Origin of the sequence: Aeromonas veronii bv. veronii (assembly GCF_000820225.1) — a bacterium.
Classification (GTDB): domain Bacteria; phylum Pseudomonadota; class Gammaproteobacteria; order Enterobacterales; family Aeromonadaceae; genus Aeromonas; species Aeromonas veronii.
On record NZ_CDDK01000028.1, the window covers coordinates 54,869 to 112,185 of the forward strand.

General features: G+C 60.9%; 52 protein-coding genes and 1 tRNA gene (2 of these 53 running past the window's edge). 28 read left to right on the forward strand and 25 right to left on the reverse strand.

Annotated elements, in window-relative coordinates:
• On the reverse strand, window positions 1–1,488 hold the 5' portion of the coding sequence (locus tag BN1139_RS11760; RefSeq protein WP_005355449.1) for a methyl-accepting chemotaxis protein. Its footprint begins 366 nt before the window's first position; 1,488 of the gene's 1,854 nt are visible here — the first part of the coding sequence; its start codon is at window positions 1,486–1,488; the stop codon falls past the left edge of the window.
• Window positions 1,489–1,634: 146 nt separating this feature from the next.
• On the opposite strand from BN1139_RS11760, the gene rraA reads away from it, so the two are divergent.
• The gene (rraA, locus tag BN1139_RS11765) at window positions 1,635–2,120 is read left to right on the forward strand and encodes a ribonuclease E activity regulator RraA (RefSeq protein ID WP_005340678.1); all 486 of its coding nucleotides are present in this window, start codon (window positions 1,635–1,637) and stop codon (window positions 2,118–2,120) included.
• Between the two features lie 270 nt (window positions 2,121–2,390).
• Here the strand turns inward: rraA and BN1139_RS11770 are convergent, their stop codons facing one another.
• The 3 genes from BN1139_RS11770 to BN1139_RS11780 all read right to left on the reverse strand — a co-directional run bounded on the left by BN1139_RS11770 (window position 2,391) and on the right by BN1139_RS11780 (window position 4,950).
• Window positions 2,391–3,065: a 7-cyano-7-deazaguanine/7-aminomethyl-7-deazaguanine transporter gene (locus BN1139_RS11770; RefSeq protein ID WP_005340680.1), complete on the reverse strand. Its 675-nt coding sequence runs from the start codon at window positions 3,063–3,065 to the stop codon at window positions 2,391–2,393.
• A gap of 159 nt (window positions 3,066–3,224) precedes the next feature.
• Window positions 3,225–3,512, reverse strand: coding sequence for a DUF3630 family protein (locus tag BN1139_RS11775; RefSeq protein ID WP_005355452.1), 288 nt, complete (start codon window positions 3,510–3,512; stop codon window positions 3,225–3,227).
• 10 nt (window positions 3,513–3,522) lie between these two features.
• On the reverse strand, window positions 3,523–4,950 hold the full coding sequence (locus BN1139_RS11780; RefSeq protein WP_005355454.1) for a protein adenylyltransferase SelO: 1,428 nt from the start codon (window positions 4,948–4,950) through the stop codon (window positions 3,523–3,525).
• A 105-nt stretch (window positions 4,951–5,055) separates the two neighbouring features.
• On the opposite strand from BN1139_RS11780, the gene BN1139_RS11785 reads away from it, so the two are divergent.
• Complete coding sequence (locus BN1139_RS11785; protein ID WP_005340687.1) at window positions 5,056–5,358, forward strand: c-type cytochrome; 303 nt, start codon at window positions 5,056–5,058, stop codon at window positions 5,356–5,358.
• 67 nt (window positions 5,359–5,425) lie between these two features.
• Here BN1139_RS11785 and recQ read toward each other — a convergent pair whose 3' ends face one another.
• Window positions 5,426–7,261, reverse strand: a complete 1,836-nt coding sequence (recQ, locus tag BN1139_RS11790; RefSeq protein ID WP_005355462.1) for an ATP-dependent DNA helicase RecQ — start codon at window positions 7,259–7,261, stop codon at window positions 5,426–5,428.
• Between the two features lie 133 nt (window positions 7,262–7,394).
• Here recQ and BN1139_RS11795 point away from each other — a divergent pair, with 133 nt between their 5' ends.
• Window positions 7,395–7,859 (forward strand): thioesterase family protein, encoded by a 465-nt coding sequence (locus BN1139_RS11795; RefSeq protein WP_005355465.1) that lies wholly within the window; start codon window positions 7,395–7,397, stop codon window positions 7,857–7,859.
• A gap of 124 nt (window positions 7,860–7,983) precedes the next feature.
• On the forward strand, window positions 7,984–8,511 hold the full coding sequence (locus BN1139_RS11800; protein WP_005355467.1) for an AbiTii domain-containing protein: 528 nt from the start codon (window positions 7,984–7,986) through the stop codon (window positions 8,509–8,511).
• Window positions 8,512–8,770: 259 nt separating this feature from the next.
• Here BN1139_RS11800 and BN1139_RS11805 read toward each other — a convergent pair.
• The 9 genes from BN1139_RS11805 to BN1139_RS11845 form a co-directional block, all read right to left on the reverse strand.
• Window positions 8,771–8,847 (reverse strand) — tRNA-Pro (locus BN1139_RS11805).
• A gap of 155 nt (window positions 8,848–9,002) precedes the next feature.
• Window positions 9,003–9,707, reverse strand: coding sequence for an MOSC domain-containing protein (locus tag BN1139_RS11810; RefSeq protein WP_005355469.1), 705 nt, complete (start codon window positions 9,705–9,707; stop codon window positions 9,003–9,005).
• Window positions 9,708–9,752: 45 nt separating this feature from the next.
• Window positions 9,753–10,598: an ABC transporter permease subunit gene (locus BN1139_RS11815; RefSeq protein ID WP_005355472.1), complete on the reverse strand. Its 846-nt coding sequence runs from the start codon at window positions 10,596–10,598 to the stop codon at window positions 9,753–9,755.
• Entirely contained in the window at window positions 10,595–11,500 is a 906-nt protein-coding gene (locus BN1139_RS11820) for an ABC transporter permease subunit (RefSeq protein ID WP_005340703.1), read from the reverse strand. Before BN1139_RS11820 ends, BN1139_RS11815 begins: the two co-directional genes overlap by 4 nt.
• A complete protein-coding gene (gene potA / locus BN1139_RS11825; RefSeq protein ID WP_005340704.1) occupies window positions 11,497–12,651 on the reverse strand; it encodes a polyamine ABC transporter ATP-binding protein in 1,155 nt (384 codons plus the stop codon). Before potA ends, BN1139_RS11820 begins: the two co-directional genes overlap by 4 nt.
• Window positions 12,652–12,729: 78 nt before the next feature.
• On the reverse strand, window positions 12,730–13,815 hold the full coding sequence (locus tag BN1139_RS11830) for a polyamine ABC transporter substrate-binding protein (protein ID WP_005355476.1): 1,086 nt from the start codon (window positions 13,813–13,815) through the stop codon (window positions 12,730–12,732).
• A 119-nt stretch (window positions 13,816–13,934) separates the two neighbouring features.
• Window positions 13,935–15,032, reverse strand: coding sequence for an extracellular solute-binding protein (locus tag BN1139_RS11835; RefSeq protein ID WP_005340709.1), 1,098 nt, complete (start codon window positions 15,030–15,032; stop codon window positions 13,935–13,937).
• A gap of 53 nt (window positions 15,033–15,085) precedes the next feature.
• A complete protein-coding gene (locus tag BN1139_RS11840; protein ID WP_005355478.1) occupies window positions 15,086–16,447 on the reverse strand; it encodes an aspartate aminotransferase family protein in 1,362 nt (453 codons plus the stop codon).
• Between the two features lie 277 nt (window positions 16,448–16,724).
• A complete protein-coding gene (locus BN1139_RS11845) occupies window positions 16,725–18,056 on the reverse strand; it encodes a glutamine synthetase family protein (RefSeq protein ID WP_013723370.1) in 1,332 nt (443 codons plus the stop codon).
• Window positions 18,057–18,536: 480 nt separating this feature from the next.
• Here BN1139_RS11845 and BN1139_RS11850 point away from each other — a divergent pair, with 480 nt between their 5' ends.
• The 9 genes from BN1139_RS11850 (at window position 18,537) to malZ (ending at window position 26,815) form a co-directional block, all read left to right on the forward strand.
• A complete protein-coding gene (locus tag BN1139_RS11850; RefSeq protein WP_005356952.1) occupies window positions 18,537–18,923 on the forward strand; it encodes a TraR/DksA family transcriptional regulator in 387 nt (128 codons plus the stop codon).
• Between the two features lie 147 nt (window positions 18,924–19,070).
• Window positions 19,071–19,928, forward strand: coding sequence for a hypothetical protein (locus BN1139_RS11855; protein WP_005355481.1), 858 nt, complete (start codon window positions 19,071–19,073; stop codon window positions 19,926–19,928).
• A 62-nt stretch (window positions 19,929–19,990) separates the two neighbouring features.
• Window positions 19,991–20,437 (forward strand): Mpo1 family 2-hydroxy fatty acid dioxygenase, encoded by a 447-nt coding sequence (locus BN1139_RS11860; RefSeq protein WP_005355483.1) that lies wholly within the window; start codon window positions 19,991–19,993, stop codon window positions 20,435–20,437.
• Window positions 20,438–20,463: 26 nt separating this feature from the next.
• The gene (locus BN1139_RS11865; RefSeq protein WP_005355485.1) at window positions 20,464–20,958 is read left to right on the forward strand and encodes a CreA family protein; all 495 of its coding nucleotides are present in this window, start codon (window positions 20,464–20,466) and stop codon (window positions 20,956–20,958) included.
• A gap of 74 nt (window positions 20,959–21,032) precedes the next feature.
• Complete coding sequence (locus tag BN1139_RS11870; RefSeq protein WP_005340720.1) at window positions 21,033–22,022, forward strand: 2-hydroxyacid dehydrogenase; 990 nt, start codon at window positions 21,033–21,035, stop codon at window positions 22,020–22,022.
• A 92-nt stretch (window positions 22,023–22,114) separates the two neighbouring features.
• Complete coding sequence (gene yegD, locus BN1139_RS11875; protein ID WP_005355487.1) at window positions 22,115–23,476, forward strand: molecular chaperone; 1,362 nt, start codon at window positions 22,115–22,117, stop codon at window positions 23,474–23,476.
• A gap of 165 nt (window positions 23,477–23,641) precedes the next feature.
• Entirely contained in the window at window positions 23,642–24,061 is a 420-nt protein-coding gene (locus tag BN1139_RS11880; RefSeq protein ID WP_005355493.1) for an META domain-containing protein, read from the forward strand.
• A gap of 88 nt (window positions 24,062–24,149) precedes the next feature.
• Window positions 24,150–24,980, forward strand: a complete 831-nt coding sequence (locus tag BN1139_RS11885; RefSeq protein ID WP_005355498.1) for an HDOD domain-containing protein — start codon at window positions 24,150–24,152, stop codon at window positions 24,978–24,980.
• 5 nt (window positions 24,981–24,985) lie between these two features.
• A complete protein-coding gene (gene malZ, locus BN1139_RS11890; protein WP_005355500.1) occupies window positions 24,986–26,815 on the forward strand; it encodes a maltodextrin glucosidase in 1,830 nt (609 codons plus the stop codon).
• A 100-nt stretch (window positions 26,816–26,915) separates the two neighbouring features.
• Here the strand turns inward: malZ and BN1139_RS11895 are convergent, their stop codons facing one another.
• The gene (locus tag BN1139_RS11895) at window positions 26,916–27,449 is read right to left on the reverse strand and encodes an ATP--cob(I)alamin adenosyltransferase (protein ID WP_005355503.1); all 534 of its coding nucleotides are present in this window, start codon (window positions 27,447–27,449) and stop codon (window positions 26,916–26,918) included.
• Window positions 27,450–27,538: 89 nt separating this feature from the next.
• Window positions 27,539–28,681: a DUF5610 domain-containing protein gene (locus BN1139_RS11900; RefSeq protein WP_005355506.1), complete on the reverse strand. Its 1,143-nt coding sequence runs from the start codon at window positions 28,679–28,681 to the stop codon at window positions 27,539–27,541.
• 170 nt (window positions 28,682–28,851) lie between these two features.
• Between BN1139_RS11900 and trmA the strand changes: the two genes are divergently transcribed.
• Complete coding sequence (trmA, locus tag BN1139_RS11905; RefSeq protein WP_005355507.1) at window positions 28,852–29,985, forward strand: tRNA (uridine(54)-C5)-methyltransferase TrmA; 1,134 nt, start codon at window positions 28,852–28,854, stop codon at window positions 29,983–29,985.
• Between the two features lie 67 nt (window positions 29,986–30,052).
• Here the strand turns inward: trmA and BN1139_RS11910 are convergent, their stop codons facing one another.
• From BN1139_RS11910 to BN1139_RS11935, 6 genes are all read right to left on the reverse strand, one after another.
• A complete protein-coding gene (locus tag BN1139_RS11910) occupies window positions 30,053–31,786 on the reverse strand; it encodes a methyl-accepting chemotaxis protein (protein WP_005355508.1) in 1,734 nt (577 codons plus the stop codon).
• 51 nt (window positions 31,787–31,837) lie between these two features.
• Window positions 31,838–32,848, reverse strand: a complete 1,011-nt coding sequence (mglC, locus tag BN1139_RS11915) for a galactose/methyl galactoside ABC transporter permease MglC (protein WP_005342585.1) — start codon at window positions 32,846–32,848, stop codon at window positions 31,838–31,840.
• Window positions 32,849–32,864: 16 nt separating this feature from the next.
• Window positions 32,865–34,385, reverse strand: coding sequence for a galactose/methyl galactoside ABC transporter ATP-binding protein MglA (gene mglA, locus BN1139_RS11920; protein ID WP_041202838.1), 1,521 nt, complete (start codon window positions 34,383–34,385; stop codon window positions 32,865–32,867).
• Window positions 34,386–34,438: 53 nt separating this feature from the next.
• Window positions 34,439–35,425 (reverse strand): galactose/glucose ABC transporter substrate-binding protein MglB, encoded by a 987-nt coding sequence (gene mglB / locus BN1139_RS11925; RefSeq protein WP_005340747.1) that lies wholly within the window; start codon window positions 35,423–35,425, stop codon window positions 34,439–34,441.
• A 276-nt stretch (window positions 35,426–35,701) separates the two neighbouring features.
• Window positions 35,702–38,761 (reverse strand): beta-galactosidase, encoded by a 3,060-nt coding sequence (locus BN1139_RS11930; RefSeq protein WP_013723367.1) that lies wholly within the window; start codon window positions 38,759–38,761, stop codon window positions 35,702–35,704.
• Between the two features lie 189 nt (window positions 38,762–38,950).
• Window positions 38,951–39,958, reverse strand: coding sequence for a substrate-binding domain-containing protein (locus tag BN1139_RS11935; RefSeq protein WP_041915397.1), 1,008 nt, complete (start codon window positions 39,956–39,958; stop codon window positions 38,951–38,953).
• Between the two features lie 201 nt (window positions 39,959–40,159).
• On the opposite strand from BN1139_RS11935, the gene galE reads away from it, so the two are divergent.
• From galE to bacA, 5 genes are all read left to right on the forward strand, one after another.
• Window positions 40,160–41,173: a UDP-glucose 4-epimerase GalE gene (galE, locus tag BN1139_RS11940; protein ID WP_013723365.1), complete on the forward strand. Its 1,014-nt coding sequence runs from the start codon at window positions 40,160–40,162 to the stop codon at window positions 41,171–41,173.
• A 60-nt stretch (window positions 41,174–41,233) separates the two neighbouring features.
• Window positions 41,234–42,292, forward strand: coding sequence for a UDP-glucose--hexose-1-phosphate uridylyltransferase (locus BN1139_RS11945; protein ID WP_013723364.1), 1,059 nt, complete (start codon window positions 41,234–41,236; stop codon window positions 42,290–42,292).
• On the forward strand, window positions 42,289–43,437 hold the full coding sequence (gene galK, locus BN1139_RS11950; protein ID WP_013723363.1) for a galactokinase: 1,149 nt from the start codon (window positions 42,289–42,291) through the stop codon (window positions 43,435–43,437). Before BN1139_RS11945 ends, galK begins: the two co-directional genes overlap by 4 nt.
• Entirely contained in the window at window positions 43,434–44,423 is a 990-nt protein-coding gene (galM, locus tag BN1139_RS11955) for a galactose-1-epimerase (RefSeq protein ID WP_013723362.1), read from the forward strand. Before galK ends, galM begins: the two co-directional genes overlap by 4 nt.
• A gap of 115 nt (window positions 44,424–44,538) precedes the next feature.
• Window positions 44,539–45,354 (forward strand): undecaprenyl-diphosphate phosphatase, encoded by an 816-nt coding sequence (gene bacA, locus BN1139_RS11960; RefSeq protein WP_005355537.1) that lies wholly within the window; start codon window positions 44,539–44,541, stop codon window positions 45,352–45,354.
• A 66-nt stretch (window positions 45,355–45,420) separates the two neighbouring features.
• On the opposite strand, the gene BN1139_RS11965 is transcribed toward bacA, so the two are convergent.
• The 3 genes from BN1139_RS11965 to BN1139_RS11975 form a co-directional block, all read right to left on the reverse strand.
• Window positions 45,421–46,116, reverse strand: coding sequence for a ChrR family anti-sigma-E factor (locus tag BN1139_RS11965; protein ID WP_013723361.1), 696 nt, complete (start codon window positions 46,114–46,116; stop codon window positions 45,421–45,423).
• The gene (locus tag BN1139_RS11970; RefSeq protein ID WP_005355542.1) at window positions 46,109–46,678 is read right to left on the reverse strand and encodes a sigma-70 family RNA polymerase sigma factor; all 570 of its coding nucleotides are present in this window, start codon (window positions 46,676–46,678) and stop codon (window positions 46,109–46,111) included. Before BN1139_RS11970 ends, BN1139_RS11965 begins: the two co-directional genes overlap by 8 nt.
• A 140-nt stretch (window positions 46,679–46,818) precedes the next feature.
• Window positions 46,819–47,385, reverse strand: coding sequence for an LON peptidase substrate-binding domain-containing protein (locus tag BN1139_RS11975; protein WP_005355544.1), 567 nt, complete (start codon window positions 47,383–47,385; stop codon window positions 46,819–46,821).
• 310 nt (window positions 47,386–47,695) lie between these two features.
• Here BN1139_RS11975 and argS point away from each other — a divergent pair, with 310 nt between their 5' ends.
• The 9 genes from argS to BN1139_RS12020 all read left to right on the forward strand — a co-directional run.
• Window positions 47,696–49,441, forward strand: a complete 1,746-nt coding sequence (argS, locus tag BN1139_RS11980; RefSeq protein WP_005355547.1) for an arginine--tRNA ligase — start codon at window positions 47,696–47,698, stop codon at window positions 49,439–49,441.
• A gap of 3 nt (window positions 49,442–49,444) precedes the next feature.
• Window positions 49,445–50,290 carry an SPOR domain-containing protein gene (locus BN1139_RS11985; protein ID WP_005340771.1) on the forward strand — a complete coding sequence of 282 codons (846 nt, stop codon included), beginning with the start codon at window positions 49,445–49,447 and terminating at the stop codon, window positions 50,288–50,290.
• Window positions 50,291–50,477: 187 nt separating this feature from the next.
• Window positions 50,478–51,011, forward strand: a complete 534-nt coding sequence (gene hslV, locus BN1139_RS11990; RefSeq protein ID WP_005355550.1) for an ATP-dependent protease subunit HslV — start codon at window positions 50,478–50,480, stop codon at window positions 51,009–51,011.
• Window positions 51,012–51,090: 79 nt separating this feature from the next.
• Window positions 51,091–52,419, forward strand: coding sequence for an HslU--HslV peptidase ATPase subunit (hslU, locus tag BN1139_RS11995; protein WP_005340773.1), 1,329 nt, complete (start codon window positions 51,091–51,093; stop codon window positions 52,417–52,419).
• A gap of 206 nt (window positions 52,420–52,625) precedes the next feature.
• Window positions 52,626–53,267: a TetR/AcrR family transcriptional regulator gene (locus BN1139_RS12000; RefSeq protein WP_005355553.1), complete on the forward strand. Its 642-nt coding sequence runs from the start codon at window positions 52,626–52,628 to the stop codon at window positions 53,265–53,267.
• A complete protein-coding gene (gene hlyD, locus BN1139_RS12005; protein WP_005355555.1) occupies window positions 53,264–54,232 on the forward strand; it encodes a secretion protein HlyD in 969 nt (322 codons plus the stop codon). The genes BN1139_RS12000 and hlyD overlap by 4 nt, the downstream gene beginning before the upstream one ends.
• Window positions 54,229–55,983, forward strand: a complete 1,755-nt coding sequence (locus tag BN1139_RS12010) for an ATP-binding cassette domain-containing protein (RefSeq protein ID WP_005355562.1) — start codon at window positions 54,229–54,231, stop codon at window positions 55,981–55,983. Before hlyD ends, BN1139_RS12010 begins: the two co-directional genes overlap by 4 nt.
• Entirely contained in the window at window positions 55,980–57,089 is a 1,110-nt protein-coding gene (locus BN1139_RS12015) for an ABC transporter permease (RefSeq protein WP_013723360.1), read from the forward strand. The genes BN1139_RS12010 and BN1139_RS12015 overlap by 4 nt, the downstream gene beginning before the upstream one ends.
• Before the next feature lie 3 nt (window positions 57,090–57,092).
• Window positions 57,093–57,317: the 5' portion of an ABC transporter permease gene (locus tag BN1139_RS12020; protein WP_005355575.1), read on the forward strand. It continues 864 nt past the right edge of the window; the window shows 225 of its 1,089 coding nt (coding positions 1–225); it begins with the start codon at window positions 57,093–57,095; its stop codon lies beyond the right edge, outside the window.

Sequence of the window (57,317 nt, forward strand, 5' to 3'; positions counted from 1 at the left end):
GGTACGGATGGCCAGATTACGCACCTCATCGGCCACCACCGCAAAGCCGCGCCCCTGATCCCCTGCCCTGGCTGCTTCTATAGCCGCGTTGAGGGCCAGCAGGTTGGTCTGCTCGGCAATGCCACGGATCACGTCAAGCACGGAGCCGATGGTCTCGCTCTCTTTTTGCAGCTGGCTCACCTCGCGAGATGAGCTCTCCAGATTGCCCGCCAGCGAGCGGATCTGCTCGACAGTATTCTCGACCGCAGCCCGCCCCTCCATCGCCTTGTTGTTGGTCGCCTGCGCATTGTTGGCCGCCTGCTCGGTGTTGCGGGCGATCTCTTCGATGGTGGAGCCCATCTCGGTGGACGCGGTCGCCACCATGTCGGTCTCCTGTAGCTGGCGCGCCGCCCCTTCACTGGTGCGTTTGACGTTGGCCGAGAGGTGATCCGCCGCTTCGGTCAGGGTGTGCACGCTCTGCTTCACATCGCCAATCAGGTTGCGAAACCCGCCCAGCATCACGTCGAGATTGCCTGCCAGCTGGGCCATTTCATCGGCCCCGCGCAGCTCTATCTTCAGGCGCAGGTCATTATCCTGACGAATGCGGTTGACGGTATCATTCACCTGAGTAATGGGACGGTCGATGCTGCGCCCCAGCAGCACGCTCATGATGCCGATCAGCACCACAATCACCCCGCCACAGACCAGCATCAGGCTGTTGAGGCGAGCGCTCTGCCGCTCCAGCTCAGCGACAATGTGCTGATCGACGGCGGCAAACCCCTGTTCGGTCTGATGCACCAGATCCCGCATCTGGTTGCGCAGCCCCTCATCCTCTTTCAGCCCCAGTACCTGCATCCCCTGCACCAGCGCCACAAAGTCCTGCCGGTACTGCTTGCTGGCCTGCTCCAACTTGCCGCGATCCGCCTCCGGCAAAGTGGCAAGACTATCCTGAAAACTCTTGTGCAAGGTCTCAAAACGCTCCAGATACTGGATATCGGAGCGCAGCATGAAGTCTTTCTCCGCCCGCCTCAGCTGCAACATGGTGATGAGCAACCCCTGCTGATCCAGCTGCTTGAGCCCATTCTCCACCTCATGCACCGCCGCCCGCAGCTTGCCATAGAGCCCCTCCTCCGGCCCCAGACCAATCTTCTGCTGCTGGGCCACCAGATCGTTGAAGGCTTTGCCATAGCCGCTGATCTGCTGATCCAGTCTGGTCAGCTCCCCCTCGACGGCCGCCAGATTGTCATCGGTCACCAGCTCCCGGTTGTGCAGGTGAAAGTCAGACAGCCCCTGATTGAAGCGCTCGACGAAGGTCATATCCTTACGGATCAGAAAATCCTTCTCGGCCCGGCGCAGGTTGAGCATGGCGATCTCCAGCTGGTCGATATTGCGCTGGGCTTCGGTCAGGTGACGGTGCACCTGGCTGGAGTAGATAAACAGGCCGCTCAGTACCAGCATGGCAACGGCAACCAGCACGGTATTCAGGATCAACTTATGACGGATAAGCACGATAGACCTCTCGCAAACTGGCAGTGAACTGCATTGAGCTTATGCAGAAAAGCGGCGACAGGTGATCTGTGCAAGGAATATTCATTGAAATGCCACACCCACTCCTTATACTGGTTGCACCTGTTTCCAGCCGTGGATTTGACACTATGGAATACAATACTTCTGAACTGTGCGACATCTATCAGGACATGGTGGATGTGCTTGAACCCATGCTCTGCTCCTTCGGCGGCCGCGCCTCTTTCGGCGGCGTCATCACCACCGTCAAATGCTTCGAATCGAATGGCCTGATCCGTGAACTCGTCAAAGAGAACGGACTGGGACGCGTCTTGCTGATCGATGGCGGTGGCTCCATGCGCCGAGCTCTGATCGACAGCGACATCGCCACCACGGCGGCAGAGAACGATTGGGAAGGGATTGTCTGCTACGGCTGCGTCCGCGAAGTCGATATTCTGGAAGATCTGGACATCGGCATTCAGGCACTGGCAGCCATTCCGGTCGGTGCCGACAGCAAGGATGTAGGGGAGACCGATCTGCCGGTCAACTTCGGTGGCGTGACCTTCCTGCCTGACGACCATCTCTACGCCGATACCACAGGGGTGATCCTCTCCCCCGAGGCACTCGATATCGAGTAAGCCACAAACAGCGTGACGACGGGAGCCTTGGCTCCCGTTTTTTATGCCTGCAACTTGCTGAAAAATGACAAAAAAAGAGGGCCAGATAAACTGGCCCTTAACTGGAAGCAATGTGAGCAATGTCGTGCCTTCACAAGAAGTCCATCACGTTGGAACGAATGAAGTCTTTCCCGGAAAACAAGTTAACAATAATCATTCTCATTTAACTAGGCAAGCGCTATTTGCAGAAAGTGCAAAAAAATTGACCACCGCGAAGGGTGGTCAATCTCGTCAGGCTTGCCGGGTGGCCGTTTGCAGGCTGGATAATCCGGCCTCGCCCACCAGCTTGCGGCTGAGGTAGCGCAACAAGACACCGTAGAGTGGCACGAATAAACCAAGGCTTATCAGCAACTTGAATACGTAATCGACGGTTGCGATCTCGACCCAGTGCTCTGCCATGAAAGGATCTGTGGTGCGCCAGAAGGCCACACTGAAGAAAGCGATGGTATCGACCAGATTACCGAACAGGGTGGAGGCCGCTGGCGCAATCCACCACTGCTTGAGCAGACGCAGGCGGTTGAACACCACCACATCCATGAACTGCCCTACCAGATAGGCCATAAAGCTGGCCAGCGCGATACGCGCCACGAACAGATTGAATTCGGCCAGATGACCAACGCCCTGGAAGCTCCCTTCGAAGAAGAGCACGGAGAGCGCATAGGAGACTGCCAGCGCAGGCAGCATCACGGTCTGGATAATCTTGCGTGCCAGACCGGCACCGAAGATCCGCACCGTCAGGTCGGTCGCCAGGAAGATAAATGGGAAGCTGAACGCCCCCCAGGTGGTATGGAAGCCAAACACGGTGATCGGCAGCTGCACCAGATAGTTGCTGCTGGCAATGATCAGGATGTGGAACAACGACAGGCGAACGAGCGCCGTTTGGTACTGCGCAGGGGTCAGATTCATCTTGTGACCTTTTTGGTTAATGGGGTTAGGGAACCCATATCGCCACCATTGGCGATAATCGAGGGGCAAGATTATACGCCCCCAAACCGATAGTTCAATCTTTATGCGATTACGCTTGTCCAGGTTGGCCAGCGGCAGAGCAGGCCTTGTGGGCGATAGTCACGCCTTGTGCTGTCTGGCGAGCCAGAGCAGCGCCTCCCGATCCGCCGGGCGCACCGCCTCCAGCCAGCAGCCGCTGTAGTGTTCGTACTCCAGCCGAAACTGGCTCCCTTCAAACACCAGCAACCAGCTATGGCGGTCGGCCCCCGCATCCTGCTCGAGCGGCTGCAGCTCCCACTCTCGCAGCAAGGCCTGCGCCAACAGCGGGAACGTGTCCCAGTCGAGTGCCGGACAATCCAGCGTCACCACGCCAGCTTCGCTATCTACCTGTTTGATTTGCCAACTCATTCCCTGTCTCTCAGCTACTGCAGGAGAGCTCACCACCGCAATACCATGCCGGAGTCGGGGTGGCGAGATCCTCATATTCGGGTTGTTCATCATAGGGGCGCTGCAAGGCGGCGAACAGCCGCCCGAACGGCTGCATATCCCCTGCGTCGGCGGCCTCTATCACCTGCTGGGCCAGCGCATTACGCAGCACATACTTGGGATTGATGGCATCCATCTGCGCCTTGCGCACGACATCCTCGCTGCCTTCGCGCATTAGCCGCGCCCGATAGCGCTCCAGCCACGCCTGCCAACCCAGTGGTTCAGGCAACAGGACCAGCAGAGATGCAGGCCACGCCCCCTCTTGCGTCACCTCACCGAGACGGCGAAGGAACAGGTGGTAATCCACCTTGTGGGCCGCCAGCAACCGGAACAACTCACGGAACAACGCCGGGTCATCCTCCTCCCACACCGCCAGTCCGAGTTTGGCCCGCATCAGTTCGGAGTAGTGCAGCATCAGCTGCTGCTCGTACTGGGCCAACGCTGCAGCCAGCGCATCACCGTCTACATGGCCAGCCAGCGCCTGCGCCAGTTTTTGCAGATTCCAGTAACCGACCGCAGGCTGCTGATCCAGCGCGTAGCGGCCCGCCGGATCCGAGTGGTTGCAGACAAAGTCCGGCACGTAGGCATCGATAAAGCCGTAGGGGCCGTAATCCAGCGTCAGGCCGAGCAGCGACATGTTGTCGGTATTCATCACCCCGTGACAGAAGCCCGCCGCCTGCCATTTGGCAATCAACCGAGCGGTGCGGCGCACCACTTCGGCAAACAGTTCGGCGCCACTCTCCAGCTCGGGGAAGTGGTAGCGCAGCAGATAGTCGATGAGTGGCGGGATCTTCTCCCCCTGCCCGCTCCAGGCGAAATACTCGATATGGCCGAAGCGCAGATGGCTGGGGGTGGTGCGCAGCACGGTCGCCCCGGTCTCAACCCGCTCGCGATAAACGGGCTCCTGACTCCCCACCAATACCAGCGCCCGCGTGGTCGGGATGCCGAGGGCATGGAGCGCCTCGGAGGCGAGATATTCGCGAATGCTCGAGCGCAGCACGGCGCGGCCGTCACCAAAACGGGAGAACGGAGTTTTACCCGCCCCCTTCAGGTGGAGATCCCAGCGCTGGCCATCCGGCGCCAGCTGCTCACCCAGCAGCAGCGCGCGACCATCTCCAAGCCGGGGGCTATAACCCCCGAACTGATGGCCGGCATAGACCTGCGCTACCGGCTGCATACCGGGCAGCACCTTTCCCTCGCCACAACAGGCGATCCAGTCAGCCTCGCTGACGCCTCCCAGCCCCAACTCATCCAGCAAAGCCCGGTTGAGATGAAGCAACCGGGGCTGCTGCAACGGCTGGGGGGCCACGGGTTCACAGGCCCAGGGCAACTCGGTCGCAAAAGTGTTGATCAACTTCATGGTTGTGCCATTCGTCCCTGCGTATGCTCGTGTCACTCTTTATACTGCCGTCAGCCATGCTTGCGCTAACTGGCGACCATCATTTTTCAATTCAAGGAGAAGAAGATGCAAAAATGGGTATATGCCCTACCATTGCTGGCACTGGCGTGGGGTCATCAGGCCAAGGCTGCAGATATCGAGGCAGGCAAGGCCAAGGCGGCGGTCTGTGCCGCCTGTCACGGGGTGGAAGGCAAGGCGATGATCCCCAACTATCCCCATCTGGCGGGTCAGAATGCCGCCTATCTGGTGAAACAGTTGAAAGCTTTCAAGGATGGCACTCGCAAAGAGCCCTTGATGGACCCCTTCATGGCGCCGCTGACCGATGCGGATATCGACAATCTGGCGGCCTTCTACGCCAGCCTGAAATAACCTCGCGTCTGACCCCAGGTTCTTCCGAGCCGCGCTTACCGTGGTCGATTAGGCTGCCTAATCGACCCTAGCGACGGCAGTAGTCGATGATCAGATCCATAAAGGCTTCGCCAAAGCGCTCCAGCTTGCGGTGCCCGACACCGTTGATAGCCAGCATCTCGTCTTCGGTCATCGGCATCAGCTGAGCCATCTCCACCAGGGTCGCATCGTTGAACACCACGTAGGGCGGCACCTCTTCATCCTCGGCAATCTGCTTGCGCAGGCCGCGCAACTCCTTGAACAACCGCTTGTCATAGTTGGCATTGTCGAGCAGGCCGTTGCGCTTCTCCTTGCGGCTGGAGATGGGCTGCAGGCGGGGTACCGCCAGTTCCAGCTTCACATCGCCACGCAGTACCGGACGGGCCGCTTCGGTCAACTGCAGCACCAGATTGCGAGTGATGTTCTGGGTCAGCAGCCCCTTGTGGATCAGCTGGCGGATCACGCTCATCCAGTATTCGTGGCTCTGATCCTTGCCGATGCCGTAGGTCGACAGCTTGTCGTGGCCGTGATCCTTGATGCGCTGGTTCAGCGACCCGCGCAGCACTTCCACTACATAACCCACCCCGAAATTCTGCCCCACCCGCCAGACGCAGGAGAGCGCCTTCTGGGCATCTTCAGTGCCGTCATAGCTCTTGGGCGGATCGAGGCAGATATCGCAGTTGCCGCACGGCTTGTCGTTGTACTCGCCAAAGTAGTTGAGCAGCACCTGACGGCGGCAGGTCTGCGCCTCGGCGAAGGCGGCCATCACGTTGAGCTTGTACTGCTCAACCTGCAACTGCTGGGGATTCTCGATGTTGTCGAGCAGACGGCGCACCCGGCCGATATCGGCAGGATCGTAGAGCAGCAGCGCCTCGGCGGGGGTGCCATCGCGCCCAGCGCGGCCGGTCTCCTGATAGTAGGATTCGATGTTCTTCGGGATGTCGTAGTGCACCACGAAGCGCACATTGGGTTTGTCGATGCCCATACCGAACGCCACCGTCGCCACCACTATCTCGATGTCGTCCTTGAGGAAGGCATCCTGGGTCTGCTGGCGCTGCTCGAGCGGCAGCCCCGCATGATAGGGCGCGGCCTTGCAGCCGTGGCGGGATAGCCGCTCGGCCACCTCCTCCACCCGGTTGCGGCTGGAGCAGTAGACGATGCCGCAGTTGCCCTTCTGGCTCTGCACGTAGCGCAGCAGCTGCTCGGCCGCCTTGAACTTCTCCACCAGGCTGTAGCGGATATTGGGACGATCGAAGCTGGCGGTGTGAATAAAGGGATCGTTGAGTTCCAACCGGTGCAGCATGTCGCTGCGGGTCGCCTCGTCGGCGGTGGCGGTCAGCGCCACCACAGGCACCTGCGGGAACCACTGTTTGAGCCGCCCCAGCGCCGCATACTCAGGCCGGAAATCGTGGCCCCACTGGGAGACACAGTGCGCCTCGTCGATGGCGAACAGCCCGAGCGGCAGCTCGGCCAGCCGGTCCATAAACTCGTGCTGCAACAGTCGCTCGGGGGAGACATAGACCAGCTTGATCTCGCCGCGACGCATGGCGGCGAAGTTCTGAATCATCTCCTCCCGACTGAGGGCCGAGTTGATGTAGACCGCCGCTACGCCGTTGGCGCGCAGGCTGTCGACCTGATCCTTCATCAGCGAAATTAGGGGAGAGACCACCACACCGAGCCCGGGCCGCAGCAGTGCCGGGATCTGGTAGCAGAGCGACTTGCCGCCACCGGTGGGCTTGAGGACTAGCGCATCGCGCCCCGCGACGATCTGCTCGATGATCTCGAGCTGACCCGGCCGAAACTGCTGATAGCCGAAGACCGCCTGCAGCAGGGCAAGCGGACTCTCTGGCTGAGGATCTGGCAGGGTTTCGGCAATCGCGGTCATGGGCTCTCCTTTGGGGTCGCCATTCTAAAGCAGCCGCCGCCCACAATAAACCTGCCATTGCGACTGTTAAGGAACTGTTGCAGACTGGCTGGAGTTTTTACTCGGCTTTGATGACAAGGATTGGGATCAGAGAATGAAACAGATGCTCAAGAAGATGGCGCTCAGTGGCATTGCCAACCTGTTTGCCGAGAAGATGCCGTTCAACAAGCTGATCGGCATGCAGGTGACCCACTACGACTTCGACAAGGTGGAACTGCGCATCAAGATGGACGAGAAGCTAATCGGCAACCCCTTCCACAACATCCTGCACGGCGGTGTCACCGCCACGCTGCTGGATGTGGCGGGCGGCATGATCGTCGCCGCCTCCTGCATCGACGAGCTGGAGGAGTTCTCCCCCAGCTATCTCAAGGAGCGCTTCGCTCGCCTCGGCACCATAGATCTGCGGGTGGATTACCTGCGCCCGGGACGCGGCAACGAGTTTATCGCCACCGCCCACATAATCCGGGCTGGCAGCAAGGTGGCCGTCGCCCGGATGGAGCTGCACAACGAAGAGGGCACCCACATCGCCTTCGGCACTGGTACCTATCTGGTGGGTTGAACCAAGTTAGTGCATAAAAACCACGCGGCTAATCTACTTTTAATCATTAGATTCCTTACCCCCTCTGGCCGAACAAGGTCCATACTGATAGTCGGGATTGTGTGCAGAGGGAGGATTGCAGGCGATGAGTGCGAAGCTGGCCATCAAACCATCCAGAGCCTTGTTGACACAGCTCGAGTCCATGCTCGACGAGGTGCAGACACCCGAGTGTCGCCACTGGTTGGAACAGGAGCTTGAGGGGTATTCTCTCTCCTCACCCCTGCCTTGGTATCGCATCGTCCCCTGTCGGCAACGCGGTCACTTTCTGGACCTGAAGACGGGAAAATATTTGACCTGTCACATCAACAGTCAAACGCTAAGCCAACGCGATCTGGCCCAAATTCAGTTCATTTATGCCCGTGAACCCGCCGCCCACTATTTGCTGCAACGCAATTCCGGTATTGAACCCTGGCCAGAACAGCTGCTGGAAGATTATCAGGAGCAGTTGATCCCCGGCCATTTATGCCTGCAAGCTTGGCATGAGCCCGTGATTTCATTACGTGCACAACTGATGGAGGGAATAGAACATTTCATTAGTGAGTACCCCAAGCACGCGGCCTTGCTGCCTCAACACAGTTTCAAGGCTTTGCGGCATCAGCACTGGCATATCTGAGTAAGCGCCTGGCGCGCAAGGAGGGCACCATAGACAAGACCCATAGCGAGATTGCCACAATCTAGAGTGCCGGAGTCAGGATCAGACTCCACCGATGGGCCACCGAGCGGTGGCCCTTTTAATGTCTGTGGGCTTGCTTCGACCCTGCATACATCAAGTCAGATCACTTGGCCAGGTAACAGGTCAGCAGCTAATGAAAAACCTAGTAACTGGAAGGAAAATGCAAAAAGGCCGCTCTATTGAGCGGCCTTTTCAAATTTGGTCGGTGTGAGAGGATTCGAACCTCCGACCCCTTCGTCCCGAACGAAGTGCGCTACCAAGCTGCGCTACACACCGATGTCTGCGGGACGGGAATTTACCGAAAGCCCCGACCTGACACAAGCCTTTTTTGCATTTTGCAGGAAAAAAAGTGCTGCTCGCTCAACTATTCAGCACTCTTTTCATCCGTTTACCGAGCAGCAGCCAGCTGGTGACATTCCGGCAACCGGCCGTCAGGCCAGGCGCAGGGATGCTGGTCCCAGCAGACGGCGCTGCCAGTCAGCCACAGTGCCATGCTCCAGCCAGTCGGCTGCATGCTGGCGCCAGTTGGGGGAAAGGGCCGGATTCTCCAGCAACATCAGCAGATCCGCTTCATTGCGCACCTGATTGAACAGGATATCCGCCGTGCGCTTCACCGTCAGTTCGGGATAGGGTCTGTCTACCGGCTCCATGGCCGACTCCGGCGACACAATCCCCTCCTCCAGCACCCGCAGCAGCCAGCCACAACGGCCATTCAGTTGCATCACCTGCGACATCTGGCCATAGCCAAAGCGCTGGTTGAGCTTGAAACAGGGGGATCTCGGCTGGCTGATCTGGATCAGCGCCTCGCCGAGTCGATAGACATCGCCAATGCAGGCTTGCACCTCGGTCAGCCCGATACCGGAGAGGTTCTCGCCAAAGGCGGCAGGTTGCCAGGATGTACGTGGCGCTGGCAAGCCCAGCGCGGTTTGCCAGGTCTGCCACCAGAGATAGTGATCGGCAGGATAGTAGTGGAGCGCCCGATCCGGGCCACCGTGGTGGTGCAGGTCACACTGCTCATCCCCTTCCAGACCGGCAAAGGTACAGCGAACTGGTGCAGAGATCGGTTGCTTGTGAATGGCACTGGTGAGGCCCGGCACCAGCTCGGTGCCACGACCGCTAAAAAGGGAGATCCGCATACTCATCCTCCAGGTTGACGAGAGTAGGCGGATCTTATCATGCCGTCAGACCACGGCCTGCATCTGGGTGGTCATGGCGATCTCGGCACGACGGCGCTTCTCCGCCCTGGCCATCAGATACCAGCTGCCGAAGGTAAAGAGCGATACCGACAGCAGGATCAGGCTGGCCACCGCGTTGATCTCGGGTTTCACCCCGAGCCGCACCGCCGAGAAGACCTCCATCGGCAAGGTGGTCGAGCCCGGGCCGGAGACGAAGCTCGCCAGCACCAGATCATCCAGCGACAGGGCGAACGACATCATGCCGCCTGCCGCCAGCGAGGGGGCGATCATCGGGATAGTGATCAGGAAGAACACCTTCCACGGCTTGGCGCCAAGATCCATCGCCGCCTCCTCGATGGAGAGATCCAGCTCCCGCAACCGCGCCGACACCACGATCGCCACGTAGGCGGTACAGAAGGTGGTGTGGGCGATCCAGATGGTCAGCATGCCCCGCTCGGCGGGCCAGCCCACCAGCTGGGCCATGGCCACGAACAGCAGCAACAGCGACAGACCGGTGATCACCTCGGGCATCACCAGCGGCGCCGTCACCATGCCGCCGAACAGGGTGCGACCACGGAAGTGGGGAATACGGGTCAGCACGAAGGCCGCCACCGTCCCCAGCGCCACCGCGGCGATCGCGGTGTAAAAAGCGATCTCCAGCGAGCGGAACACAGATCCGATCAGCTGCTTGTTGTCGAGCAGGCCGAAATACCACTTGAGCGACCAGCCACCCCACACCGTCACCAGCTTGGAGGCGTTGAAGGAGTAGATCACCATGATGATCATGGGCAGGTAGATAAACAGCAGCCCCAGCCAGAGCATCAGTTTGGCAAAACCGAAACGCTTCATCATGCCTTGCCCTCCAGCTCTTTGGCCTGGTTACGGTTGAAGAGGATGATCGGAATGATCAGCACCGCCAGCATCACTACCGCCAGCGCAGAGGCAACCGGCCAGTCGCGGTTGTTGAAGAACTCCTGCCACAGCACCTTGCCGATCATCAGGGTCTCCGGGCCGCCCAGCATTTCCGGAATAACGAACTCCCCCACCACCGGAATGAACACCAGCATGCAGCCGGCGATAATGCCGTTCTTGGAGAGCGGTACCGTGATCTGCCAGAACCGGGTCAGGTTGCGGGCCCCCAGATCGGAAGCAGCCTCCAGCAGGCTCTGATCGTGTTTGACCAGATTGGCGTAGAGCGGCAGCACCATGAAGGGCAAGTAGGAGTAAACGATGCCGATATAGACCGCCAGGTTGGTGTTGAGGATCTGCAGCGGCTCGTCGATCACCCCGATCCCCAGCAAAACGCTGTTGAGCAGTCCGTTGTTGCTGAGGATCCCCATCCACGCATAGACCCGAATCAAAATCGCGGTCCAGGTCGGCATCATGATCAGCAGCAGCAGAACGGTCTGGGTCTCCTTGTTAGCCCGAGCGATGGAGTAGGCCATCGGATAGCCAATCAGCAGGCAGAGCAAAGTGCTGACGAAGGCCATCTTGAGGGAGCCCAGATAGGCCGCGATATAGAGCTCATCCTCCTGCAGCAGCAGGTAGTTGCCCATGTTGAGCAGGATGGTGAGCTGATTGTCGGCCCAGCTCACCACGTCGGTGTAGGGCGGGATCGCCACATCCGCTTCCGCAAAACTGATCTTCACCACGATGACGAAGGGCAGCAGGAAGAAGAGGAACAGCCAGAAGAAGGGGATGCCAATCACCAGTCGGCGCCCCCCGACCCGCTTCAGTCGTTGCAAGAACTTCATGATTGCAGCACCACGCCGCTGTCATCTTCCCAGTAGAGGAACACCTGGTCATCCCAGGTTGGCCGCTTGCCGTGGCGTTCGGCATTGGCGATGAAAGCCTGAACGATTTTGCCCGAGGGCAGCTGGATGTGATAAACCGAGTGACCGCCCAGATAAGCGATGTCATAGACCTCACCCTTGGTCCAGTTGAAGTCCGGGTGCTCGATCTCCTCCGGCTTTTGCAGACTCATCAGCAGTTTTTCCGGCCGCAGGGCGTAGGTCACCTTCTTGTTTTCGGCGCGGGAGCTGATGCCGTGGCCCACATAGATGGGTTGCTCCAGATCGGCGCAGGCGATGGTGGCGTGGTCCTGCTCATCCTCCACCAGCAGGCCGTCAAACAGGTTGACGTTGCCGATGAACTCGCACACCAGCCGACTGGCCGGAGTCTCGTAGATATCCATCGGGCTGCCGATCTGCTCGATGCAGCCGAGGTGCATGATGGCGATCCGCTCCGCCATAGTCATGGCCTCTTCCTGATCGTGGGTCACCATGACGCAGGTAACCCCGACCCGCTCGATGATCTCAACCAGCTCCAGCTGCATCTTGGAACGCAGCTTCTTGTCGAGCGCCCCCATGGGTTCATCCAGCAGCAACAGTTTGGGACGCTTGGCCAGGGAACGAGCCAACGCCACCCGCTGGCGCTGGCCACCGGAGAGCTGATGCGGTTTGCGACGGGCATACTGGGTCATCTGCACCAGCTTGAGCATCTCCTCCACCCGGGCATCGATCTCGGCCTTGGGCAGGCCATCCTGCTTGAGGCCAAAGGCGATGTTCTGGGCCACCGTCATATGGGGGAACAGGGCGTAGGACTGGAACATCATGTTGATGGGGCGTTCATAGGGGGGCATGTCGGTGATGTCGACCCCGTCGAGGAACAGCCGCCCCTCGGTCGGGCGCTCGAAACCGGCCAGCATCCGCAGCAGGGTCGATTTGCCGGAACCGGACCCGCCGAGCAGGGCGAAAATCTCCCCCTTGTGAATATTGAGAGATACGTTATCGACCGCCAGCGTTTCGTCGAACTGCTTGCTTACCCGATCAATTTTCACCAGCACTTCTTTGCGCTGCTGACTGCCCTCGAGGGCTTTCTTGTAGGCACTGGAGGCTATCGCCATTACCAAACTCCCCAACGTGATACCAGCCTTGCGGCCGATCCATAAAAGCGATTTGGCGCCCCCGAACGGGCACCAAGGTTAGGTACCGGACTTGATCTTGGTCCAACTCCGGGTGATTAGACGCTGTACCGAGCGGGGATGTGCTTCCTGCACATAGAGTCGCTCCAGCACGGCCTGAGGGGGATAAACCTCCTCATTGTTGCGCACCGCCTCATCCATAAACTCGCCCGCCCTTGAGTTGGGATTCGCGTAGCCCACATAGTCGCTGACCTTGGCGATCACTTCGGGCTGCAGGACGTAGTTGATGAGGGCGTGCGCCTCTTTGACATTGGTGGCATCGGACGGGATCGCCATCATGTCGAACCAGAGATTGCCCCCCTCTTTCGGAATGCTGTAGGCAATTTTCACCCCCTTGCCAGCTTCATCGGCGCGGGCAGCGGCTTGCAGGATGTCGCCGGAAAAACCGGCAGCCACGCAGATGTCGCCATTGGCGAGATCGCCGATGTATTTGGAGGAGTGGAAGTAGGCCACATAGGGCCGCACCTTGAGCAGCAACGCCTCGGCCTGCTTGATATCCCCCGTCGCATGACTGTTGGGATCGAGCCCGAGGTAGTTGAGGGCAGCAGGGATCATCTCGTCGGCAGAGTCGAGGAAGGCGACGCCGCAGCGAGAGAGTTTCGCCATGTTTTCCGGTTCGAAGATGGTGGCCCAGGAGTCAATCTTGTCGACCCCCAGCACCGCCTTGATTTTGTCGACGTTGTAGCCGATGCCGTTGGTCCCCCACAGATAGGGCACCGCGTACTGATGACCCGGATCCACCTTGTCGAGCTGCTTGAGCAATACGGGATCCAGGTTGGCCAGATTGGGCAGCAGGGATTTATCCAGTTTCTGGAAGGCTCCCGCCTTGATCTGCTTGGCCAGGAAATTATTGGAGGGCACCACCAAATCGTAACCGGTCCGCCCCGTCAGCAACTTGCCTTCCAGGGTCTCGTTGGAGTCAAACACGTCATAGACGGTCTTGATCCCGGTCGCCTGCTGGAAATCGCTGAGGGTGGTCTCGCCGATATAGTCAGACCAGTTGTAGAAGTGCAGCACAGGGGCAGCCTGGGCCACATTCGCCAATCCCATGGTCAGCGCTATGGTTAGCAATCTGGTTGTATTCACGGTGTCAGTTCTCCTGTTTCAGTGGTTGACCGTCTGCGCATCCATTCGCGCGGCCCATCCGGATGGATGGCATCACTACCCTCCCGGCCGAACTGCGGACCGGGAGGGGCACTCGTTACTTACTTGCCGGACTTGATCTTGGTCCAGCTGCGGGTCATCAGACGCTGCACCTTGGCCGGCAGATCCGGGAAGGTGTAGATCTTCTGCAGGGTCGCCGCATCAGGGTAGATACCCGGATCGGTGCGGATCGCCTCATCCACCAGCGGGGTCGCCGCCTTGTTGCCGTTCGGGAACTGCACCACGTTGGTGATGTTGGCGATCACCTCAGGCTTCATCAGGTAGTTGATGAAGGTGTGGGCTGCCTCGACGTTCTTGGCATCCGCCGGAATGGCGATCATGTCAAAGAAGCTGCCTGCCCCCTCTTTCGGAATGGTGTAGGTGAGCGCGACGCCATTCTTGGCCTCGGCTGCCCGCGCCTTGGACTGCTGCAAGTCACCGGAGTAACCGACCGCTACGCAGAGGTTGCCGTTGGCCAGATCCGAGATGTACTTGGAGGAGTGGAAATAGGCGGTATAGGGACGGATGGAGAGGAACAGCTCCTCAGCCTTCTTCAGCTCGGCCGGTTTCTGGCTATCCGGTTTGAAGCCCAGATATTGCAGGGCAGCCGGCAGCATTTCGGTCGGTGAATCGAGGAAGGAGACGCCACACTCTTTCAACTTGGCCATGTTCTCCGGCTTGAACACCAGATCCCAGGAGTTGACCGGGGCATCGGCCCCCAGCACGGCTTTCACCTTCTCGGCGTTGTAGGCATAGCCGATGGTGCCCCACAGATAGGGGATGGAGTACTGGTTGCCCGGATCGCTCGGCTCGAGCGCCTTGAGCAGGTCGACATCCATGTTTTGCCAGTTGGAGAGCTTGGACTTGTCCAGTTTCTGGAACACGCCCGCCTTGATCTGCTTGGCCAGGAAGGGGTTGGATGGCACCACGATGTCGTAGCCCGAACTACCCGCCAGCAACTTGGCTTCCAGTACCTCGTTACTGTCAAACACGTCATAGACCACCTTGATCCCCGTCTCCTTCTGGAAGTTATCCAGGGTATCCGGCGCTATGTAGTCGCTCCAGTTGTAGACGTGCAGCACCTTCTCTTCAGCCATTGCTCCGGCACTTGCCATGACCAGAGCCACAGAGGCAGCGATCACTCCTGTTTTGAAAGACATCATCCTTGTCTCCTAAGCAAATTGTATGCGCATACCAACCTGCCCGACCCACCTCAACCTTTCAGCTTTGCGGCTGTCAGATCCAGACTGCGCCTGGCCAGATCGACCAATTCATCAACCTGTTCCTCGGTGATCACCAAGGGGGGCGATATGATCATGGTATCGCCTACCGCCCTCATCACCAAGCCATTGTTAAAGCAGAACTCCCGGCAAGTCATCCCCGCATTTGCCTGAGCCGGGAAACGCCGGTTGGTCTGCTTGTCCTCAACGATTTCCAGCGCGGCGACCAATCCTTTGCCACGGGTTTCTCCCACCAGCGGATGATCGGCCAGCTCCGCCCAGCGGCGCTGCAAATAGGGGCCGATAGTATCATGCACTCGCTTAACTATGCTCTCTTTCTGCATAAGCTGGATATTGGCCACCGCCACGGCGCAAGAGACCGGATGGCCCGAGTAGGTGAAGCCGTGGTTGAACTCGCCCCCCTCCTCCACCAGCCCCTTGGCAACCCGGTCACTGACCATCACTGCGCCGAGCGGCAGATAACCGGAGGTGATCCCCTTGGCCAGACACATCAGGTCCGGCTTGATGCCAAACCCTTCGCTGGCAAACCAGTGGCCGGTGCGGCCAAAGCCGCAGATCACCTCGTCGGCGATGAGCAGGATGCCGTAGTGATCGCAGATACGCTGGATCTCCGGCCAGTAGCTGTCGGGCGGAATGATGACGCCACCCGCCCCCTGGATCGGCTCGCCGATAAAGGCAGCCACCTTGTCCACCCCCAGCTCCAGAATCTTCTGCTCCAGCTGACGGGCCCGCTCCAGCCCGAACTCGTGGGCACTCATCCCCTGCCCCTCACCGAAGTGGTAGGGCTGATCGATGTGCACTATGCCGGGAATGGGCAGGCCGCCCTGGGCATGCATCCCCTTCATGCCACCCAGACTCGCCCCCGCCACGGTGGAGCCGTGATAGGCGTTATGGCGACTGATGATCACCTGTTTATCAGGCAGCCCCTTGCTGGCCCAGTAGTGGCGCACCATCCGCAGCACGGTGTCGTTGCACTCGGAGCCGGAGCCAGTAAAGAAGACGTGGTTGAGATGGGCTGGCGTCACCTCGGCCAGCAGGGTCGCCAGCTCGATCACCGGCGGGTGAGCAGTCTGGAAGAAGAGGTTGTAGTAGGGCAACTGCTGCATTTGACGGGTAGCGGCATCCACCAGCTCCTGGCGGCCATAGCCCATATTGACGCACCACAGGCCCGCCATGCCGTCGAGAATGCGTTTTCCCTCGGAGTCTTCCAGATAGACGCCGCTGGCTTTGGTAATGATGCGCGAGCCCTTCTTGTTCAGGGCCTGAAAGTCGGTAAAGGGGTGCAGGTGGTGGCTGGCATCCAGCTGTTGCCACTCACGGGTTGTCTGCTGCATTTGTTGCTCCTCGGTTCCTTCGATTTAGCAATATTCAGTCGTCAAATAGTCAGGTGAGTCGGCACGTTCGCAGCCACAGTCACTCACGTCCTGTCTGCTGCATTCGTTACTCCCCTGCGCCTTCGATTTGGCAAGATTCAATCGTTAATCAATCCAGGTCGCAGCGCTCTTTCGGCCACAACCACTCACAGGTGGCTGACGCCACCTGACTCGCGTTCCGGTCTCTTCGATACAGGGACCGGGGAGGCCGACTCCGGCCTCCCCGTTACAGGGGGGATCAGACGTTCAGCAGCAGGAACTCCCGCTCCCAGCGACTGATCACCCCGAAGTAGGTCTCGTACTCTTTGCGTTTGACCGCGACGAAGGCGCGGGTGAAGCGCTCACCCAGCATCTCCTTGATGGGCTCGCACTGTTCGAGATGGCTGAGTGCCTCCTCCAGCGAGCGGGGCAGGCTGTAGGGCAGGTCATAGGCGCTCGACTTCATCTCCGGCAGCGGCTCCAGCTTCTCCATCATGCCGAGATAGCCACAAGCCAGAGTGGCGGCCAGTGCCAGATAGGGGTTGGCATCGGCACCGGCGAAGCGGTTTTCCACCCGCCGTGCGCTCGGGTCGGAGAAGGGCACCCGCAGGCCGCAGGTGCGGTTCTCGACACCCCACTGGACGTTGCGCGGCGCGCTCTCGCCAAAGGTGAGGCGGCGGTAGGAGTTGACGTTGGGGGCCAGCAGGGCGGTCACCGCCGGGGTGTATTTCTGCAAACCGGCAATGAAGTGCATGAACTGTTCGCTGTTGCCGCCATTCGGAGTACCGAACAGGTTGTGGCCGTTCACATCTTCCAGACTCTGGTGGATGTGCATGGCCGACCCCGGTTCGTCGCTCATCGGCTTGGCCATGAAGGTGGCATAGATGCCGTGGCGGTGAGCGGCTTCACGCATGGTGCGCTTGAACAGGAACACCTGATCCGCCAGATCGATGGCATCACCATGCAGGAAGTTGATCTCCATCTGGGCGGCGCCCGACTCGTGGATCAGGGTGTCCACCTCCAGCTCCTGCGCCTCGCAGTAGTCATACATGTCTTCAAAGATGGGGTCGAACTCGTTGACCGCATCGATACTGAACGACTGGCGGGCGGTCTCAGGGCGGCCGTTGCGACCCACCGGCGGCACCAGCGGATAGTCGGGGTCCTCGTTGCGGGTGACCAGATAGAATTCCAGCTCGGGCGCCACCACCGGCTTCCAGCCCTGCTTCTCGTAAAATGACAGAACCCGACGCAGCACGGAGCGCGGCGCGATGTCGATCAGCTTGCCGTTGACGTCGAAACAGTCGTGGATCACCTGGGCAGTGGGCTCCAGCGCCCAGGGGACAAAACGGATGGTGTTGGGGTCGGGATAGAGCTGCATGTCCCGCTCCAGCGGGTCGATCATGCTGTCGTCATCCGGATATTCGCCGGTCACCGTCTGGGTGAAAATCACCTCGGGCAGACGCATGCCCCCTTCACGCAAAAACTTGTTGGCTGGGATGATCTTGCCCCGGGCGTTGCCGGTGAAATCCGGGAACAGGCACTCCACTTCCGTGATGCGATTGCTCTCCATCCAGCCTTTGATACTGTCCATGTTAAACCCCGACTTTACGGTTGCCATTGGCAAGGGTGTCTAATATATGGAACACCCTTGTTATAAAATTGTAATCAACATCACCATAAAAGCCCGCCATCAAGGGCAATGTCAAGCAGGCGTGTTTAAAAAACTATAAATAACGGCGCATATAATGACCAAGGCGGCACCAAATACTAAACACTCAAATTCGTACGAAGCCCACCGTTCTCATCGTTGCAAAGGCGATGCCAACAGAGGGTGAAGCGGACGCCAGATCCCGACCAATCCCCCGCAGGAACGGACCATTTTTTTGCAAGGGCGCACAATCCTTATCCTATTTGCTTTGCTTGGCTGCATTTTTTTGGTACAAGGCCCGCCCTGATTTGCACTCTCTTGCATGAAACAGGTGCAAATCGGGATACAAGGGCTTGGTCTGTAGGCAGACAGCCCCCATAAACAGGGATAATTGGGTTAGTAAACTGACTGGTAGTTAATCGTATGTGTGATTTCATGACTGAAGACCAACTGGCCTTTTACAAGGGGCAGATCGAGCGACAGATCGTCGAGCTCGAAGAGCGCCTGAACTCCCAGGCCAGCCAGGCCATCGCCACCGACACCAACGAGATGGCTGATGAAATTGACCGTGCCAGTATCGAGGAAGCCCGCCGTCTGGAGCTGAACCGCATCGAGCACGACAAGCTGCACCTGCGCAAGCTGCGGGGCGCATTGAAGCGCATCAGCGAAGGGGATTTTGGTTACTGCGAATCTTGCGGTGACGAGATCTCCCTCAAGCGGCTGCATGCCCGTCCGGAATCCCGTTTCTGCGTCGAATGCCAGAGCACCAAGGAATTTAACGATACCCACGTGTTCCGTCGCGTCGCCTGATTCTTCGAAGAACCGTCACCATTCTGGTGCAACAGACGCCAGCAAGGCAGGGCACCGCGCTCAAACCTTGCACAACGCCTCGCAGCAAGATGGTGACAAGTTCTGTTAGACTCCGGACACCTTCCGGAATCTACAGGAGAACAGAGAGTGAAATGGCTCATCAAGCTGTGCTTGTGCCTGCCACTGCTGGCACAAGCACAGGTTCTGACGGTCAAGGTCCCCAGCCGTCCCGTCAACAATCTTGACCAGGAGTACCAGTACAAGCTGCTGGAACTGGCCCTGACCCGCTCCGGGCAACCCTTTCGCATCCAGCCTGTCGAACTCGACCTCAACCAGTTCACCCTCCAGCAGCAGCTGAGCAAGGGCAAGACCATCAACGTCTTCTGGATGGGCACCTCCAGCGCACTCGAATCTTCCCTGATTGCCGTCCCCATTCCGCTGTTTCGCGGGCTGGAAGGATTGCGACTGTCATTCATCCACGCGGATGCCCAAGAGAAGTTCAACCAGATCAATACCCTGGCCGACCTCAAACAGCTGAAGGCGGCGCAAGGGGTCGGTTGGGCCGATAACAAGATTCTGGAAAATGCGGGCATCCCGACCTTATCCGGCCGATACAGCAGTCTGTTTCGCCTTATCAACGACGGCGACAAGATCGACTTCTTCCCGCGCGCCCTGGTGGAGATCTTCGCCGAGCGCAGCGAGCTGGTGGCGCAGTATTCCAACCTCGCTATCGAGCAGCATCTGCTGATCCGCTACCCCTTCGCCCAGTTCTTCTTCGTCAGCCCCGAATACCCCAAGCTGGCCAAGGCGATTCAGACCGGGCTGGAGCGGGCCTATGCCGATGGCAGCTTTATGAAGTTCTTCAATGACAACCCCAAGATCCGCGAAGCGCTCGCCAGCGCCAACCTCGACCAGCGGGTCACCATCGCCCTGCCCAATCCGGATATGACCCCGTTGCTAAAATCCATTCCGGCCCAATATTGGGAGTATCCACCGCAGGGATAAGCATCCCGAGCGCCTGACCATGAGGGTCGGGCAGCGAGAACACAGTGCGCCAGGGAGGTGTCATGAAGGGAATCCAGGAGTGGTTTGAGGAGTACGGCCAGAGTCATTGCCATCCGGTCAACGTCGCCATCCACAAGCTGGCAGTGCCGGGCATCTATCTCTGCTCGCTGGCGCTGCTCTGGTGTCTGCCACACGGGCCCTTGCCAGAGCCCCTCAACTGGGCGGCAGTGGCAGCCATTCCGGTGCTGCTGTTCTATCTTCAGCTGTCGTTTTCGCTGTTCGCGGGGATGGCCGGGCTGACCGCGCTCGGGCTGGCCTTCTGCCACCAATGGCAGGGGCCGCTGTTGTGGCCCGCCGTGGCAGCGTTCGTGCTGCTCTGGATAGCCCAGTTTGTCGGCCACAAGATCGAGGGCAAGCGCCCCTCCTTCCTCGCCGACCTGCAATTTCTGCTGATAGGCACCGCTTGGGTGCTTGCCAGCCTCTATCGTCGCCTGGGCATTCCCTATTGAGGAGTGCCGGGCCAACAGGAGAGACCATGACACATAACCACACGCGACATAATGCCCTGCGCCGCGCCCTGCCCCTGCTGCTGGGGGCCCTGTTTGCCGGCCCGGCGCTGGCTGACAAGGCCGACCCAGTCGGTGAAGTGAGCACAGCCTTCAAGCTGTTTGGCCCGAACCACAAGATCCTGGTGGAGGCGTTCGACGACCCGCGCATCGACGGCGTCGCCTGCTATCTGGCGCGCCCCAAGACCGGTGGTGTAAAAGGCGGGCTGGGACTGGCGGAAGATCCCTCCCACGCCTCCCTGTCGTGCCACCAGATCGGCCCCATCACCCTGCCCGAAAAGCTGAAGGCGGGAGAAGAGGTGTTCGATGTCAGCACTTCACTGGTGTTCAAGGAGCAGAAAGTGGTGCGTTTTTACGACAAGAAACGCAATGCACTGGTTTACCTGACCTACAGCACCAAACTGGTGGATGGTTCGTACAAGAGTGCAGTCAGCGCCGTTCCCATTATGCCGTGGGGACAATAACCAGCCGGTTTGTCCGGTGATAGCTGACCCATTTTGTTGTAATTTGACGACACACACGCTGCGGAGCACATACCATGAAAGTCGCCGTATTCAGTACCAAGAGCTATGACAAAGAGCATTTCAACCAGGCCAACAGCCAATACGGCTTCGACCTGGAGTTTTTCGATGTGCGGCTGGAGGCCAAAACGGCCCGACTGGCTCACGGCTTCCCGGTGGTGTGTCTGTTCGTCAATGACGATGCCGACCGCGAGGTATTGACCGAACTGGCTGCCAACGGCACCCAGGTGATTGCCCTGCGCTGCGCCGGTTACAACAACGTGGATCTGGCCGCTGCCAAAGAGCTGGGGCTGAAAGTGGTGCGAGTGCCCGCCTACTCCCCCGAGGCGACCGCAGAACACGCCGTCGGCATGATGATGTGCCTCAACCGCCGCATCCATAAGGCTTATCAGCGCACCCGCGACGCCAACTTCTCGCTGGAAGGGCTGGTCGGCTTCAACATGCATGGCAAGACCGTTGGCGTCATCGGCACCGGCAAGATCGGTCTGGCCGCCCTGCGCATCCTCAAGGGCTTCGGGGTTCGCCTGCTGGTCAACGATCCTTACCAGAATCCGGCAGCCATCGAGCTGGGAGCCGAGTACGTGGATCTCGATACCCTGTTCCGCCAATCCGACATCATCAGCCTGCACTGCCCGCTGTTCAAAGAGAACTACCACCTGTTGAACAAGGAGGCATTCGCCAAGATGAAGGACGGAGTGATGATCATCAACACCAGCCGTGGCGGCCTGCTCGACTCCAACGCCGCCATCGAGGCGCTCAAGACTTCCCGCATTGGCGCGCTGGGGCTGGACGTCTACGAGGAGGAAGAGGATCTCTTCTTCTCCGACAAGTCCAACGAGGTGATCACCGATGACGTGTTCCGCCGCCTGTCTGCCTGCCACAACGTGCTGTTCACCGGCCATCAGGCGTTCCTGACCCGCGAGGCGCTGCACGCCATCGCCGATACCACTCTTGGCAATATCCGCGCCATCGAGAGCCAGGGCCGCTGCGACAACGAAGTGGAATAGGGGCTCGCCCTCTCTTCGTCACGCGCCGGGTTGTGAGACCCGGCGCCTTCGGGTAGGCTAGCCCCCCTTTTTTATTCAGGAGTCTGGCGCCCATGTTTATCGGATTTGATTACGGCACCTCCAACTGTGCCGTGGCCGTGATGGAACAAGGTAGCCCCAGGCTGCTGAATCTTGGCGCATCCCGCTATCTCCCCTCCACCCTGCATGCCCCCCACCGGGATGCTATCGTCGGTCTGCTGGCCGAAGGGCTGGCCCCCGCCCAGCAGGCGGAGTACCTCAAGCTGCGTGGCCCCGTGGTCACCCGCGCCCAGATGGTTCGCCGCCAGATGCGCGAAGAGGGGCTGATCGACGAGCTGAGCTTTGGCGGTGCCGCGCTGGAGCGCTATCTGGAAGAGCCGGACGACGGCTACTACATCAAATCGCCGAAATCCTTCCTCGGGGCTTATGGTCTCAAGGCCCCCCAGATCGCCCTGTTTGAAGACATCGTCTGCGCCATGATGCTCCATGTCCGCCAGCAGGCGGAACAGCAGCTCGGAGCCCCGATCCGCCAAGCGGTGATCGGCCGACCGGTCAACTTCCAGGGTCTGGCAGGGGAAGAGAGCAACCAGCAAGCTATCGCCATCCTGACCGAGGCGGCCCGTCTGGCCGGTTTCGAGCAGGTGGAGTTCCTCTACGAGCCGGTGGCCGCCGGGTTTGAATTCGAGGCGCGCCTCACCGAAGACGCCGTGGTACTGGTGGTGGATATCGGCGGCGGTACCACCGACTGCTCCATGCTGCGGATGGGTCCCAGCTACCGCGATCAGCTGGATCGCAGCGGCGATCTGCTCGGCCACAGCGGCCAGCGGATCGGCGGCAACGACTTCGATATCCGCCTGACGGTGGAGGGGATGATGCCGCTGCTCGGCATGCACGAGACCCTCAAGACCGGCAAGCCGCTGCCCCACCCGCTGTTCTGGGATGCGGCCGCCATCAACGACGTCAGCGCCCAGAGCCGCTTCTACAGCCTCGACACCGCCCGCCAGCTGCAGGATCTGCAGCTCGACAGCCAGCCCGGCAGCAAGTTGGGGCGTCTGGCCAGCCTGCGGGCCCACAAGCTGAGCCACCAGCTGGTGTGGCGTGCCGAGCAGGGCAAGATCGCCCTCTCGGAGCAGGAACTCAATCGCCAGTCGCTGGCCGAGCTGGAAAAAGGGCTGGAAGCGGAACTGACCCGCGAACAGCTGGCCAACGCCTCGGCACTGCTGCTGGAGAAGATTGGCGAGCTGATGGACGAAGCGATTGCCGCCGCCGGTGTGCAGCCGGATCGCATCTTCGTCACCGGCGGTAGCGCCCGCTCGCCGCTGATCGCCAGCTTTATCCGCCAGAAGCTCCCCTCCATCCCGCTTGAGGGTGGCGATGACTTCGGCTCGGTGGCCGCGGGTCTCGCCCGTTATGCCGAGCGGCTGTTCGCCAACTGAGCCCTGAGATAGCGTAAATCGATGGCAACATTACCCGTGTGTTGCCATTAAGCGACAGTCGTGCGGGACAAGGGGCGACAGAAGCGGTCGGTCGTCCCCTCTCCCGCCCTGCTCCCGACTGCCCAAAAAGGGTATTCTTGACGCTCCCCCAACCGGAGCCCCCTCATGCCCAGATTGCCCTTTTTGTTGCTGATCCCCCTGTTACTGCTCGCTGGCTGCAGCTCGACCGCCTTTGTTCAGCAAGATCTGCAACACCACCACTGGGTACTGAGCAAACTGGATGGCGAACCGATCAAGGCCCCCCGCGACAATCCCCCCGATTTCGAGATCGGCGAGCACTTCACCGTCAACGGCATCGCCGGTTGCAACCGCTACTTCGGTCAGGGCCATCTGGAAGATGACAAACTGTGGGTCACCAGTCTGGGCAGTACCGAAATGGCCTGCATGCCACCGCTCGACACCATAGAACAGGCCGTACTGAACACCCTGATCGAGGGGGCAACCCTGAGCGGCACCAGTCAGAACCTGATCCTGCAGGGCAAACAGCACCGTTTGGAATACACCTTGCGCGACTGGGTGTTCTAGCGCTCACAAAGCCGCATCACAAACAGGAACATGTTGTCCGGCTGTGGCACAATATGAGGCAGAGTTCGCAACGGAGGCTGCCTCAGCCATGTCGATGGATCGCCTGTTTGACAAGATCAAACAACTCCCCACTATTCCCAAGCTGCTGCACGAGTTGATGCAGAGCTTCAACGACGAGAATGCCCGCATCGACGAGATTGCGGCCAAGATCGCCATGGATCAGGTGATCAGCGTCAAGGTGCTGCGGATGGCCAACTCGGCCGCCCTGCGCCGGGGCAACGAAGTGACCTCCATCGAACAGGCGGTGATCCGGCTCGGCTTCAACCGGCTGCGCTCCGTGGTGGTCGCCTCCGGCATCATCGGCACCTTCAAGGCCCCGCCCAGCTTCGACAAGAACAAGTTCTGGACCGAGACCTTCCAGGTCGCCACCATCGCCAAGACCCTGGCCCAGGAGGCCAAGGTGATGGATCCCGAGACCGCCTTCACCTGCGCCCTGATCCACAACATCGGCGAACTGCTTATCCAGAGCACCTTGCCGGAAGAGGCCGAGCTCATCAACATGGCGATCCAGAACGGCAGTAGCCGGGTCGAGGCCCAGCGGGAGATGCTGGGCTACGACTATGCCCAGCTTGGTGCCGAGCTGGCGCGGCGCTGGAACCTCTCCGAGGCCTTCGTCGATGCTATCTCCCAACAGCTTGACCCGCTCTCCCACGATCCGGTCAGCAAGGAGGCGGTGCTAATCCGCCTCGCCGTGTTTATCTCCTTCGCCTGGAACGCGGGCGTGCCTGCCCAGGCCATCATCGCCCGCTTCCCCAAACCGCTCGCCGACCAGTTGGGACTGGATCCCAAGTCGCTGGCAGGCCAGCTCGAAACATTGCATGAACAGGGTAATGCCCTCGCCGATCTTCTGACTCAATAAGCATCATGACCCATCCGTTTCTGTTTCATCCCCAGGTGGCGCCCTGGTTCAAAGAGAGCGCCGACGCACTGCAATTGACTCTTTTTAGCGAGCTGGATGCACCGATCCGCGAGGTGTGGCTGCGCCACGAGCCGGATAACGAGGAGTACCTGATCCCGATGACAGCGGTCTCCACCCGCGATCGGCTGCAGGTATGGCAGGCGACCCTGCCGCTCATCAAAGGACAGGATATCCACCTCTACAGCTTCAAGTGCCTCACCGACGAGGAGCAGTGGTGGCTGCACGGGGCGGGCGTCAGCGCGTCCATGCCGCCACGGGAGCAGCATTTTCGCTTCAACAGCCTGCACCAGCCACCGGCTTGGGTGCAGGATCAGGTGTTCTACCAGATCTTCCCCGACCGCTTCTGCAACGGCGATCCGTCGCTGAGCGTCAAGCATCACGAGTACGAGTACCGTGGCAAAGCGGTGATCAGCAAGGCGTGGGGCGAGCCGGTCAGTCGCCACGAAGAGGGCCACGGCGCCTGCGAATTTTACGGCGGCGATCTGGCAGGCATCGATGCCAAGCTCCACTACCTGCAATCTCTCGGGGTGACGGCGCTCTACCTCAACCCCATCTTCGATTCGCCGAGCAACCACAAGTACGACACCCAGGACTACTTCAAGGTGGACGCCCACCTCGGCAGCAACGAGCAGTTCGCCGAGCTGACCCGCAACCTGCACCAGCGCGGCATGAAGATCATCCTCGATGCGGTGGTCAACCACACCTCTACCGAGCACCCCTGGTTCTGCCCGCCACTGGGAGCCCAGAGCAACCCGGACTCCCCGTGGCGCAGCTTCTACACCTTTGACAAAGAAGGGGATTACGTCAGCTGGAAGGGCATTCGCAGCCTGCCCAAGCTCGACTTCTCCTGCGAGAAGGTACAAGACGCCGTCTATCGGGCCGACGACGCCATCCTCCGTTACTGGATGCGCGCCCCCTACCAGATCGATGGCTGGCGCTTTGACGTCATCCACATGCTGGGTGAGCGCGGCACCGCCGAGGGTAACCGCAGCCATGTACGCGCCATTCGCGGGGCAGTGAAGCAGGAGAACCCGGATGCCTATGTGCTCGGCGAACACTTCTTCGAGGCGAGCCAGTGGCTGCAGGGGGATCAGGAGGACGGCGCCATGAACTACTACGGCTTCGCCCACCCGATCCGCGCCTTCCTGGCTGGCAAGGACATCGCCTACCACCCCATCAAGATCAGCGCCGAAGAGCTGGATCGCTGGCTCAAGCTGGCGCGGGCCCACATCCCGTTCAAGAACCAGCTTGCACAGTTCAACCTGCTGGACAGCCACGACACAGCCCGTTTCCTCCATCTGCTGGGTGAAGACAAGCAGCGGATGCAGCTGGCCGCCACCCTGCTGCTCACCTATATCGGTGTACCCTCCATCTACTACGGCGATGAAGTGGGGCTATCCGGCGGCAACGACCCGGACTGCCGCCGCTGCTTCCCGTGGGATACCACAGACTGGGATCACGTGCTGCACGACCACTATCGCCGGCTGATCCAGATCCGCCGCCAGCGCCCCTCCCTGCGCCGTGGCGATATCCAGACCCTCTACGCCGGGCCCCACAGCTATGTGTTCGCCCGTACCCTGCAAAGTGATCAGGTGGTAGTAGCCTGCAACCGCCACCCGAGCGAGCCGCGCACCATCAGCCTGCCCCTGTGGCAGACCGCCAGCCCCGCCAGCCGCTTCACCGACGCCTTCAACGGTGAGAAGTTTGAAGTGGTGCAGGGCGAGGTGCAGCTCACCATCCCCGCCAACTCGGCCCGGGTGCTGATCTCCAGCTGAGCGGGCAACTTACGCGCTGAAAAGCAAAACCGGAGCCCAAGGCTCCGGTTTTTTTATTCCGTTCAATCCACCATGACGTCTGGCCCCTAACCAGCCGCCATCAGTAGTTGATGCTGACGTAGGGCACTTCCAGCACCTGCCAGCGCTGCTTGAGGTAGACGGTGAGCACGAAGAAGAAGTTGGCCAGCAGGTTGGCGAAGCGATAGAGAATGGGATCGAAGGCCACCCCGCTCTCTTCCAGCCTGACCAGCAGCCGCACCACCTTCTTGCTGCCACAGCGGCACAGATGGAGGGTGGGAATGGGCTGCGGCCCCTGCGGCAACACGAAACCGGTGACGCTGCCGCGACTCGCCTCGTTGTAGTGGTCGTAACGGGCCTTGAGCCACTCAAGGTCTGCATCGAAGATCCCCAGCTTGCCGCGTACCGAGCCGTTGAGGTTGTAGATAAGTCGCTGCAACGCCGCGAGATCCGCCAGCATGGGCTCGGTATCGGCATCCGGCGCAAGGTGTGACAGCACGGCCCCGACCTGACAGCAGAGCTCGTCGGTGGCGATTTCAAAATCACATTTGAACGAGGTTTCGAAGATAAAGGGGTAGCAGAGCTCGCGCTTGTCTCTTGGCTTCTTGGGGTTCATGGGGCAACCGGATTGGAGAAAAGGCCAGTTTGCCAGCCCTGGGAAGGGCTGGCAAACGGCAGGTCATTACTTGCGTAACGCGCTGTGGCTCAGGCGTTCTTACTGGCGGGCTCGGTGGAGGGCTGGAACTGGTTGATCATCCGCAGCGCCTCCAGCATCCGCTGGTTGAAGCTGGTGAAGCGATCGACCTGCGCCGGTTCCTCTTCTCCTCTCGCCGCCAGCACGGCCGGGGTCAGCGCCTGTTGCTGGGATGGTGGCAGCAGGCTATCCGCCTGTTTCTGCACCTGATCCAGCTTCGGCAGGTAGTCGGCAAATGGCTTGATCAGATCCTGCAGGGAGTGCGCCCCCTGATAGGTCTGGCTCAGCTTGACGCTCTGCTTGAGCTTGAGGGAGTAGGAGGCCAACTGGCTGTCATCCAGTTTCAGCTCGCCCGCCTTGTCCAGCAGATCCTCGAAGTTGCCGGGGAAGAAGCTCCCCGCCAGCTCGTCGATCCCCTTGACCAGCTTGCCGATGGACTCCATCTCGTCGCTGCTGAGGTCCCCCTCCAGCGAGAAGCTGAAGCTCTGGCTCGACTTGAGGCTGAACTGGCTGCCGCTCTCGCTGGTCTGGGACTTGGTCTGCCAGCTATCGTTGAAGCGCAGCACCACCTTGTCGCCATCCTTGGTCTGGATCTCCAGATAACCCTGCTGGCGACTGGCCATCTCGGCCTGTCCCATGTCGGTCGGAGAGACCTTGCCGAAGAACTCCTTCTCGAACTCCTCGAGCCCTTTCTGGATCAGCTTGTAGCTCTGATCGATACCGGTTTTGATATCGTCGTTGTCAGTCGCCCACTTGCCGAGCTGCTTCTTCGCCTCGTCAAAGCCCTTGTCGACCCCCTTGCGGGCCTGCTCCATCATCCCGGTCAGGTCGTCGTCAGATTTGCCATCGGCCCGTGCGGCACCAAGCCGCCCGGTCACGAACTGCAGCACGTTGTCCGCCACCGACTGGAAGTCAAACAGGGTTTCCGGGGTGATCTCTTCGGGCTCTTTCACCTTCGGCGCCTGATAACCCTGGCCGTTGATCTCCAGCGAGAACTGCAATGCCTGCTGGATCAGCACCTGCGCCCACTTGGGCGGCTTGTGCAAGGAGACCGCCTCCTCGCTCTTGACCTGTTTCTGCTCCGCCGGTTGCGGCGATTTGGGAGAAACACCCACTCCCTTGGGTTGGGCTGCGCCCACGCCTTCGATCTGCATAATGTGTCCTCCCACCATGCCTGTAGATCAGCTATCGGCCTGACTGAACACTTCTTGACCACAAAATGCTGGACAATCTGCGGCTGGCTTTTAAAATCGGGCCCCTTTGGGTGGCCTGTTGCCTTCCCCCGATTTCGACCCGGCCCGGCCGGTGTGCATGTGAGGTATTTATGACCCAATCCCAACAGCCTTCCGCGAACGCTCCGGCGCCTAGAACCGCGGCCGACTATCAGGCCCAACTCGACGAAAAGCGCGCTCGCCTCACCGAGCTGTTTGCCGGCTTCACCCTCCCGGCGCTGGAAGTGCACAGCTCACCGGCGGAGTACTACCGGATGCGCGCCGAATTTCGCATCTGGCACGAAGGGGATGACCTCTTCCACTGCATGTATGCCCCGGCGACCAAAGAGATCATCAAGATAGACCACTTCCCTACCGCCAGCCGCCTCATCAACCAGTTGATGCCGCTGCTGCTGGAGGGGCTGCGCCCACACCCGGTGCTGCGCCGCAAACTGTTCCAGATTGACTACCTCTCCACCCAGTCCGGCCAGATCATTGTCAGCCTGCTCTATCACCGCAAGCTGGAGGCCGAATGGCAACAGGCCGCCGAAGCACTGCAGGCCGATCTGCGCGCCAAGGGGTTCGAGCTGCAGCTGATTGGCCGCGCCCACAAGCAGAAGATCTGTCTGGGGGATGACTTCGTCATCGAACAGCTCAACGTGGCGGGTCGCCAGCTCATCTACAAGCAGGTGGAGAACAGCTTCACCCAGCCCAACGCCACCATCAACGAGCAGATGCTGGCCTGGGCGCTGGATGTGACCAAGGGGAGCGAAGGGGACCTGCTGGAGCTCTATTGCGGCAACGGCAACTTCTCCATCGCGCTGGCGCAGAACTTCCGCAAGGTGCTGGCCACCGAAATCGCCAAGCCGAGCGTCGACTCCGCCCAGTTCAACATCGCCGCCAACGGCGTCGACAACCTGATCATCCTGCGCATGTCGGCAGAGGAGTTCACCATGGCGATGCGTGGCGAGCGGGAGTTCAACCGCCTCAAGGGGGTCGATCTCAAGAGCTACCAGTGCAACACCATCTTCGTTGACCCGCCCCGCGCCGGTCTCGACGATGCCACCGTCAAGCTGGTGCAGGAGTACGACAACATCCTCTACATCTCCTGCAACCCCGAGACTCTGCAGGCCAACATGGCGGTACTGGGCGAAACCCACGAGATCGCCCGTTTCGCCCTGTTCGACCAGTTCCCCTGGACCCATCACATGGAAGCCGGGGTCTATCTGCGCCGCAAAGCCGGTTGATTCAGGCAGGCAGGAAAACAACAACAGGGCCGGATGGCCCTGTTTTGTTATTCGCTGAACACCGGCCTCACTCCAGCCGGAAGTGACCCACGATCTCCCGCAGCCGGTCGTAGGTCTGCTGCATCGCCGCAGAGCTGGCGACCGTCGCTTCGCCATTGTGGGTCAGCTGGCGGATCACCTCGGCGATGGCGCTCATGTTGCGATTGATCTCTTCGGCCACCGCACTCTGCTGCTCCGCCGCCGTGGCGATATGACTGATGAGATCGTTGATCTCCACCACTTCTCCCGCCATCAGATCCAGCGACTCGTTGACCCTGGTGGTGTTCTCGGCCGCCCCCTGACAGCTCTGCTTGGTGTTGCCCATGGCCTCCACCACAGTTCGGGTGCCCCGCTGCAGGCTGGCCAGCATGGTCTGGATCTCGGCTGTGCTCTGCTGGGTACGGGCTGCGAGGGAACGCACCTCGTCTGCCACCACCGCAAAGCCACGACCCTGTTCACCAGCGCGGGCCGCCTCGATGGCGGCATTGAGGGCCAGCAGGTTGGTCTGTTCGGCAATGCTGCCGATCACCCCGAGCACTGAGCCAATCTGCTGCACATCCTGCTGCATCGCCTCGATGGAGCGGGCAGTGGCTTCCACTTCGTCCACCAGCGCCATCACGCTGGCCATCGCCTGATCCACCACCTGACGGGACTGGCTCGCCAGCTGCTGGCTCTGACCGGTAAGTTGGGCGGTGCTGGCTGCACTCTCGGAGACGGAGACCGCGGTGCGGCTCATCTCGTTGATGGCGGTCACCACCTGCTCGGTCTCGCGTACATGGTCCGCCAGCAGGGACTGGGCGGCGCCAGTCTGGCTGGCCAACCCCTCGATGCCGCTGTTGAGCTGGCCGCTCGCCTGTCGCACCTCCCCCATCATCTCCTGCAACCGCTCGATAAAGCGGTTGATACCGGCCGAGATCTGGCCGAGGTCATCCTTGCTGGTCACCGCCAGTCGGCGGGTGAGATCGCCGCTGCCGCGAGAGAGCTCCAGCACAAGATCCCGCAACGAGAGAATGGGGCGATAGGCCACGTTGAGCGCCAGCATCGCCAGCACCATCACCACGATCGCCACACCGCACAGCGCCATGATGATCTGGCCGTTGAGGGCCCGGGTCATGGCCCGGATGTAGTCAAGATCGATGTAGCCAGTCAGCGTCCAGCTGCTGCCGCGAATATCCAGCTGGTTGGGGCGCGCTTCACTCTCCCCCTGCGGCTTGCTGTCATAGAGGCTGTTGCCCTGACTGTCGGCCAGCGAGAAGTAGCGGCCATCGCCACTCATCTTCTCCAGCAGGCTTTTGAACTCGCTCATATCGAGGTAGTAGAGATAGGCGGAATCGGCACCGCGCGGCACCAGAATGGTGATGATCGGCTTGCCATCCACCTGTTGCAGCGGGCTGACGGTGATCTGGTTGTTGGCGGCGGGGATCAGCTTGCGCAGGGCATCGACCTTGGCCGTATCGTTGATGACACCGCTCACGTCGAAGGCCATGTCGCCGATCACCTTGACGATGTTGTGAAAGCCGGTCTCTTGCAGGGTCTTCTTGACGTTGGTCACCCCGAAGTTGAGGTTGGCGGCCAACAGGATCTTCTGATTGATGTCGCTGGCCAGCTTCTCTTTGACCAGAGTGATCTGCTCGTTGATGTTGTGGGTGGCCTGAGTGCGAATGTAACCACTGATGAAGTGATTCACGCTGAGCCCGGCGGTGCCGATGGTGACCAGAATGGCCAGGAGCAGCAAGAGGTAAATCTTGACCTTGAATGGCATGGGTTCCCTCCAGAAGAGAGGGCTGGCAACGCCAACCCTCCCTGCCAATCGTTATTTCTTCTTGGCGTACTTCATGGAGTCCAGGGCCACCGCCAGAATGATGATGCCGCCCTTGATGATGAACTGCCAGTAAGGGCTGACCCCGATATAGGTCAAGCCATAGTTGATCAGGGTGAAGATAAGTACGCCGGTAATCACACCAGCGACCGTTCCCACCCCGCCGGCAAACGACACCCCGCCCACCACGCACGCCGCGATGGCATCCAGCTCGTACATGAAGCCGAGGTTGTTGGTGGCACTACCGATCCGGCCCGCTTCCAGCATGCCGCCGAAGGCGTAGAAGACCCCCGCCAGCGCATAGATCATCACCAGATTGACCGCCACGTTGACGCCGGAGACCTTGGCTGCCTCGGGGTTGCCACCGATGGCGAAGATGTTCTTGCCAAAGCGGGTCTTGTTCCACAGCACCCAGACAAAGACGCTGGCGATGGCCGCATAGAAGGTGAGATAGGAGAGCTTGAATCCTCCTATCCGGATAAACCCTTGGGCGAAGCTGGAGAAGCGGGGGTCAAACCCGGCCACCGGCGAAGCCCCTACCGAGTCAAAGTAGAGGGAGTTGATACCGTAGACGATGATCATGGTGCCCAGGGTGGTAATGAACGGGGTAACGTTCAGGTAGGCCACAATGAGACCGTTGACCAGACCAATCAGCGCCCCCACCACGCACACCAGCAGGATCACCGCAGGAATGGGCACCTCCCCCAGCGTCGGGAACACCTTGTTGACGTTGGTCAGCGCCTGCAACATGGTTGCCGCGATGAGTGCCGCCAGACCGACCTGACGACCGGCCGAGAGATCCGTCCCCTGGGTGATGATGATGCCCGCCACCCCCAGCGCTATGATGACCCGCACCGAGGACTGGGTCAGGATGTTGCTGAAGTTGGTGAGGCTCAGGAAGGAGGGCTCCTGGATCACGATGACCATGAGCAGCACCAGCAGCACCAGATAGATGGCGTTTTCCTTGAGCGCCTGCATCAGATTGAAATTTTTAGCCGACTCCATAAATGTCTTCCTGTCTCTAGAGGTACAGAGATGCCAGGCGCAGTATCTCGCTCTGGTCAGTTTCTTTGGTATTGACGATCCCGGCGACCCGACCATTGCTCATCACCATGATGCGGTCGGTGATCCCCAGCAATTCCGGCATCTCTGACGAGATGATGATGATCCCCTTGTCCTTCTTCGCCAGCTCCAGAATGAGCTGGTAGATCTCGAACTTGGCCCCGACGTCGATGCCGCGGGTGGGCTCGTCGAGCATCAGGATCTCCGGCTGGGTCAGCAGCCAGCGGCCGATGATCACCTTCTGCTGGTTGCCCCCGGAGAGGGAACCTATCTGGGTCTGCTGGGTCGGCGTCTTGACCCGCATGGAGTCGATCACCCACTGGGTATCGCTCTTCATCTTGTTGTCGCTGAGCAGCCCCATGGAGCCCTTGTAGCTGTCCATGTTGGCGATCAGGGAGTTGAAGGCGATATCGAGCCGGGAGTAGATACCGGTGGAGCGGCGCTCTTCCGTCACCAGCGCAAAGCCGTTGCGGATCGCTTCGTGGGCGTTGTGGTTGGCTACCTCTTTGCCGTGCAGCTTGATGCTGCCCTGACTGCGATCACGAATACCGAACAGGGTCTCGACGATGTCGGTGCGCTTGGCCCCCACCAGTCCGGCGATGCCGAGGATCTCCCCCTTGTGCAGGTTGAAGCTCACATCCTGAATGGAGGGCTGGTTTTTCGCCGTCAGGTGTTCGATCTCGAGGATCACCTCTTTCGGCTGGTTGGTCTTTTCCGGGAAACGCTGGGTCAGTTCACGGCCGACCATCATGCCGATGATCTGATCCATGGTCATGCCCTTGAGCGGCTGGGTTGCCACCCACTGGCCATCCCGCAATATGGTGATCTCGTCACAGAGCTGGAAGATCTCCTCCATCTTGTGAGAGATGTAGACGATGCCGCACCCCTTCTCCTTCAACTTGTTGATGATCTTGAAGAGGTGGTTCACCTCTTTCTCGGTCAGGGAGGAGGTGGGTTCGTCCATGATGACGATCTTGGCATCGTAGGAGAACGCCTTGGCGATCTCGATCATCTGCATCTGGGAGACCGACAGGGTCGCGACCTTGACCTTGGGGTCGATGTCGATATCCAGCTCATCGAAGATACGCTTGGTGTCGTCATACATCTTGCCGTGGTCGATAAACCACCCCTTGGTGGGGTAGCGGCCGAGCCACATGTTGTCCATCACGGTACGCTGCAGCACCAGATTGAGCTCCTGATGCACCATGGAGACGCCATTTTCCAGCGCCTCTTTCGAGGAGGTGAAGTTGATCTCCTGCCCCTTGAAGAAGATCTTGCCCTGATCCTTCTCGTAAATGCCGAACAGGCACTTGAGCAGTGTGGATTTTCCCGCTCCGTTCTCGCCCATCAACGCATGCACAGAATGAGGACGGACCCGTAAATTGACATTATCGAGTGCCTTGACGCCGGGAAAGCTCTTACTGACGTCAATCATCTCCAACAGCCATTCTGATTGTTGCTGTGTTGTCATATCAGCCATCACATCTGGTTGAAAAAAGGGCAAGGGGATCTCCCTTGCCCTGGAGGAGGGAATTACTCGAATTGGGACAGGTTGTCTTTATCCACACCGACGTAGGCAACACGTACTACCTTGTCGACGATATTCCACTTGGTGCCTTCACCGGCCGGTTTGCCTTCAGCCAGGTTCTTGGTCAGCTCGAAGGTGGCTTTGGCCTGGTTGGCCGCATCGTTCAGCACGGTACCCGCCATGGCACCGCTCTTGACCATGGCCAGCGCTTCCGGCAGCGCATCGACGCCGAATACCGGAATGGCAGTCTTGCCCTGGGCTTTCAGTGACTCGACTGCACCCATTGCCATGCCGTCGTTGTTGGCGATGACTACTTCGATCTTGTTGGCGTTGGGGCCGGAGATCCAGGCATCCATCTTGTCTTTCGCCATGGCGGTATCCCACATACCGGTATCCATGTGCAGTTGTTCAGTCTTGACGCCACCATCGTTCAGGGTCTTGACCACGTAGGAGGTGCGCGCTTCGGCATCCGGGTGGCCCGGCTCGCCCTTGAGCAGCACGAACTGGATCACGCCATCCTTGTTCAGATCCCACTCCGGATGGGCTTTCCAGTGTTTGGCAATCAGCTGACCCTGGATGATCCCTGACTCCTTGGAGTCAGTGCCCACGTAGTAGGCCTTGTCGTAGCTGGCCAGATCGGTAGCGCTCGGCTCCTTGTTGTAGAAGACCACCGGGATATCTTCGCCACGGGCTTTCTCAATCACCACCGGTGCCGCAGCCGGGTCAACCAGGTTGATGGCCAGCGCCTTCACCCCTTTGGCCAGCAGCACGTCGATCTGGTCGTTCTGCTTGGACTGGTCGTTCTGGGAGTCGTTCATCAGCAGTTCCACCCCCGGAGTGGCTGCCGCCTCCTTCTCGATGGCCTTGCGCACGACCGCCATGAAGTTGTCGTCGTACTTGTAGACGGTTACCCCGATACGGGTGTCAGCCTGGGCATTGGCTCCAGCCATCATGCCCATCAGCAGGGCGGCAACTGTGGTCAGTTTTTTCATTATGTGTGCTCCGATGTGTCTATCTGTGTTGTAGGGTGGCGAGCAATTGAGCAAGCGCCAATCAATGTAATCAGTTTGTTGTCATTTCTTCTGTGATCATGACGACAAAATGAAAACGTTTACACTCTGTTACATTGAAACTTTATATTTATTTTTCAAATACATATAAATAAAAATCAGATTTGAGACTCAATCTTTCCCACAGCATTGAGGCTAGTCGTTACTGGTCTGTTGTCAAAATGGCGCACTGGCTCGACAGTCGCTTCAATAGCTGGATTAGCGGAGAGTGCAGCCCCAACGGTAACGACGCTCGAGCAGTTGATACTCGGGACGCACGCTCTGACTCCAGGAGTCATCCCCGCCCACCCCCATGTGGGCGCCATCGAGACAGACCCACAGCCCCTCTTCGGCCACCAGATCGCTCTGGTGACGGGCGGCGGCCAGCTGCTGCTGACTGAAGCGGCTGGCACTGAAATGGAAGCTGCCGCTCACCGTCGTGCTGCCCAGCTGCAACTGGCGGGTATCACAGCGCAAGCCGTTGTCACTCGGGAAAATGTAAGGGGTATGCATCGCCTCCAGCGGCAGACTCCAGCGCCCCAGATCGGCGCCCAGCAGGCGATCCGGATAGTTCTCGTGCGGCCCACGCCCCAGCCATTCGGCTCGCGCTGGCACCTTGGCCAGATGAAGCAGCAGGCCGATCCGCGGCAGCGACGGCAGCACCTGTGCCAGCTCGGTCTCTATCTCGAGGCTCATGGCGCCATCGTCGGTAAAGTGATGATGCCAGTGACTCACCAGCAGCAGCTCATCACGGTGGAAGTAGCCATGACTGACCCGGATATCCCCTCCGGCGACCGCGATCCCCAGACAGCGGTGCTGCCACTGACCGAGGCCACAGCCCTGCCAGCGAGCAATCCAGGAGTTGGGGTCGGCGTGATCCGCTTCGCTGGTGCCGATGTCGTTGTCGAGCGGCGCGCGGTAGAAGTGATCCATGATCGGCGCCAGCAGCTGCTCCTGCCCCGATTTTTGCCAACTGGTGATGCGGCCGCTCTGCTTGTCGAGCCGCCACTGGCTGTTTGCGGCGGTGATCCGCCAGCCATCCGGCTGCTCGCTCAGGGTGGCGGCAGCGACCGGCGCTGGCAGGGCAAGGGGAGTCGGCAGGGTGAACTGCTGACGGGCGACCTTGTGATCTGCCTGCGACCAAGGGGTGGCCTGCGGCTGAACGATGGCCAGATCGAGCCAGGCCAGTGAACCTGCCGCAAAGGGGGGCAACGCCTCGCTCAGGGTCAACTCGACCACCCCCTGTGGCGCCAGCTCAAGGGAGAACTCCCCCTGCTGCTGCACATGGCCGTTCTCACACAGCTGCCAGCAAAGCCGCTCGTTGTCGGTTTCCCGAAACAGGTATTCGCTCTCGATCCGCACCCGCAGCGGGGTGTGCTCAAGCAGGCTGAAGCGGAACGGCTGCTGGGCACGTTTTGCCTCGAACAGGGTGGGATGGGGGGTGCGATCCGGGAACAGCAGGCCGTTGCAGCAGAACTGGCGATCGTTTTGCACATCACCGAAGTCGCCGCCATAGCCCCAGTAGTGGCGACCATCGGCGGTGTATTTGTCGAGCCCCTGATCGACCCAATCCCAGACAAATCCGCCTTGCAGACGTGGATGATCGCGAAACGCCTGCCAATAGTGGGCGTAGCCCCCCAGACTGTTGCCCATGGCGTGGGCATATTCGCAGAGGATCAGCGGTCGGTGCTCGCCGGGCAGGCCGATCCACTTGGCCAGCGCCCACTTTGGCACCGCCGGGAAGGGTTGATCCTGATGGGTTCTGGCATACATGGGGCAGATGATGTCAGTGGCCGGGGTATCGGCCCCGCCCCCCTCGTACTGCACCGGACGGCTCGGGTCGCTGCGCTTGATCCAGCCATACATGGCATCGTGGGCCGGGCCGTAACCCGACTCGTTGCCGAGCGACCAGATGATGATGGAGGGGTGGTTGAAATCCCGAGCCACCATGCGGGTAGCCCGCTCCAGAAAGGCGTTGCTCCAGGCGGGATCCCGCGCCAGCCGCCCCATGGGGGTCATGCCGTGGGTCTCCAGATTCGCCTCATCCACCACATAGAGACCGAGCCGATCGCAGAGGCGATAGAAGTCGGGGTGGTTGGGATAGTGGGAACAGCGCACCGCATTGAAGTTGTGCCGCTTCATCAGCAGCAGATCCCGCTCCATGGTGGCGCGATCAATGGCATAACCCTTGGCAGGGTGATGCTCGTGACGGTTGGCACCGCGAACAAGCAGCGGCTGCCCGTTGACCCGCAGCAGGCCGCCACGGATCTCCACCACCCGAAAGCCCACATCGCACGCCTCGCTCTCGATGGCCAGGCCCTGCTCGTCCAGCAGGGTCAGGGTGAAGCGATAGAGATGGGGCGTCTCGGCGCTCCACTTGCGCGGCGCAGCCACATCGAGCCAGAATTCGGCGCGATCGTCATACGCCCCTTTCTCATCAATGGCTTGGGTGCCGATCGGCTGGAGCAGGGTCGCAACCCGCTCGCTGCCATCATAGAGATTGGCCTCTACCGACAGACCAGCCCCATTGGCGACTTGCAGGGCAATCTTGAGACGGCCATCCCGATAGCAGGCATCCAGCTCGGGGGTCACCCGCATATCCATCAGATGGCGGGCCGGTTTGTGCAGCAGGCTGACGGAGCGGAAGATCCCCGACAGCCACCACATATCCTGATCTTCCAGATAGGAGCCGTCGGACCAGCGCAGCACCAGCACCGCCAGCCGGTTGCGACCGCTCTGCAGATATGGGGTCAGATCGAATTCGGCGGGCAGCCGGCTGTCCTGGGAGTAACCGACCCAGCGGCCGTTGCAGAACAGGTGGAAGGCACTGCTCACCCCGTCGAAGATGATCCGGCTCTGTCCGCTTGCCAGCCAGTCGGCGGGCAGTTCGAACTCGCGGGAGTAGCAGCCAGTAGGATTCTCTGCTGGCACTCGCGGTGGATCACAGGGAAAGGGGTACTTGATATTGGTGTAGATGGGGCCATCGGTGAGCGGCCGCGCAGCCGGATAGGCAGCATCCAGCTGCCAGTTACCCGGCACTGTAATGGGGCAAGCATCCACCAGATCCCGCGCCAGCCAACTCTCGGGCACCCGCTCGGGGGCGGCAAAGAAGGAGAAGCGCCACTCGCCATCGAGCAAGAGACGGGAGGTAGAGGCCAGATCACCTCTGGCATCCGCTTCGCTGCGCCAGCTGAACATGGGGGTATGGGCAGCCAGCCGGTTTACCGACGTAATAGCCTGAGTCTGCCAATCCTGACGCGCCACTATCTCCCTGAGCATTCACTCTCTCCCTGCTGATTGGAAAACGTATTCAGTCTAGAGAAGTATGACGCAGGGAACGGCGATCTCGCTCACACAGATGTAAACGATTACACTAATTTTGTTAAGTAAAGCGGAGTAAAAATGATTAAAAATAGGTAAAACAATAACTGTGCAAGAAACGGCCCCGAACAGGGCCGCAAAAGGGGGCTATCCGGCCCGAACCGGTGCCACCGAGTGGCGATTGATCAGGGTGGGGGTATAGATCCTGCTCTGGGTCGCGTCACTCTCCCCCGCCGCCAGCTGAATGGCCAGCTTGGCCGCCTGGGCCGCCATCAGCTCGATGGGATAGCGCATGGTGGAGAGCTTGGGGCGCAAATATCTGGCATAGATGATGTCATCGAAGCCCACTACCGAGACCTCCTCCGGCACTCGCAGGCCGTTGTCCGCCAGCACAGAGATGGCGCCAGCCGCCATGGCATCGTTATAGGCCACCACGGCGGTCACCTTGAGCCCCTTGGCCAGCAGGTTGAGCATGGCACGCTCCCCCCCCTCTTCGTTCGGCGTACCGCTCTCGATAAGCTCGGGATCGGCTGCCAGACCCGCTTCCATCAGCCCATCCTGATACCCCTGCAGACGCAAGGTGGCATCCTCGATGGCGTGATCCGAGCTGATAAAGGCGATATGGCGGTGGCCCAGTTCGATCAGGTGGCGAGTCGCCGTAGCCGCCCCCAGCCGGTTGTTGAGGGCGATGCAGCGCCCCTTAAGGGCAGGAATATCACGGTTGATCAGCACCATACCGGGCACCCGCATGGCGTAATCGTAAAGTTCCTCGTCGCTCAGCGCCTTGCTGTGCACCACCAACGCCTCGCAGCGCTTGCCGATCAGCAGCTCGATCGCTTCACGCTCCTGACGCGCCTTGTGAAAACCGTTACCCATCAGCAGGTGAAGGTTCTGCTCGACGGCGATGCCGGAGACCCCCTTCACCAGTGCACCGAAGAAGGGATCTGCCACGTCACCGACCACCACCCCCATGGTATCGCAAGTCTGGCTCACCAGTGCCCGCGCGTTGGCGTTGGGGGTATAGCCCAGTTCAGCCATGGCCTTCTGCACCACTTCGCGAGACGCGGCGCTGGCCTTGGGGGAGTTGTTCATCACCCGTGAAACCGTTGCCACCGACACATTGGCCAAACGGGCGACATCCTTGATGGTGCTCATGCTGTTTTCACTTCTTTCACTGTGCAATAGAGCGCCATTATACCCAGCAAACCCATTGAAAACAGAGGTGAAACGCATATCTGCCGTCAGGATGACCACAGAAACAGTGTAATCGTTTACACCGTTTTGCAAGCAAGCTCACAGTTTGGTCGCCACACCCTCGGCTAGACTCCTTCCAGACACTTTTCAGTGGAGAGCAAGATGAAGGTTCTGGTCACCGGCGGTTGCGGATATATCGGCAGCCACACCTCTCTGGCCCTGCAAGCGGCAGGCATGAATCCCGTGGTGGTCGACAACCTCGGCAACAGCAAACGCAGCGTGCTGGCCCGAGTCGCTGCCATCAGCGGCCAGCAACCCCTGTTCTATCAAGGGGATATTCGCGATGCGGCCCTGCTGGACCGGATCTTCGCCGAGCAGAATATCGATGCAGTGATCCACTTTGCCGCCCTCAAGGCGGTCGGCGAGTCGACCCGCATTCCACTGGATTACTACGAGAACAACCTCGGCGGCACCCTCACCCTGCTGCAGGCGATGAAGCGGGCCAATGTGCACAATCTGGTGTTCAGCTCCTCGGCCACCGTCTATGGCGATCCGGCCAGCCTGCCAATCCGCGAAGATTTCCCCCGCAGCGCCACCAACCCCTACGGACGATCCAAGCTGATCATCGAGGAGATCCTCGAAGATCTGCAATTGGCCGAGCCCCACTGGAGCATGACCCTGCTGCGCTATTTCAATCCGGTCGGCGCCCACGAATCGGGCACCATGGGTGAAGACCCGCAAGGGATCCCCAACAACCTGATGCCCTATATCACCCAGGTCGCCATCGGCCGTCGCGACTGCTTGTCTGTCTTTGGAAACGATTACCCCACCCCGGACGGCACCGGCGTGCGCGACTACATCCACGTGATGGATCTCGCCGAGGGGCACGTCAAGGCACTGCAACACTGCGCCAGCAAGGGTGGCGTGCACACCTACAACCTGGGCACCGGCCAGGGTCAGAGCGTGTTGCAGCTGGTCGCCGCTTTCTCTGCCGCCTGTGGCAAGCCGCTGCCATTTCGCATCGAACCGCGCCGCCCGGGCGACATCGCCGCCTGCTGGGCCGATCCGGCCAAGGCCGAGCGCGAGCTGGGCTGGCGGGCGACCCGCAACATCGACGCAATGTGCGCCGACAGCTGGCGCTGGCAATCCGCCAATCCAAACGGTTACGAAGAGTAGGCCTGCCTGCTCCCTGTTAATAGACGACCCTATTTTTCAATACCTTATTCAGGAGAGATGATGTTCAACCCCGTCGATCATCCCCATCGCCGCTTCAACCCGCTGACCGGCCAGTATGTGCTGGTCTCCCCCCATCGGGCCAAACGCCCCTGGCAGGGACAGGTGGAGAAGGTGAGTCAGGCCCCCAAACAGGCCCACGATCCCGACTGTTTCCTCTGCGCGGGCAACACCCGGGTCACCGGCGACATCAACCCCGACTACAAGGGCACCTTCGTTTTTACCAACGACTTCGCCGCCCTGATGCAGGATACCCCGGCCGCCAATAGCGCCAGCGATCCCCTGCTGAAGCTGGAAGCCGCCCGCGGCACCAGCCGGGTCATCTGCTTCTCGCCGGATCACGGCAAGACCCTGCCCGAGCTGCCGTTGCTCGCCATCGAAGGGGTGATCACCACCTGGAGGGATCAGGTCGCCGAGTTGTCGGCCCAGTGGGAGTGGGTGCAGGTATTTGAAAACAAAGGGGCCGTCATGGGCTGCTCCAACCCGCACCCCCACGGCCAGATCTGGGGCAGCGATTTCCTGCCCAACGAGATCGCCCGCGAAGAGCAGCACCAGCGTGACTGGCTGGCCGAGCATGGCCGCCCCATGCTGCTGGAGTATGTGGAGCGGGAGCTGGCGGATCGCTCGCGCATCGTGGTAGAGACCGAACACTGGCTTGCCGTGGTCCCCTTCTGGGCCGCCTGGCCGTTCGAAACCCTGCTGCTGCCCAAGGCGCACGTCCCCTCCATGCTCAATATGACCCAGGCCCAGCAACAGGATCTGGCGGTAGCGCTCAAGGAGCTCACCAGCCGCTACGACAACCTGTTCGAGTGCAGCTTCCCCTACTCCATGGGCTGGCACTTTGCACCGCCCAAATCGGAGTGCCCCGAGGCGTGGCAGTTGCATGCCCACTTCTATCCGCCGCTGCTGCGCTCCGCCACCGTGCGCAAATTCATGGTGGGCTTCGAGATGCTGGCCGAAACCCAGCGCGACCTTACCCCCGAGCAGGCCGCCGAGCGACTGCGCGCCCTGAGCCCCGTTCACTACAACCAGACCAGCCACACCAATGAGGAGGCCCTATGACCCCCAGCCAACGCGTCAGCACCGTTTTTGCCGAGCAATTTGCCAAAGCGCCCGATCTGCTGGTGCGCGCCCCCGGTCGCGTCAACCTCATCGGTGAACATACCGACTACAACGACGGCTTCGTGCTGCCCTGCGCCATCGACTACGAAACCTGCGTTGCAATCGGCCTGCGCGATGACCGGCAAGTGCAGGTGATCGCCGCCGACTACGACAACCAGCGCGACCAGTTCGACCTCGACCAGCCCATCGAGCACCACCCCAACCAACGCTGGAGCGACTACATCCGCGGCGTGGTGAAGTATCTGCAGGAGCGCGGTTATGCCCTGCGCGGCCTCGATCTGGTGGTTTCCGGCAACGTGCCGCAGGGGGCGGGTCTCTCCTCCTCCGCCTCGCTGGAAGTAGCCATCGGTCAGGCCTTCAAAGAGGCGCTGGGGCTCGACATCAGCCAGGCCGAGATCGCCCTCAATGGCCAGCAGGCGGAGAACAAGTTCGTCGGCTGCAACTGCGGCATCATGGATCAGATGATCTCCGCCAGCGGCAAAACAGACCACGCCCTGCTGCTCGACTGTCGCTCGCTGGAGACCCGCCTCATCACCATGCCGGCGGATCTGGCGGTGCTGATCGTCAACTCCAATGTGCGCCGCGGTCTGGTGGACAGCGAATACAACACTCGTCGCCAGCAGTGTGAAGCGGCCGCCCGTCACTACGGGGTCAAGGCGCTGCGCGATCTCGATCTGGCCGGACTGGAAGCGGGCAAAGCCGGGCTGGATGAGGCCTGCTACCGCCGTGCCCGCCACATCGTAGGGGAAAACGCCCGCACCCTGGCGGCCGCCGATGCGCTGGCCAGCCACGACCTGACCAGCCTCGGTGAGCTGATGGCCGAGTCGCACGCCGCCATGCGCGATGACTTCGAGATCACAGTGCCCGCCATCGACGGTCTGGTGGAGATCATCAAGGCCAGGATCGGCACAGATGGCGGCGTGCGGATGACCGGCGGCGGCTTCGGCGGCTGCGTGGTCGCCCTGCTGCGTCCCGAGAAAGTGGCCGAGGTGATTGCCGCTGTCGAGGCGGAGTATCCGGCCATCTCGGGCCTCAAGGCCGACTGCTACGTCTGCTCTGCCAGCGCCGGTGCAGGCAAGCTATGAGCAGCGCCATGACCCCGTTCGAGCTGGAAAATGAAGAGGGGCTGCGCCTGCGCGGCCTCGACTTCGGCGCCACCCTCACCTCCCTCACCCTGCCGGTAGCGGGCAAACGGCGCGAAGTGCTGCTGGGCTGTGCCGACGACGCCTATCCCACCCAACAGGTGTGGCTGGGTGCGGTGGCCGGGCGTTTTGCCAACCGCATCGGCGGTGCCGAGCTGGTGCGTGATGGACAGCGCTGGCCGCTGAATGCCAATCAGGCACCCAACTGTCTGCACGGCGGGCAGGCAGGCTTTCATCGCCAGCGTTGGCAGATCAAGGAACTGGAAGCAGATCGGGTCAAGCTGGCGTTGCTCTCCCGAGCGGGGGATCAGGGCTTTCCCGGCAATCTGCGGGTCACCCTGGAGTACCGGCTTGAGCAGAGCGATCTGGTGGTCGATTTTGTGGCCAGCACAGATGCCACAACTCCGGTCAGCCTCACCAGCCACGCTTACTTCAATCTCGATGGGCAAACCGATGGCGGCGACGTCCGTGACCACCTCATCAGCATCAATGCCGACCACTTCCTGCCGACCGACCCGAACGGTTTGCCGATCACCATCACCCCGGTGGAGGGGCCATTCGATCTGCGCCGCGAGCGCCTGATTGGCCAGGATTGGCTGAACCATCCCCAGCAACAACAGGCCAAGGGGTACGATCACGCCTTTGTGCTCAACGGCCCGACATCAGAATGGGCCGCTCGCGTGGTATCGGGTGACAGACAGCTGGCGATGGAGGTCTACACCAACCAGCCCTCGCTGCAGTTCTATACCGGCAACTGGTTGGCCAATACCCCGAACCGCAGCGGCCTGTCACACCGGGATCACGACGGCTTCTGTCTTGAGGCGCAACAGCTGCCGGACAGCCCCAATCGCCCCGAGCTGGGCAACCCCTGGCTGCTGCCGGGCGGGCGTTATCACCACCAGACCCGCTACCGCTTTATCCGCGACTGACTTAAAGGTTTCATGATTTTTACATAGCCTCAGCAGTCACTATCGAGCAAGATAAGCCGCCCCGAGACCTTCCCGGGGCGTTTTTACATCAACGAAGTTAAGGATTGTTTGTTCGATGACTGACACTTATAGCCTGCTGGTCGCCTTTATTCTGGGCGTCGTCGAGGGGCTGACTGAGTTCCTCCCCGTCTCCTCCACCGGCCACATGATTATCGTCGGCCATCTGCTGGGCTTTGAAGGGCCCAAGGCCGCCACCTTCGAAGTGGTGATCCAGCTGGGCTCCATCCTCGCCGTGGTCGCCGTCTTCTGGCGCCGCCTGTTTGGCCTGATTGGCATTCACTTCGGCCAGAAGCCGTCCCGGGATCACGCGACCCTGTCGCTGGTGCATGTCATCCTCGGCATGATGCCCGCCATCGTGGTCGGTCTGGCCATCCACAGCTGGATCAAGGCCAACCTGTTTGGCCCACAGACCGTCATGTACGCGCTGGTCGCGGGGGGCATCCTGCTGATCATCGCCGAGAAATTCCGCCCGGCCGTCACAGCTGAAACCCTGGATGACATCAGCTACAAGCAGGCGTTCGGCATCGGTCTGTTCCAGTGTCTGGCCCTGTGGCCCGGCTTCTCCCGCTCCGGCGCCACCATCAGTGGTGGCATGCTGATGGGGATCAGCCGTCACGCTGCCGCCGAGTTCTCCTTCATCATGGCAGTGCCCATGATGGTGGCCGCCAGCGGGCTGGATCTCTACAAGAGCCGCGATTTCCTCTCGATGGCCGACTTCCCGATGTTTGCAGTGGGCTTTATCACCGCCTTCGTGGTAGCGATGTTTGCGATCAAGACCTTCCTGACATTGATCCGCCGCATCGACTTCATCCCGTTCGCCATCTACCGCTTTATCGTGGCATTCGCCGTCTATCTGGTGTTTGTCGCCTGACCGGCAACCAGCAATCAAATGAAAAAAGGGACCAATCTGGTCCCTTTTTCTATGGCGTCATAGTGCTCAGTAGAGATGCTGGCTGATGCCATTCAGCAGCCGCGACAACCCCTTGGTGAACTGCACCGGCGCATCCTGCACCGTGTAGCAGAGGCAACCGTCCGGCGTATGCGGGCTGTGGGAGTGGCTGGCATCGCGCCAGATGAAATCTCCCGCCTTGTAAAGGGTATCGCCATCCTGAATATTGCCAGCCAGCAACAAGGTCAGCTCATAGCCCTGATGGGTGTGCTCGGGGATGCGACCGCCCGCTTCGATATGGAGCAGGCTGGCGCGCGCGCCCATCTCGTCCAGCGGCAGACTCTGCTGACGAATGACCCCGATATGGCGCCACTTGGGCGAGCGGTAGCGGGCCAGCACCCGTGGCAAACGGTAGGCGTGACCGGCCACCTCCAGCTCGCCGTGCTGCGTTCGGGGCTGGTCATGTGTTGGCTCGGAGAGGGGCTCTGCCAGCGGCTGCGCCAGAATATCCGCCAGCATGGCGTCGAATCCGGCGTCCAGTCCCACTTCATCGCGGGAGGCCAGCTCGGGCTCCGCTGGCGAGGCAAGATATTGTTGCGCCAGCTCCTCTTCGAATGTCTTTAGTCGGGCAGCACAATCGGGGCAGAGTTCGCAGTGGGCGGAGAGCCCTACCGCCAGCGGCAGAGGGAGCTCATCGGCGGCAAAAGCACGCAGCATAGGGTCGGTCGGATGGGCTTTAATCATGGCCTTGCTCCACTTGCTCTTTCAGTTTCTGTAACGCCAGCCGGAGGCGGGACTTGATGGTACCGAGCGGCACGCCGAGTCGCTCCGCCAGCTCCTGCTGGGAGAACTCCTGCAGATAGATGCCGCGCACCACCTGCTGTTGCGGCTCCGGCAGGGTGCCCAGATAGTGGGCCATCTGACGGGTCAGCACCGCATCCTCACCGCCGCTCAGGTGCTCCTCTTCGGCCTGAAACTCCAGCACCGGCCACAGCTCCTCGGCACAGAGATCCTCCTTGCTGGCGCGACGACGGCGCAGCATGTCGAAGCACTGGTTGCGCATCACGGTATAGATCCAGGTGGTCGGCGCCCCCTTCTCGGGGTGGTAGAGACGCGCCTTCTGCCACACCAGCAGCATGGTCTCCTGCACCAGCTCCATAGCGTTGGCTTCGCTGCCGAGGTGGCGCAGGCCGTAGCTGCGAATACGCGGCGCAAAGTGTTGGAACAGGCGGGCAAAAGCAGCCTTGTCGGCCTGCTCTGCCACCCTGATCAGCAGAGATTTGAGATCGCCATCCGGGTTATCCATCACGGGCGAAGTCCTGCGTATGGTCGAGTGTGGTTGGCCAGTATATGCCATTGCGCCATCCCTTTGGTGTGCTGTCGAACATGCTGTGGTGATGACTTGTACGGCGCTGCGGCAGTGGCGGATCAGCGGGTCAGAAAAAATCAGTGGCTGGCCACCAGCACCCCCTTGAGCAGGGCGATGGCGGGCTGATTGTCGGCGGCAGCTAGCAGCAACTGCTTCTGCTCGGGGGGGATCGGCAGCACCTCCAGCCAGCGCTGGGCCACCCAGTTGCCATCGTCCCAGCGGGGGGCGGGATAGAGGGCGGCATAGTCGGGATAGTCGGCAAACACCTCCCGCAGCGCATCAACCAGCGGTTGCTGATCGGGATGGAGCCGGCGGGGCGGCCAGGCCGTCAGCGGCGTCACCTCGCCGATACGCAGGCCATCCTGCTCCTGCCACAGATCCTCTATCTGCACCCGCTCCATCCCCTGCACCGTGATCCCCAGCATGCCGTCCGGCAGCCGGTCGAAATCGATGATGGTGACCCGGGTGGCGATGGGCAGCATGTTGCGCAGGGCGTCGGGCTGGCGAGGGTCCACCATGCAGAGGGCAAAGCCGGACTCCCCCGCCTCGGCAATCATCCGCTGGTATCTCGGTTCGAAGATCCGCAGCGGCATGACGCCGCCGGGCAGCAGGTGGGCAGATAGGGGAAACAGCGCCAGTCGCATCGCAAACTCCTCGGTTGGGAACCTCTGTTGATACGCCGGGCCAGTGGGAGGAGATCATTCCCGTCAGCGGAAAGGAAAAACCCTTAACAATCAGGGGAAAATAGCCTAGACAAGCCGCTTCGATATGCAGTAGAAATGGATAAGCACCGTAATTTCCGCCCAATATTCTGGAATATGGCGCCAAACGCAGTGAAATATCCGCCCGACAGCGAGCGGCGGGTCATCCCTATAGTTTTCTCGGGCCGATGCGGGTAAAATTCACGCCCTTATATATCAGTCATTTTTCGACGCGCAACCTTGGTGGTCAGTTATGAAAGAGCATATTCATCATCTACTTGAACAAACGGTAGCCAATCTCAAGTCAGCAGGCGTCCTGCCGGCGGACCTGGAAGCCCGCGTGCAAGTAGACCGATGCAAGGAAAAAGCTCACGGCGACCTGGCTACCAACCTGGCCATGCTGCTGGCCAAACCGGCCCGCAAGAATCCCCGTGAGCTGGCGGCGGCCATCATCGAGCACCTGCCCGCCTCCGACCTGATCGCCAAGGTCGAGATCGCCGGTCCCGGCTTCATCAACTTCTTCTTCGACCAGCGCTGGCTGGCCGGTCAGGTCGAGGCCATGGTGACCTCTGCCAATGCCAACGTACGGTTGCCCGCTCCACAAACCGTGGTGGTGGACTACTCCGCCCCCAACGTGGCCAAAGAGATGGCGGTGCACCACATCCGCTCCACCGTACTCGGTGACGTAGCTGCGCGCGCGCTGGAATTCCTCGGCCACAAAGTGATCCGTGCCAACCACATCGGCGACTGGGGCACCCAGTTCGGCATGCTGATCGCCTATCTGGAGAAGATGTCCAACGAACACGCCAGTGACATGGCGCTCAAGGATCTGGAAGCCTTCTACACCCAGGCCAAGCGTTGCTACGACGAAGACGAAGCCTTCGCCGAGCGCGCCCGTAATTACGTGGTCAAGCTGCAGGGCGGCGATGAGTACTGCCGTACCATGTGGAAGAAGCTGGTCGACATGACCATGGAACAGAACCAGATCAACTACGACCGCCTGAATGTCTCCCTGACCAACAAGGACATCATGGGCGAGTCCATGTACAACGACATGCTGCCGGAGATCGTTGCAGACCTGAAAGCCAAGGGGCTGGCGGTCGAGAGCGAAGGCGCCACCGTTGTCTTCCTGGACGAGTTCAAGAACAAGGATGGCGAGGCCATGGGCGTCATCATCCAGAAGAGCGATGGCGGTTTCCTCTACACCACCACCGACATCGCCTGTGCCAAATACCGTTATGAAACCCTGGGCGCCGACCGTGTCATGTACTTCATCGACTCCCGTCAGCACCAGCACCTGATGCAGGCCTGGACCATCACCCGCAAGGCGGGCTATGTGCCGGAATCCGTACCGCTCGAGCACCACGCCTTCGGCATGATGCTGGGCAAGGATGGTCGTCCCTACAAGACCCGCTCCGGTGGTACCGTCAAGCTGGTTGACCTGCTGAACGAGGCCGAAGAGCGCGCCGCCGCCCTGCTGGAGAGCCGCAACAGCGACCTCTCTGCCGAAGAGAAGGCCAACGTGGTCAACGCCATCGCCATGGGCGCGGTCAAGTATGCGGATCTCTCCAAGAACCGTACTACCGACTACATCTTCGACTGGGATCTGATGCTCTCCTTTGAAGGCAACACTGCCCCTTACCTGCAGTACGCCTACACCCGTATCCAGTCCATCTTCCGCAAGGCCAACATCGATGCCGAAACGCTGACCGGCAACGTGACCCTGAACGAAGAGGCCGAAGAGGTGCTGGCCCAGAAGCTGATCCAGTTCTCCGACGCGGTCAACGGCGTGGCCGACAAAGGCATGCCGCACCTGCTCTGTACCTACCTGTACGAGTTGTCCGGCAACTTCATGACCTTCTATGAAGCCTGCCCGATCAACAAGGATGGCGTGGACGAGGCAACCCGTCAGAGCCGTCTGCTGCTGTGCGCCGCCACCGCCAAGGTACTGAAACTGGGCCTCGGCGTACTGGGCATCCATACCCTGGAGCGCATGTAATAGATGGCAACCCGGGATTATGTCGGCAGCCGCCCGCGACGTCGGGCGGGTGGCCGCAATACCAAGAAAGCGGCCCCTCGCCGCTTTCCTGTTATTCCAGTGCTGCTGGTCGTGGCACTGCTGGCAGGCTTTGGTGGCTTCCTCTACATGATCAATGGCAAGGGCAACGATGCCCCCACTATTGAGGAGCAGGTAAAGGCCAACAAGCCAAAAGCGCAGAATAACGGGCTGCCTCAGGAGAAGTGGAGCTACATCGAACGGCTTGAGAACAAGCAGGTCGATATCATAGAGCCGCCGACCCAGCCGGGTGTGCTGCCGCCACCACCGGCAGATACCATGACCCTGCAACCGGAAAAACTGCCACAGCCGGTGCCGACCGACATTCCCCAACCGGGAACGCCCATCGGCCAGCCCAAGCCCTATCAGCCCAATCCGGCGACCACCCCTTCCACCTCGGGTGCACCGGTTGCCAGCGCGCAAGAGCAGGTGATCGACCGCAAGGCCGAACGGGAACGGATGGAGCGGGAGATCCGTGCCGAGCTGGAACGGGAGCGCGCCGAAGCGGCCAAGGCCAAAGCGGCCACCCCGCCAGCCCAGACCGCAGCCGCCGACAGCGGTCGCTACATGATGCAGTGCGCCGCCCTGCGCTCGCAGGATTCCGCAGAGTCGCTCAAGGCGCGTATCGCCTTCACCGCCGGCCTCTCTTCCAGCCTGCAGGTGATCAATGGCGCCAACGGCACCGTCTACAAGGTGATGGTGGGCCCCTTCAACGGCAAGGCGGCCGCCGACGCGGCCAACAGCAAGCTGCAGAGCTCCGGCATCAGCGGCTGCATTCCCAAGAAAGGGTAATCCGCTTACCGATGACGCAGGGCCGGGTGGCAACACCCGGCCCTGTTCTTTTGGTGTCACTCGCACCCACGCTCTTTACTACCCCGTTTATCCCGACCAAAGGCAGGGTTGAAAAGCCCGTTTGCCATCCCCATCTTTCTTGCCATGCACAGTCAGGCCGTCATTCGGCTCAAGCGAGGTAAGTAAAGTGACTACCATAGTTTCAGTTCGCCGCAACGGTCAGGTCGTCATCGGTGGCGATGGCCAGGTCTCTCTTGGCAACACCGTCATGAAGGGCAACGCCCGCAAGGTTCATCGTCTCTATAACGGCAAAGTGCTGGCCGGTTTCGCTGGCGGTACCGCCGACGCCTTCACCCTGCTCGAACGTTTCGAAGCAAAACTGCAGGCCCATCAGGGTAATCTGGAGCGCGCCGCCGTGGCGCTGGCCAAAGATTGGCGCACCGATCGCGCCCTGCGCCGCCTCGAAGCGCTGCTGGCCGTGGCCGACGAACACAAATCCTTCATCATCACCGGCAACGGTGACGTGGTACAGCCGGAGCACGATCTCATCGCCATCGGCAGCGGCGGCAACTTCGCCCAGTCTGCCGCCATCGCGCTGCTGGAAAACACCGAGCTGGATGCCAGGACCATTGTCGAGAAGTCTCTCAAGATTGCGGGCGACATCTGTGTCTTCACCAATGGCAACCACACCATTGAAGTGCTGGATTATTTAGCTAAATAAGTCGGCGAAATAAGGCCACCAGCCAAACCCAATTTCCCAAGGGGTGGGCACTGCCCGCCCCGGATACAGGAACACCATCATGTCCGAGATGACCCCGAGAGAAATCGTCCACGAGCTGGACAGACACATCATTGGTCAGGCCGATGCCAAGCGCGCCGTTGCCGTTGCCCTGCGCAACCGCTGGCGCCGGATGCAACTCAACGAAGAGATGCGCCATGAAGTGACCCCGAAAAACATCCTGATGATCGGCCCGACCGGTGTCGGCAAGACCGAGATCGCCCGTCGTCTGGCCAAGCTGGCCAACGCCCCCTTCATCAAGGTGGAAGCGACCAAGTTCACCGAAGTGGGCTATGTCGGCAAGGAAGTGGATAGCATCATCCGCGATCTGACCGATGCCGCCATCAAGTTGGTGCGCGAAACCGAGATGGAGAAGATGAAATATCGCGCCGAGGAAGCCGCCGAAGAGCGCATCCTCGACGCCCTGCTGCCCAACCCGCGCAACACCTGGGGTGAGGAAGAGAAAGCCGACAACTCCAACACCCGCCAGATCTTCCGCAAGAAACTGCGGGAAGGTCAGCTGGATGACAAGGAGATCGAGCTGGAACTCTCCGCCTCCCCGATGGGCGTCGAAATCATGACCCCGCCGGGCATGGAAGAGATGGCCAACCAGCTGCAGGGGCTGTTCCAGAATCTGGGCCAGAACCAGAAGAAGAAGCGCAAGATCAAGGTCAAAGAGGCCATGAAGGCGCTGATCGAAGAGGAAGCGGCCCGTCTGGTCAATCCGGAAGAGCTGAAGCAGAAAGCGATCGCAGCGGTCGAGAACAACGGCATCGTCTTCCTCGACGAGATCGACAAAATCTGCAAGCGCGGCGAAAGCTCGGGCCCGGACGTTTCCCGTGAAGGGGTACAGCGCGACCTGCTGCCACTGGTTGAAGGTTGCACCGTCAACACCAAGCACGGCATGGTCAAGACCGACCACATCCTGTTTGTCGCCTCCGGCGCCTTCCAGATCGCCAAGCCGTCAGATCTGATCCCCGAGCTGCAGGGCCGTCTGCCGATCCGGGTCGAGCTGACCGCCCTGACCACAGATGACTTCGAGCGCATCCTGACCGAACCAAACGCCTCCCTGACCGATCAGTACAAGGCGCTGATGGCCACCGAAGGGGTCAACATCGAGTTCACCAAGGATGGCATCCGCCGTCTGGCCGAAGCGGCGTGGCAGGTTAACGAGCGTACAGAGAACATCGGTGCCCGTCGTCTGCACACCGTGATGGAGCGCCTGATGGAAGATATCTCCTATGACGCCTCCGAGAAGTCCGGCGAGACCTTTGTCATCGACACCGACTACGTCAACGCCCATCTCGGTGCGCTTGTCGAGGATGAGGATCTGAGCCGCTTTATTCTGTAAGCACGCCCAGCCATCACGATCAAAAACGCCTCCCTTGTGGAGGCGTTTTTATTTCCCTGCCACCCATTTCATCCCGCCCCTTGCGAAAGTCCGCCGTTTTTCATCCCTGCTGAAATCTGCTCAAAAAAAGATCTATCAACTTCTGTGCGATTAATTTATACATACGTATAAATCAGATCGAAATCTGCGCAACAGGAACCAGACAGATGAATCCCACCCGGCAAAAACTGCTCGATACCGGCCTCGCCATCGCCACCGAGAAGGGGCTGCGCGGCCTCACGGTACGCGAGCTGGCGGCGGCGGCCGAGGTGAACCTTGGCTCTTTCGTCTACCACTTCGGCAACCGCGACGCCTTTATCGACGAGCTGGTAGAGCTCTGGTACGCCCCCCTCTATGACGAGCTCAAATCGGTGGCAGCCAAAGGTTCCTACCCCTCTGCCATCGCCATGTTCGAGGCCACCATGGAGGCGCTGATCGGGCTGGTGGCGCGCCAGCGCGGCTTTATCAACCACCTGTTTGGCGATGCGCTGGCAGGCGAAGGGGCGGCCCAGCGTTTTCTGCTCAGCCTGCCGCGCCGCCATCCCCTGCTGCTGATCGAACAGGTACGGATGGCACAGGCGGAAGGGTCGCTGGTCGCGGGTCACCCGCTCCAGCTGATGATCTTCATCATGGGGTCGGTCGGCCTACCGCTGGTTATCGCCGGCAGCGGTCGTCAGCTCGGCTGGCTGCCTGAACAGGCCGCCCCCTTTATCAGCCAGATAGACAACCCCGAGGCCGCCAGACAGCGGCTGGTATGGGCCCTGCGCGGCCTGCGCCCCACCGACATGAAGGAAGGAGAAGCGGCATGAAACAACGCATTGCAATCGTAGCCCTGCTGCTAACCGTTATCGGCGGCTACCTCTGGTGGCAGGGGCGCCCGGCCGACGGCTCCATCCTCTACGGCAACGTCGATATTCGCGACGTCAATCTGGCCTTTCGGGTCGGCGGACGCGTCGATCAGGTGCTGGTCGATGAGGGGGATAGGGTAAAAGCCGGTCAACTGCTGGCCCGCCTCGATCCAGCTCCCCTCACCCACAGCCGCGACAGCGCCCGCGCCAATCTGGCCGCGCTCACTGCCGCCAACGCCTTGATCCACAAAGGCTATCGCAGTGAAGAGACCGACCGCGCCCGGGCCGCACTGGCCGCCGCCGAAGCCGCTGCGCTGGAAGCCGACCAGCAGTGGCGCCGCCAGAGCGCACTGGCAGCCACCGGCGCCATCTCCCGCGGTCAGCTCGATACCGCCCGCTCCCAGCGAGATCAGACCCGGGCGCAGGTACGCTCCGCCCGCGAGCAGCTCGCCCAGCTCGAAACCGGCTACCGCCCGGAAGAGATAGCCCAGTCCGATGCCCAGCTGGAAGGAGCCAAAGCGGCGCTCGCCAGTGCCGAACTGGCGCTGGCGGATGCCAGCCTGACCGCCCCCAGCGACGGCATCATCATCAGCCGCGCCATCGAGAACGGCAGCATGGTGCAGAGCGGAGCGACCGCCTTCAACCTCTCCCTGACCGCGCCAGTCTGGGTGCGCGCCTATGTGGAGGAGCCTTGGCTCGGCCACTTCCCGAGCGGCGCCAGGGTGACCCTCACCACCGACTCGCGGCCGGATCAGCCCTATCACGGGGTGGTGGGCTTTGTCTCGCCCACCGCCGAGTTCACCCCGAAATCGGTGGAGACACCGGACCTGCGCACTCACCTCGTCTACCGGCTGCGCATCGTGGTGCAGGACCCCGACCCAGCCCTGCGCCAAGGGATGCCGGTCACCGTCAGGCTGGCGCCATGAACAGCGCTATCTCCCTTGAGGGGCTCACCAAACGCTTTGGCGAGCGGGTCGCCCTCAACGCCATCTCGGCCACCATTCCGACTGGCGGCATCACCGGACTGGTGGGCCCCGACGGTGCAGGCAAGAGCACTTTGCTGCGCCTGCTGGCCGGTCTGTTGATCCCCGAAGCGGGCACCATCCGGGTGCTGGGGCTGGATCCGGTGAGCGAGGGGGATCTGCTGCGCCAGCGCCTCGGCTACATGCCCCAGCAGTTCGGCCTCTACGAGGATCTCAGCGTGCAGGAGAACCTCACCCTCTACGCTGACTTGCACGGCGTACTGGAGCCCGAACGCACGCCCACCTTCGCGCGGCTGCTCGCCTTCACCGATCTCGCCCGCTTCACAGCACGACCGGCAGGCAAGCTCTCTGGCGGGATGAAGCAGAAGCTCGGGCTGGCCTGCGCCCTGCTCGGCACCCCGGATGTGCTGCTGCTCGACGAACCGGGGGTCGGGGTCGATCCCATCTCCCGCCGCGCCCTCTGGCAGATGGTGCGCGAGCTGGCCAAGGGGGGGATGACGGTGCTCTGGAGCACCGCCTATCTCGACGAGGCGGAGCTGTGCGACCACGTGCTGCTGATGGCGGATGGCGAGGTGCGCACCAGCGGCACGCCGGCCGATCTGATGGGGGCCATGGCCAGCCGCTGCTGGCTGCTGGAGGCGGGGCAACTGGATGGCCGCGAGCGGCGCGCACTGCTGCGCCGGGCACTGGCTCACCCGGCGGTGATGGATGGCGCGGTGGCGGGGGAGCGAGTTCGCCTGCTGCTGCACCCTGGCATGACGCCCCCGCCGCTCCCGGAGCTGCAACTGGCCAACGGCGCCTTTCAACCGGCCCAGCCCCGGCTGGAGGATGCCTTTATCGACCTGCTCGGCGGCGGCCCCGGCGGGGAGTCGAGTCTGGCAGCCGGGATGCGCGAAGCGGAACTGCCGCAGGGGGTCTCCCCCGAGGCGGTGATCGAGGCGCGCCACCTCACCAAGCGGTTCGGCGATTTCGCCGCCACCGATGATGTCAGCTTTGCGGTGCGCCGCGGCGAGATCTTCGGCCTGCTCGGCCCCAACGGGGCGGGCAAGTCCACCACCTTCAAGATGGAGTGCGGCCTGCTGCGCCCGAGCGAGGGGCAGGCGCTGGTGACCGGTATCGATCTGGCCCACAGCCCCTCGGCGGCGCGCCAGCGCCTCGGCTACATGGCGCAGAAGTTCTCCCTCTACAAGCAGCTCACCGTAGCGCAGAACCTCTCCTTCTTCGCCGGTATCTACGGTTTGTTCGGCCGCCACCAGCAGACGCGGATCGACGCCATGGTGACCGCTTTTGCCCTCACCCCCTGGCTCGATCAGAAGGCGGAATCCCTGCCGCTCGGTCTGCGCCAGCGCTTATCGCTGGCCTGCGCCCTGCTGCACGAACCGCCGCTGCTGTTCCTCGACGAGCCCACCTCCGGGGTCGATCCGGTGACCCGGCGCGAGTTCTGGTCGCACATCAACGCGCTGGCCGACCACGGCGTCACCGTGCTGGTCACCACCCACTTTATGGATGAGGCGGAGTATTGCGACCGCATTGCCCTCATCTATCGCGGCAAGCTGCTGGCGCTCGGCACTCCGGACGATCTCAAGGGGCTGGCCGCCAAAGAGGCGGCGACCTCTTTGCCAACCGGCTCCTTGCCGACCATGGAAGAGGCCTTTATCACGCTGGTCGAGCGGGCCAGCGAGGAGGACGCATGAGCATCAACCGTCGGCGACTGCTGGCCCTCTGCCGCAAGGAGACGCTGCAAATCGTCCGTGACCCGAGCAGCATCCTCATCGCCTTCATCATGCCGGTGGTACTGCTGGTGGTGATGGGTTACGCCATCAATCTGGATGTGGACCATCTGCGCCTCGGCATCTGGCGTACCGACAGCGGCGCCCCGGCGGTGCGGCTGGAGCAGGCCCTGCGCGGCTCTACCGCGCTGGAGATCCACAGCGGCCCGAGCAAGGAGTCCCTGCTCACCAGTCTGGCCCGTGGCGAGATCCGCGGCCTGCTGGTGATCGATGACGGCTTCTCCCGCGCGCTGGCCGGTCAGGGCAATGGCACGCCGCAGGCGCTGCTGCTGACCGACGGCTCCGAGCCCAACACCGCCAACTTTGTCACCAACTATGTGCAGGGGATCTGGCAGGGGTGGCTCGCTGGCGAGGGGATCGCCATGCCGGTGTCGATAGAGAGCCGCGCCTGGTTCAACCCGGCGCTGGTGAGCCGCAACTTTCTGGTGCCAGGCTCCATTGCGGTGGTGATGACCATCATCGGTGCCCTGCTCACCTCGCTGGTGGTGGCGCGGGAGTGGGAGCGCGGCACCATGGAGGCGCTGCTCGCCACCCCGGTCACCAAGGGGGAGCTGCTGCTCTCCAAGCTGTTGCCCTACTACGGCCTTGGCATCATCGCCATGCTGCTCTGCCTGCTCTTCTCGGTGGCGGTGATGGGCGTGCCGTGGCGCGGCTCCCTGCTGCTGCTCTTTCTGGTCACCAGCGTCTTTCTCGGCAGCGCCCTCGGACTCGGGCTGTTTCTCTCCACCGTGATGCGCAGCCAGTTCAACGCCGCACAGGCAGCGCTGATCGCCGCCTTTCTGCCCGCCGTAATGCTGTCGGGCTTCGTGTTCGAGATCGCCAGCATGCCACCGCTGCTGCGGGCCATCACTCACCTCATTCCGGCCCGCTACTTCGCGAGCTCCTTGCAGACCCTCTATCAGGCGGGCAGCGTCTTTTCGATCCTGCTGGTCAACGGTTTCTGTCTGCTGCTGCTGGCCGGTTTCTGGCTGGCCCTGACCGCCCGCAAGACGCGGCGCACTCTGGAGTAACCCATGCTGATCCGACTCTGGTGGCTGATCCGAAAAGAGCTGCAGGCCCTGATGGGCAATACTCAGGGGCGCTTTCTGCTCATCATGCCGGTGCTGCTGCAAACCGCCCTCTTCCCGTTCGCCGCCACCCTGGAGGTGACCGGCAACACGCTGGCCATCTACAACCAGGATGGCGGTGCCCAGAGCCGCGAGCTGCTGGAGCGCCTCACCCATATGCCCGCCTTCACC

Excerpts from the sequence above, each read along its gene's own strand:
- rraA (WP_005340678.1), top strand. The coding sequence starts at position 1,635 with ATGGAATACAATACTTCTGAACTGTGCGACATCTATCAGGACATGGTG.
- BN1139_RS11770 (WP_005340680.1), bottom strand. The coding sequence starts at position 3,065 with ATGAATCTGACCCCTGCGCAGTACCAAACGGCGCTCGTTCGCCTGTCG.
- BN1139_RS11775 (WP_005355452.1), bottom strand. The coding sequence starts at position 3,512 with ATGAGTTGGCAAATCAAACAGGTAGATAGCGAAGCTGGCGTGGTGACG.
- BN1139_RS11780 (WP_005355454.1), bottom strand. The coding sequence starts at position 4,950 with ATGAAGTTGATCAACACTTTTGCGACCGAGTTGCCCTGGGCCTGTGAA.
- BN1139_RS11785 (WP_005340687.1), top strand. The coding sequence starts at position 5,056 with ATGCAAAAATGGGTATATGCCCTACCATTGCTGGCACTGGCGTGGGGT.
- recQ (WP_005355462.1), bottom strand. The coding sequence starts at position 7,261 with ATGACCGCGATTGCCGAAACCCTGCCAGATCCTCAGCCAGAGAGTCCG.
- BN1139_RS11795 (WP_005355465.1), top strand. The coding sequence starts at position 7,395 with ATGAAACAGATGCTCAAGAAGATGGCGCTCAGTGGCATTGCCAACCTG.
- BN1139_RS11800 (WP_005355467.1), top strand. The coding sequence starts at position 7,984 with ATGAGTGCGAAGCTGGCCATCAAACCATCCAGAGCCTTGTTGACACAG.
- BN1139_RS11810 (WP_005355469.1), bottom strand. The coding sequence starts at position 9,707 with ATGCGGATCTCCCTTTTTAGCGGTCGTGGCACCGAGCTGGTGCCGGGC.
- BN1139_RS11815 (WP_005355472.1), bottom strand. The coding sequence starts at position 10,598 with ATGATGAAGCGTTTCGGTTTTGCCAAACTGATGCTCTGGCTGGGGCTG.
- BN1139_RS11820 (WP_005340703.1), bottom strand. The coding sequence starts at position 11,500 with ATGAAGTTCTTGCAACGACTGAAGCGGGTCGGGGGGCGCCGACTGGTG.
- potA (WP_005340704.1), bottom strand. The coding sequence starts at position 12,651 with ATGGCGATAGCCTCCAGTGCCTACAAGAAAGCCCTCGAGGGCAGTCAG.
- BN1139_RS11835 (WP_005340709.1), bottom strand. The coding sequence starts at position 15,032 with ATGTCTTTCAAAACAGGAGTGATCGCTGCCTCTGTGGCTCTGGTCATG.
- BN1139_RS11840 (WP_005355478.1), bottom strand. The coding sequence starts at position 16,447 with ATGCAGCAGACAACCCGTGAGTGGCAACAGCTGGATGCCAGCCACCAC.
- BN1139_RS11845 (WP_013723370.1), bottom strand. The coding sequence starts at position 18,056 with ATGGACAGTATCAAAGGCTGGATGGAGAGCAATCGCATCACGGAAGTG.
- BN1139_RS11850 (WP_005356952.1), top strand. The coding sequence starts at position 18,537 with ATGTGTGATTTCATGACTGAAGACCAACTGGCCTTTTACAAGGGGCAG.
- BN1139_RS11860 (WP_005355483.1), top strand. The coding sequence starts at position 19,991 with ATGAAGGGAATCCAGGAGTGGTTTGAGGAGTACGGCCAGAGTCATTGC.
- BN1139_RS11865 (WP_005355485.1), top strand. The coding sequence starts at position 20,464 with ATGACACATAACCACACGCGACATAATGCCCTGCGCCGCGCCCTGCCC.
- BN1139_RS11870 (WP_005340720.1), top strand. The coding sequence starts at position 21,033 with ATGAAAGTCGCCGTATTCAGTACCAAGAGCTATGACAAAGAGCATTTC.
- yegD (WP_005355487.1), top strand. The coding sequence starts at position 22,115 with ATGTTTATCGGATTTGATTACGGCACCTCCAACTGTGCCGTGGCCGTG.
- BN1139_RS11880 (WP_005355493.1), top strand. The coding sequence starts at position 23,642 with ATGCCCAGATTGCCCTTTTTGTTGCTGATCCCCCTGTTACTGCTCGCT.
- BN1139_RS11885 (WP_005355498.1), top strand. The coding sequence starts at position 24,150 with ATGTCGATGGATCGCCTGTTTGACAAGATCAAACAACTCCCCACTATT.
- malZ (WP_005355500.1), top strand. The coding sequence starts at position 24,986 with ATGACCCATCCGTTTCTGTTTCATCCCCAGGTGGCGCCCTGGTTCAAA.
- BN1139_RS11895 (WP_005355503.1), bottom strand. The coding sequence starts at position 27,449 with ATGAACCCCAAGAAGCCAAGAGACAAGCGCGAGCTCTGCTACCCCTTT.
- BN1139_RS11900 (WP_005355506.1), bottom strand. The coding sequence starts at position 28,681 with ATGCAGATCGAAGGCGTGGGCGCAGCCCAACCCAAGGGAGTGGGTGTT.
- trmA (WP_005355507.1), top strand. The coding sequence starts at position 28,852 with ATGACCCAATCCCAACAGCCTTCCGCGAACGCTCCGGCGCCTAGAACC.
- BN1139_RS11910 (WP_005355508.1), bottom strand. The coding sequence starts at position 31,786 with ATGCCATTCAAGGTCAAGATTTACCTCTTGCTGCTCCTGGCCATTCTG.
- mglC (WP_005342585.1), bottom strand. The coding sequence starts at position 32,848 with ATGGAGTCGGCTAAAAATTTCAATCTGATGCAGGCGCTCAAGGAAAAC.
- mglA (WP_041202838.1), bottom strand. The coding sequence starts at position 34,385 with ATGGCTGATATGACAACACAGCAACAATCAGAATGGCTGTTGGAGATG.
- mglB (WP_005340747.1), bottom strand. The coding sequence starts at position 35,425 with ATGAAAAAACTGACCACAGTTGCCGCCCTGCTGATGGGCATGATGGCT.
- BN1139_RS11930 (WP_013723367.1), bottom strand. The coding sequence starts at position 38,761 with ATGCTCAGGGAGATAGTGGCGCGTCAGGATTGGCAGACTCAGGCTATT.
- BN1139_RS11935 (WP_041915397.1), bottom strand. The coding sequence starts at position 39,958 with ATGAGCACCATCAAGGATGTCGCCCGTTTGGCCAATGTGTCGGTGGCA.
- galE (WP_013723365.1), top strand. The coding sequence starts at position 40,160 with ATGAAGGTTCTGGTCACCGGCGGTTGCGGATATATCGGCAGCCACACC.
- BN1139_RS11945 (WP_013723364.1), top strand. The coding sequence starts at position 41,234 with ATGTTCAACCCCGTCGATCATCCCCATCGCCGCTTCAACCCGCTGACC.
- galK (WP_013723363.1), top strand. The coding sequence starts at position 42,289 with ATGACCCCCAGCCAACGCGTCAGCACCGTTTTTGCCGAGCAATTTGCC.
- galM (WP_013723362.1), top strand. The coding sequence starts at position 43,434 with ATGAGCAGCGCCATGACCCCGTTCGAGCTGGAAAATGAAGAGGGGCTG.
- bacA (WP_005355537.1), top strand. The coding sequence starts at position 44,539 with ATGACTGACACTTATAGCCTGCTGGTCGCCTTTATTCTGGGCGTCGTC.
- BN1139_RS11965 (WP_013723361.1), bottom strand. The coding sequence starts at position 46,116 with ATGATTAAAGCCCATCCGACCGACCCTATGCTGCGTGCTTTTGCCGCC.
- BN1139_RS11970 (WP_005355542.1), bottom strand. The coding sequence starts at position 46,678 with ATGGATAACCCGGATGGCGATCTCAAATCTCTGCTGATCAGGGTGGCA.
- BN1139_RS11975 (WP_005355544.1), bottom strand. The coding sequence starts at position 47,385 with ATGCGACTGGCGCTGTTTCCCCTATCTGCCCACCTGCTGCCCGGCGGC.
- argS (WP_005355547.1), top strand. The coding sequence starts at position 47,696 with ATGAAAGAGCATATTCATCATCTACTTGAACAAACGGTAGCCAATCTC.
- BN1139_RS11985 (WP_005340771.1), top strand. The coding sequence starts at position 49,445 with ATGGCAACCCGGGATTATGTCGGCAGCCGCCCGCGACGTCGGGCGGGT.
- hslU (WP_005340773.1), top strand. The coding sequence starts at position 51,091 with ATGTCCGAGATGACCCCGAGAGAAATCGTCCACGAGCTGGACAGACAC.
- BN1139_RS12000 (WP_005355553.1), top strand. The coding sequence starts at position 52,626 with ATGAATCCCACCCGGCAAAAACTGCTCGATACCGGCCTCGCCATCGCC.
- hlyD (WP_005355555.1), top strand. The coding sequence starts at position 53,264 with ATGAAACAACGCATTGCAATCGTAGCCCTGCTGCTAACCGTTATCGGC.
- BN1139_RS12010 (WP_005355562.1), top strand. The coding sequence starts at position 54,229 with ATGAACAGCGCTATCTCCCTTGAGGGGCTCACCAAACGCTTTGGCGAG.
- BN1139_RS12015 (WP_013723360.1), top strand. The coding sequence starts at position 55,980 with ATGAGCATCAACCGTCGGCGACTGCTGGCCCTCTGCCGCAAGGAGACG.